Origin of the sequence: Pulveribacter sp., from assembly GCF_032079985.1 — a bacterium.
Lineage (GTDB): Bacteria > Pseudomonadota > Gammaproteobacteria > Burkholderiales > Burkholderiaceae_C > Melaminivora.
In genome coordinates this window covers 53,440-108,845 of sequence record NZ_DAMATK010000002.1, presented here as the reverse complement: position 1 = coordinate 108,845, position 55,406 = coordinate 53,440, and the positions used below count along the sequence as shown (strand labels likewise).

The window sequence follows — 55,406 nt, the reverse complement described above, 5'->3', positions numbered from 1 at the left end:
TGCGCTCCCGGAACGCGGGCATCGCCGAGGCAACCCGTTCAGGCCGGTTGGCTTCGGTCACACCCTGCACCGAGAACCATTGCCAGCCCCGCCCGAGGGCCGAGCGGTCCGGCGAGCGAACGCTGATGACCCAGGCGTTGAGCCGCTGCGCGGCCAGAGCCTGGCCCAGCGGCGCCAGGTCCTCGGCACTGGACCCCACGCCGTGGAACAGCAGCAGCAACTCTGCGTTATCCGACCTCCGAGGGCGCTGAAGAATCAGATCGGTTTGCATGGTCACCTCGCGTGTTCAGTGGGCAGCGGCGGTCAGGCCGAATGCGTAGGAATCCATGGCCAGCATGCCATGCGCAATGCCACCTTCGATCACCGTGCCGGGCGGGGTGCCGGTGCCGGCATCGGCTGCACCCGCAGCCACCAGGAGGGGCCAGAAGTGCTCAGCGGTCGGGTGTGCCCGGTGGGCATTTGGCGCGTCCTCCAGTGTCCGCAGCAGGCGGGCATTGTCCCCCTGCTCCACGGCTTTACGCACCCAACCCGCGAATGTGGCCACATAGGCTTCGTCCGCACCGTGTGCCGAGCGGAACTCGTACAGGTTGTGAGTGAGGCTGCCGGAACCGATGATCAGCACGCCTTCCTCGGCCAGCGGCGCCAGCGCCTGCCCGAAAGCCCACGCGCGCCGTGCATCCAGCCTCGATGGAAGGGAGACCTGGAACACCGGCACGTCGGCCTGCGGAAACAGGTGCAGCAGGGGCACCCAGGCCCCATGGTCGAGGCCGCGTCGCTCGTCCGCCTGCGCCGGCCAACCCGCCTTTGTCAGTTGCGCGATGGTGCGCTGGGCCAGCTCAGGATGACCTGCAGCCGGATAGCTCAGTTGGTACAAGGCCGGGGCAAACCCGCCGAAGTCGTGAATGGTGGTAGGCCGAGTGGTGGTGCCCACCAGCGGCGTGGGCGTCATCCAGTGCGGCGAGATGATCAGCACCGCCTTCGGACGGGGCAGCGAGCGGCCCAGCTCGGTCAGCCTGGGACCAGCCACACCGGGATCGATGGCGAAGGTGGGTGCACCGTGCGAGATAAACAGAGTGGGCAGGCGTGACATCAGCGTTCTCCGGTAAGGGCGCGGTCGACCGAGAAGCGACCACCACCACTGAACAACAGGGACAGCGAGGCAGCGAACAGGGTCAGTGCGTACTCGTAGCCGCCCTTGTCCACGAAGAAGCCGTTGCCGATATGCACGGCGAAGATGGCAACCAGCATGGCGAAGCCCAGGGCGGCGGCAGCCGGGCGAACCGCCACACCTAGCACCAGGGCCAGGCCGCCGAAGAACTCGGCAGCACCGGCCAGCAGCGCCATCAGAAAGCCGGGGTTCAGCCCCAGGGATCCGAAGAACTGGCCGGTGCCTTCGAGCCCATAGCCACCAAACCAGCCGAAGAGCTTCTGTGCGCCATGGGCGGAGAAGATGATGCCTACGGGAATGCGCAAGGCCAGGGCGCCCGATCCGTTGTCGGTCGCAAGCAGGCGGTGCAGGAATGTGTTGTTCATGATGTGTCCTTGAGTGAAAGCAGCGACTTGCTGCATGGACTCCACTTTAAAGTCCCAAAATGAATAGATAAATAAGATCCAAATGCACTAGTTGTCCCGATATTCGGCATAATCAGCATCATGGATCGATTTCAGGAGATGCGCGTCTTTGTCGCGGTGGTGGACGCCGGCAGCTTTGTTCGGGCGGCTGAAGCGTTGGATCTGTCAAAGACGGCCGTGTCACGACTGGTCAGTGATCTGGAAGCGCGGCTCGGTGTGCGGCTGCTTCACCGAACAACACGCAAGCTGTCGCTCACGCCCGAGGGTGAGCTCTTTCATGAACGTTGCCGGCAACTCGTCGATGGCGTTGCAGAGGCCGAGGCCGAGCTGTCCACCCATGTTGGCCAAGCCATCGGGCAGCTGCGGGTGAACGTGCCGGTCACCTTCGGGCTACTGCATCTTGCACCGCTGTGGCCCGCTTTCATGGCGATGAACCCGAGAGTCACCTTGGACGTGACGCTGTCTGATCGGCTGGTGGACCTGGTCGAGGAAGGCTTCGATGTTGCTGTTCGAATCGCGCGCCTTCAGGCGTCTTCGCTCATCAGCCGCCAGCTGACGTCGACCCGGCTGATCTTGTGTGCTTCACCGCAATATCTGGGCCGTTATGGAGCGCCCAGGCATCCCGCCGAGCTGACGGAACATGCGGTGATCGCATATTCACTCCTGGCCATGGGGGACCAGTGGGAGTTCTCGGGGCCGCAAGGGCAGAAGGAGCCGATACTGGTCAGGGTATCGCCGCGCATGCGCACCAACAGTGGAGACACCTGCGTCGCCGCAGCACTGCAGCACATGGGTCTTGTACTGCAGCCGTCATTCCTGGTAGGGCCCCACATGGAGTCGGGAGCGCTGGTGGAAGTGATGCCAGAGTACCGCTCCATTGAGCTTGGCGTTTACGCGGTGTACCCGAGTCGCCGTCACCTGACGCCCAAGGTTCGTGCGCTGATCGATTTTCTGGCCGATGCATTTCGCATGCGGGCATGGCCTGTGTGAACGCCTTTCATGGTCAACACAATCCAGTGCCGACTCCAGCTGTCCGAGCAGCGATAACCCTTGCATAGCTGCATAGCACCACTCAAGCAGCCCAAAAGCAAAAGCCCCCGGTTCCGCAAGGAACCGAAGGCCTTCATGGTTGGTTGATTCCTGGGGAGGAACCGGACCACCGACAGCAGGATTTTCAACCCTCCTGCCGGCAGCCCCTATCCATACCGGATCAGTGGAACTGCTCCTCTTCCGTCGAGCCCGTCAGTGCCTTCACGCTGGAAGAACCGCCCTGGATCACGGTGGTCACGTCGTCAAAGTAGCCCGCGCCCACTTCCTGCTGGTGGCTCACGAAGGTGTAGCCCTGCTCGCGCGCTGCGAATTCCGGCTCCTGGATCATCTCCACGTAGTGGCGCATGCCTTCGCCGCGTGCGTAGGCGTGGGCGAACTTGAACGTGTTGTACCAATTGCTGTGGATGCCGGCCAGCGTGATGAACTGGTACTTGTAGCCCAGAGCCGAGAGCTCGTCCTGGAAGCGGGCGATGGTGGCGTCGTCCAGGTTCTTCTTCCAGTTGAACGACGGCGAGCAGTTGTACGACAGCAGCTTGCCCGGGCAGGCGGCGTGCACGGCCTGGGCGAATTCGCGGGCGAAGCCCAGATCGGGCGTACCGGTTTCGCACCACACCAGGTCGGCGTAGGGAGCGTAGGCCACGCCGCGGCTGATGGCCTGCTCCAGGCCGTTCTTCACGCGGTAGAAGCCTTCCTGCGTGCGCTCGCCCGTCAGGAACGGCTTGTCGTTGGCATCGTGGTCGCTGGTGATCAGGTTGGCGGCCTCGGCGTCCGTGCGCGCCAGGATCAGCGTGGGCACGCCCATCACGTCGGCGGCGAAGCGTGCGGCGATCAGCTTCTCGCAGGCTTCCTGCGTGGGCACCAGCACCTTGCCGCCCATGTGGCCGCACTTCTTCACGGCAGCCAGCTGGTCTTCGAAGTGCACACCGGCGGCGCCGGCGGCGATCATGTTCTTCATCAGCTCAAAGGCGTTCAGCACGCCGCCGAAGCCGGCTTCGGCGTCAGCCACGATGGGCAGGAAGTAGTCGATGAACTCCTTGTCGCCGGGGTTGATGCCGCGGCCCCACTGGATCTCGTCGGCACGCTTGAAGGTGTTGTTGATGCGACGCACCATGGTCGGCACCGAGTCGTACGCGTACAGCGACTGGTCGGGGTACATGGTCTCGCTGGTGTTGCCGTCAGCGGCCACCTGCCAGCCCGACAGGTACACGGCCTCCAGGCCGGCCTTGGCCTGTTGCATGGCTTGGCCGGCAGTAATGGCACCGAAGGCGTTCACGTAGCCCTTCTTGGCGCCGCCGTTGACCTTCTCCCACAGCTTGGCCGCACCGCGCTGGGCCAGCGTGTACTCGGGCTGCAGGCTGCCGCGCAGGCGCACCACGTCGGCGGCGCTGTAGCCGCGCTTCACGCTCTTCCAACGGGGGTTGTTGGCCCAGTCTTTCTCCAGGGCGGCGACTTGCTGCTCGCGGCTCAGTTGGGCGTTCAGGGAATTGGACATGTGTGCTCTCCAGACAGGGTTGTGTGAGGGGTGTGGCGGTTGGGCCGTTGGGAGAACTTTAAGTCTTCTATAAGACCTGTGCAACCTCTTATGTCTTATATAAGACATAAATTTTTTACTTGAAAAACATAGACTTAGCATCGAATTTTCTCTTTACAAAATCGCTCTTCTTGTAATGAGAAAAATCGCGGCAGTGCAACAAAGTGCACTTCTCGTAATGCAAAAATTTACTCTTGCCATGCGAGATGCCGTTAAGACCATCACGTCACCTGCCGCTCGTGCATGATTCGCGCTTTGCCCACGCTGCCACCACTGCCGTGCACACACCCAGCCGCCCTGTCGCCTATTTTTGCCTGGCCTTGAGCATGTCGCTCGTGGGCAGCTACGTGGCGCTGTCCAAGCCGCTGGCGGCCGCCTTTCCGGTGTTCCTTCTGGCCTGGCTGCGCTTCGGCATTGGCGCGGTGGCCATGGTGGGCTGGCTGCGACGTCCGGCAGACGAGCCTGTCATGACGCGGCAGACCCGCAGCCTGCTGTTCCTGCAGTCGCTGCTGGGCAACTTTTTGTTCACCATCTGCATGATCTATGGCGTCAGCCTGACCAGCGCCACTTCGGCCGGGGTCATCATGGCTTCCATCCCGGCGTGCGTGGCAATCATGAGCTGGCTGTTCCTGCGCGAGCGCGTGGCCCCTCGCACGTGGGTGGCCGTGGCCTGCGCGGTGGCCGGCATCGCCCTGTTCGCGCTATCAAAACCAGAGCTGCCTGCGCAGGCTGCATCAGCGCTAGAAGCCAAAAACACGCCAAACCTGGCCTGGCTGGGCTATGCCCTGCTGGTAGCCGCCTCACTCTGCGAGGGGGCCTATTCCGTGATCGGCAAGAAGCTCACCGGAGCCCTGGGGCCGCGGCGCATCACCTCGCTCATCAACCTGTGGGGCTTTGCGCTGGCCACGCCGCTGGGCCTGTGGTTTGCGCTGCGCTTTGACTTCGGCGCCGTGGCGCCCGGCATGTGGTTGCTGCTGCTGTTCTATGCCCTGGCCGCCTGCGTGTGGACGGTGTGGCTGTGGATGACCGGGCTGAAAGCCGTGCCGGCCGCGCAGGGCGGTGTGTTCACGGTGCTGCTGCCCATCAGCGCGGCGCTGGTGGGCGTGGCGGTGCTGGGCGAGCGTTTCACCGCCATGCAGCTGGTGGCCTTCGGCATCGCTCTGGCCAGCGTGGTGCTGGCCACCCTGCCCTCGCGCCTGGCCTGGCGCGTAGGGCGTGGCAAGCCGGGCTCGGCCTGATGCGGGCGCGGCGCGGCTACAGCGCCCGCTCGCTCACCACGATGCCGTCGGCATCGGCATAGAGCCAGTCGCCCGGGCGCACCCACACGCCTTGCATCAGCACGGCGACGCCCGCCTGCCCCTCGCCGCGCCGCTCGGTCGGCATGGGCACCAGCCCCAAGGCGCGGATGCCGACCTGCGCGGCCGCCAGCTCGGCCACGTCGCGCACGCAGCCGTTCACCACAATGCCGGCCCAGCCGTTGCGCGCGGCGCTGGCGGCCAGGTTACCGCCGATCAGCGCGCGGCGCAGTGATCCGCCGCCGTCCACCACCAGCACGCAGCCCTGGCCGGGCGATTCCACCGCGGCCTTGACCTGCGTGTTGTCCTCGAAACAGCGCACGGTGCGTACCTCGCCGCCGAAGGCCGGCACGCCGCCATAGCTGTGAAAACCGGGCGGCAGCACGCGAAAGCCGTCGCTGCCGTCGCTTTGGCGGTGCGCGTCGCACAGGTCGCAAGTGCTGTGAAGGGAGGCGGGGCCAGTGGTCATGCAAGAGCCTTTCGAAGGGTAGGACACAGGTGCGGCGAGCATTGTCGCCCGCGCCACAGTCGGGTTTTCGCCGGTGAAAAAAGCCGCCGCTCCTTGGAAAGGCGTTTTTTTCCCAGTAGCATCGCCGCTACCAGTGGAGCAGCAGGCGTTCGCTGGTGACTTCTCCATTACTACGAACAAGGACCATCCGACATGGCAACTGCAAAGAACGCATCCGCCGCTCCCGCCAAGAAGCGCACGCCCAACGCCGCCTTCATGAAGCCGCTGACCCCCAGCCCCGCCCTGGCCGCTGTGGTGGGCTCCACGCCCCTGCCGCGCACCGAGATCATCAGCAAGCTGTGGGTCTACATCAAAGAGCACAACCTGCAGGACGCCAGCAACAAGCGCATGATCAACGCCGACGCCAAGCTCAAGGAAGTGTTCGGCAAGCCCCAGGTCTCGATGTTCGAGATGGCCGGCCTGATCGGCAAGCACGTCAAGTAAGGTCTCCACCAGCCGCGCCCGGAAGCTCCGCGCTCCCGGCGGCAAACAGGCCGGCGCCCCAGGCGCCGGTTTTTTTTCGCCCGCGCCATCGGGCGATACGGATTTCACCTGAACGACGGCAGGGACTTGGACAAGAATGCGATGGATTCTCATTTATACTTCGGCATCGTTTCAACCCAAGCCAGCCACGTCTGCCTGCCCCAAGCCATGATCGTCTGTGTCTGCCACCGTGTTTCCGACCGCGAGATTGCACGCCATGCGCGGGCAGGAATGAGCTTTGACGAGATCCAGTTCGAACTCGGCGTTGCCACCCAGTGCGGCCGCTGCGAAGATTGCGCCCGCGACGTCGTGGCGCAATGCTGCTCCAGCCAGCCGGTGGCCGCGCTGCGCAGCGAAGTGGCTCCCGGCCCCAGCCAGCTTGCCCCCCTCCTGCAGGAAGGCAACGCATGCAAGTCCTCATCCCTCTGGCCGGCAGCCTGATCATCGTGCTGTGTTCGCTGTGGTGGATCGTGCGCAGGTAGGCCGCCGCACCGCCAGAAACTTCGAGCCTTTTCGGCCTTGAGCCCTTGCTGGGAAAGCGCCAGCAGCTATCATTTTTATGCACTTGCCTGATAGATACGGCGCCTCGCCGGGGTTGACGGGCCGCACCGCCGCCATTGCCGGATCGGTGCTGGCGCTGCACGTGGCGGGTCTGTGGGCGCTGCAGGCCGGCCTCAAGCGCACGGAGCCACCGGTCGTCATCACCCCGGTGCAGGTGCTCAGCGAATTCCTGGTGGCACAGCCGGCCGCCCCCATCGCGCCGCCCGCCCCCCCTGCCCCGCCCAAACCGGCGCCGGTGCCGCCGCCCCCCAAACCGGCTCCGCCCAAACCCGCGCCGCCCAAGCCCCGGCCGGCACCAGCCCCCATGCCCCTGGCCGTGGCCGATCCCACACCCACGCCCAACGCCCCCGTGGGCGTGACGGAGCCACAGCCGCCCGCGCCCCCGCTCGTCGCGCCGGCGCCCACTGCTCCACCAGCTCCACCAGCTCCACCAGCTCCTCCTGCGCCGCCCGCGCCGCCGGCGCCGCCCGCTGTCGTGCAGCCCTCCAGCAGCGCCAGCCACCTGAACAACCCCGCTCCTGCCTACCCCGCCGTCAGCCGGCGCCTGGGCGAACAGGGCGTGGTCACGCTTAACGTGCTGATCGGCGCCGATGGCCTGCCGCAGAAGGTGGAAGTGAAGAAGTCCAGCGGCTTCGACCGCCTGGACCGCCAGGCCGTGGACACGGTGCTGCGCTGGCGCTTCGTGCCCGGCACACGCAGCGGCGTGCCCGAGGCCATGTGGTTCGTGCAGCCCATCCACTTCGTGCTCAAGCAATAAATAAGCAGGCCGCAGGCGCCGCCACACCCGTCACCCCAAAATCAGGCCTCGGCCGCTCTCCTCAGGAGTCTTTTTTCATGCAATCGCAATTCGGCATCGCCAACGTCTGGATCCAGGGCGACTTCGTCACCCGCGCCACCGCCGTTCTGCTGCTGGCCATGTCGCTGGCCTCGTGGATCGTCATCGTCATCAAGGCACTGGACATCGTGCAGTTCAAGAAGCGCGCCCGCGAGGCCCGCGACTTCTGGCACAGCGAGGACTTTGCCGCCGGGCTGAACAAGTTGCAGGGCGACGCAGCCAACCCGTTTCGCTACCTGGCGCTGGAAGGCCGCGAAGCCACGCAGCACCACCGCAACACCCAGGCGCACCTGCACGACAGCCTGGACGTGAGCGACTGGGTCACGCGCTGCCTGCGCAACTGCATCGACGAGTTCACGGCGCGGCTGCAGTCCGGCCTGGCCATCCTGGCCTCGGTGGGCTCCACAGCGCCCTTCATCGGACTGTTCGGCACCGTCTGGGGCATCTACCACGCGCTGGTGGCCATCGGTACATCAGGCCAGTCCACCATCGACAAGGTCGCCGGCCCCATCGGCGAGGCGCTGATCATGACCGCCCTGGGTCTGGCCGTGGCCATCCCCGCGGTGCTGGGCTACAACGCGCTGGTGCGCGGCAACAAGCACATCCTGAACAGCCTGAACAGCTTCGCGCACGACCTGCACGCTTACTTCGTGACCGGCGCGCGCGTCAGCCTGCCGTCCGAGAACGGCGCCCGCATCGTGCCCATGAAGAAGGGCTGACACCATGGCTTTCGGAACGCAGGACAGCGCCGACGAGGTGATGAACGAGATCAACATGACGCCGCTGGTGGACGTCATGCTGGTGCTGCTCATCATCTTCATCATCACCGTGCCCGTCATGAAGCACGCTGTGCCGGTGGACCTGCCGCGCGCGGCCAACCAGGAAGAGATCATCAAGCCGGAGACCATCCGCCTGTCGGTGACGGCCGATGGCGTCTACCACTGGAACGAGACCACTCTCAGCGACGAGGAACTGGAGCCGCGCCTGCGCGCCGAGGCAATCAAGGAGCCGCAGCCGGACCTGCACATCCGCGGCGACAAGGACGTGCGCTACGAGCGCGTGGCCCAGGCCATGGCCGCGGCGCAGCGCGCCGGCGTGCGCAAGATCGGCTTCGTCACCGACCCGGCCAAGTAAAACCTGGCGATGGACAACCGGGCACAAAACACTTTTTTACCATCCAGAGCACGGCAGATGACTTGACTGGTAGTTGAGAATGGTTATCATTAACTAACTTCAACGCACCGCCAACCCAACCCCATGTCCGCCGTCCTGACCGCCACGCCCACCCTGCCCACCACGGCCCCCGTGCAGGAGGCCCGCCCCGCCGCAGACGGGCGCCATGCCCTGGACAGCACCGCTCTCCTGCAGGGCCGCAAGGCCGTGACCATCGTGCACAACGGCGCCTTCTACCAGTTGCAGGCCACCAAGCTGGGCAAGCTGATCCTGACCAAGTAATCACTGCATACCGTGTTTCATCGTGGGGCGACTTGAAGGCCGTTGCGGCCCGACCAGTCGTTTTTGCCAGCCAACGAAGAGATTCCCTCTTCTTCGCGTAGCCAGGCTTTTTTTACTGCCGCCCGCAGCCCCCTCGATTCCCAAGGCAAAAAAAAAATGCCGGCCCCTGACGGGCCGGCATTTTCTTTTTCGGGCAAAAGCCCGGCTGGTCGTTTACAGACCCAGGGCGGCAATGCCGGCGCGGGCAATTTGCGCGTCTTCATTGGCCTTCACGCCGCTCACGCCCACGGCGCCCAGGCACTGGCCGTCTTTCATGATCGGCACGCCGCCCTCGAGCATGCCGTCGATGACCGGAGCCGAAAGGAAGGCCGTGCGCCCGCCGTTGATCATGTCTTCATAGCCTTTGCTCTCGCGGCAGCCCAGGGCGGCGGTGCGGGCCTTGGCCGAGGCGATGTGGGCCGACACGGGCGCGGCACCGTCCAGGCGCGCCAGGTGCAGCGGGTGGCCGCCGCCGTCGACGATGGCGATGGTGACGGCCCACTGGTTCTTCTGCGCCTCGGCCTCGGCGGCAGCGGCGATCTGCTTGATATCGGAGAGCTCAAGAACGTGGGAGGTTTTCATGGCAAATGCAAAGAGGTCAAAGGTTCAACACAAACGGCACCAGCATAGCCACCAATGCGACAGGCACTGCGCCCTATCCGGGTGAAACAATGCCGACATTAAAGTACGGGATGGTGCGCGGGTATTGCAAAGGCCCGGCAAACCCCCCACCTAGAATCCATTGGCCCGCGCCTCTTTTCCCTTGCAGGCCCTCTGATCGAACAGCAGGAGAGACATCCACATGAACAACGGCATCACACGCATCGACACCGCTGGCGGCTATGCCCTTTCGCAGGACCAACGCCACCGCGTGCTGCGCAACACCTACTGGCTGCTGGCCCTGAGCCTGCTGCCCACCGTGGCCGGCGCCTGGCTGGGCGTGGCCACCGGCATTACGCAGTCGCTGCGCGGCGGCCTGGGGCTGATCGTGTTCCTGGGCGGCGCCTTCGGCTTCATGTTCGCCATCGAGAAGACCAAGAACTCGGCCGCCGGCGTGCCGGTGCTGCTGGGCTTCACGTTCTTCATGGGCCTGATGCTGTCGCGACTGATCGGCATGGTGCTGGGCTTTTCCAACGGCTCCGAGCTGATCATGACGGCGTTTGCCGGCACGGCGGGCGTGTTCTTCGTCATGGCCAGCCTGGCCACGGTCATCAAGCGCGACCTGTCGGGCATGGGCAAGTGGCTGTTCGTCGGCGCCCTGGTGCTGATGGTGGGTGCCATCGTCAACGTTTTCGTGGGCTCGTCGGCCGGCATGATGGCCATCTCGGTGGCGGCCATCGGCATTTTCAGCGCCTTCATGCTGTACGACATCAAGCGCATCCTGGACGGCGGCGAGACCAACTACATCAGCGCCACGCTGGCCCTGTACCTGGACCTGTTCAACGTGTTCCAGAGCCTGCTGGCCCTGCTGGGCATCATGGGCGGCGAGCGCGACTGACGCGCAGCGCCTGCGCGCCACGGCCCCGCACGTCTTGCGGGGCTTTTTTTCGCCTGTGCTCAACTAACGGCTCCATCGGCCGATAACCAGGATATGCAGCGCTCCATCTTCACCGCGCCCCGCGCGCCCTTCACCGCCCTGCGCCACGCGGCGCTGGCCGCCGCTCTGCTGGCGCTGGCCGGCTGCGACATCCCCGGCCTGGGGCCGGACCCCCGCGCCGTGCAGCGCGAGGCCGAGGCCAAGGCCATCGGCGGCGCCTGCCGCCATGCGCTGCGCGGGCTGGAGGACTGCTATACGCTCAACCCCAAGGCAGCCAAGGCGCAGATCTTCGCCGGCTGGAAGGACATGGACGTTTACATGCGCGAGAACAAGATCGAGGGATCGCCCTCGGTGCTCACGCAGCTGGAAAAGCCCGCCGAGCCGGCCAAGCCCAGGCGCTCGCGCGATGAGGACGGCAACGCGGACGAGCCGCGCAGCCCGCGCAACCGCGGCTGACGCTATTGATTCAATAGCTGCCAGCGCTTGTCCTGCAAGGGCTTGAGGCCCTTTTGACTGTTATTTCCTAGACCACTCGCTCGAACACGGCCATGCTCTCCACGTGCGCCGTGTGCGGGAACATGTTGACCACGCCCGCCGCCACGCAGCGGTAGCCGGCCAGGTGCACCAGCAGCCCGGCGTCGCGCGCCAGGGTGGCGGGATTGCAGCTGACGTAGACGATGCGCGCCGGAGGTGTCCAGCCCTCGCTGCCCGCCGGCAGGGGCGCTGCGCCTTCCGCGCCGATGCGTGCCTGGTGGATGTCGGCCAGGGCCTTGACCAGGGCAAAGGCGCCCTCGCGCGGCGGGTCGACCAGCCACTTGTCGGCGCTGCCGTCGGCCATCAGCAGCGCGGGCGTCATCTCGAACAGGTTGCGCGCTACGAAAGTAGTAGCTGCCAGCGCTTGCCCCACGCGCCTTTGCGCCTGATTTTTTGCATAATTCTCGCGCGAGCGGGCCACCAGCGCCTCGCTGCCCTCGATGCCCAGCACCTCGCGCGCCCGCGTGGCCAGGGGCAGCGTGAAGTTGCCCAGGCCGCAGAACCAGTCGATGACGCGCTCATCGCTGCGCACGCCCAGCAGGCGCAGCGCACGCGCCACCAGCACGCGGTTGATGTGCGGGTTGACCTGGGTGAAGTCCGTGGGCTTGAACGGCATGGTGATGCCGAAATCCGGCAGGTCATAGGCCAGCGCCTCGCCGCCCTCATCCAGCAGGTGCACCGTGTCCGGCCCCTTGGGCTGCAGCCACCACTGCACGCCGTGCAGCGCGGCAAAGTCGCGCAGGCGGCCCAGGTCGGGCTCGGACAGCGGCTCCAGGTGGCGCAGCACCAGCGCCGTGACGCGGTCGCCGCAGGCCAGCTCGATCTGCGGGCAGGTGTCGCGCGCCTGCAGGCTGGCGATCAGCCCGCGCAGCGGCATCAGCAGCGCGTCCACGTGCGGCGGCAGGATCTTGCAGGTCTGCATGTCCGCGATGTAGCGGCTCTTCCTCTCATGGAAGCCCACCAGCACCGTGCCCTTCTTGGGAACGTAGCGCACCGACAGGCGGGCGCGCCAGCGGTAGCCCCAGGCAGGGCCCTCGATGGGCCGCAGGATGGTCTCGGGCCGCACCTTGCCCAGGTGCCAGAGGTTGTCCTCCAGCACGCGCTGCTTGACGGCGACCTGGGCGCCGGCCTCCAGGTGCTGCATTTTGCAGCCGCCGCAAGCGCCCGCGTGCAGCCCGAAGTGCGGGCACAGGGGGCGCACGCGCAGGCTGGATTCGCGGTGGATTTCGGTCAGCTGCGCCTGCTCCCAGTTGTTCTTCTTGCGGCCGGACGTGGCGCTGACCAGCTCGCCGGGCAGCGCGCCGTCGATGAAGACGACCTTGCCGTCAGGGCGGCGGGCGACGCCCTGGGCGTCCAGGTCCATGGAATCGACTTCGAGCCAGCCCGGTGGCTGCGTGGGAATGACAGTGGACGGAAAAGCCGGGGTTTCGGAGAGATTTTCTGCGGGGGCGCTCATGCCCGCGATTGTCTCAGAGCGCCCCTGTCCCCACGGGCGCCGCGGGGGCGCCGGCGTCAGCGCGCGGCCGCTGGCGCCGGCGGGCGCACGGCCGTGACCTCGATCTCCACCAGCCAGGCGGGGTTGGCCAATGCGGCGATCTGGAAGGCCGAGCGCACCGGCAGGCGCGGCTGGGCGCTGGTGCCGAAGTACTGGGTGTAGCCCTCCATGAAGCCGGCAAAGTCCATCGCGTTGCCCTTCTTCGGATCGGCCACGAGGAACACCTGCATCTTCACGATGTCGCCCATGGTCAGGCCCAGGCCCTTGAGCTGCGATTCGATGCTGCGCAGCACGCCCAGTGTCTGCGCCCGCGTGTCGCCGCCATAGGCGCGCGGGTCATTGCCGGGCAGCGACTTGTCCACCACCGGCGGCACCTGCCCCGACAGGTACACCGTGGTGGCGCCGGCAGGCACCTCCACGGCGGCGGCGATGGGAAAGTCCGACCCGGGCACGCGGTGGCGCAGCACCTCGGCGACGGGCGCCTGGCTGGCGCAACCGGCCAGGCCCGCGAGGGCCAACGCCGCGCCTGCCGCGCGGATGAAAGAGGAAAAAGAAGAAGAAAGTAGGTGTGCCATGGTGTGGAGGGGTAGTGTTCAGGAAGTCGAGGACGCAGGAGAACAAAGGAAAGCCGGCGCCCCGGGCCCGCACGGCCCGCGCCGGCCGGTCAGGGCCGCTGCTTTTTCACGTCCTGCGCGGTGACGGCGTCCTGGTAGCTGTTGCCGAAATGCGTGCGCACGTAGTTGACGACGTCGGCAATCTGCTGGTCGTCCAGCCGCTGGGCAAAGGGCGGCATGCCGTGCAGGCCGTTGAGCACCACATAGGTGGGATAAGCGCCCGTGGCCAGGCGCGCGTTCTTGGCCAGCGCCGGGTAGAAGCCCGCGCCCTTGGCGCCCTGGCCCTGCGGCATGTGGCAGCCCTGGCAGATGGACTGGTACAGCCGCTCGCCGCCCTGCTGGGCGAAACGCTCGCTGCTGGGCGAAAAGCGCGGGTTGAAGCCCGCGGGCTTGGAGGCGTCGGCGGCATCGCGCCGGGTCATCGAGCGCGCGCCGGGCTGCTGGGTGGCGGACTGCTGGGGTGCGGCGCCCGCGGAGTCCGATGCGCCGGAGGCCGGGGACTGTTGCGCGCCTGCGCCAGTGGCGGCTGCGGCCAGCAGCACGGCAGCGCCAGCGCAGAGCCAGAAAGGGGTTGTCGTCGTCATGATCGGAATCCTTCGGTTCGGGGGTGGTACGTGAGGGCGCGCGTCTCACGCCGCCTGGGCGCGCTCGTGCAGGCGCTTGACGGCGTCCAGCGCTGACAGCACGGCGCCTTCCTGCCAGGCGGGGATGTACGAGGCGTGCTCGCCCGCCAGCACGATGCGCCCGTCCACCTGGCACAGGTTGCGGTAGTGCTGCTTGCGCGCCTCGTCCGACCAGATGCCGAAGCAGCCGTTGATCCACGGTATGCGGTGCCAGCCCACCGCGACTCCGTTCTGGAACTCCTTCTTGTATTGCGGGTGCAGCTGCGCGCCGAACTCCACCGCCGCGCGGATGCGCTCGGCCGGCGGCATGGCGGTGAATTCGTAGGCGTGCGTGTCGTCGAAGGCATAGCCGCCCAGCAGCACGCCCGGCCCCTGCGTGTTGAAGTTGTTCGAGGGGTAGGAGATCTGCTCGATGGGCAGGTCGGTGTAGCTGATGCCGCCAAAGATGCGGTCGTCCTCCTCCCAAAAGCGCCGCTTGAACTGCAGCCCCACCTTGAACGAAGCGCCATAGGGCACGGCGGCGATCGCCGCCTTCATGGCGTCGCCCACCTGGATGTCGATCTGGCTCAGGATGGACAGCGGGATGGTGCACACGCACCAGTCGGCCTTGACCTGCTGCACCGCGTCGCCCCCGCTGCCGCCGCGCGCATCCACATAGCTCACCGTCACGCCCTGCGGCGTCTGCTCGATCTTGGTGACCTTGCGGTTGAAGTGGATCAGCGAGCCCACCTGGCGCTCGAAGCCCTTGGCGATCATGTCCATGCCGCCCACCGGCTCGAAGATGGTGGTCTGGAACTCGTAGAGCTGGCCGATGTTGATCTGCGACCACAGACGCGACTGCAGCAGCTCATGCTGGCCGATGGGCTTGGAGGGCTTGGCCAGGGGCATCAGGCCGCCGGCCGGGTCGCTGTCGTAGCCGCGGTACTCGCTGGCGTTGTGGCTCTCGCGGTAGCGGTACTGCCCATCCAGCCCGCCCCAGGCCTTGAGGCCCTCCAGCAGCAGCTCGCGGTCCTCCTGCGTGACGGCCTGGTCCAGCGCATGCTGGTTGGTGGCTTTGGACAGCAGCTCGGCCACGGTGCCGTGCACGTCGGACTGGATGTGGCGAAAGCGCTGCGGCTTGCCGCCGAAGGCCTTGGTGGAGTGCACCAGCGCGTTGTAGTTGACCTGCACGAACGACTCGAGCTGCACGCCGAAGCGCTTGCAGTAGTCCAGCAGCGCGTAGTGGTGGTAGGGCACGCGCCAGGGGCCGGGGTTGATGTACAGGCCCTTGTCGAACTCGCAGGTCTGGCGCGTACCGTCCAGCTCGGTGAACGAGTCGCCGCCGTGCAGCGTCCAGCAGCGCCCGCCGGCGCGCTCCTGGTACTCCAGGATCTGTACCTCGTAGCCCGCCGCGCGCAGCTCGTAGGCCGCCGTCATGCCCGCCAGCCCGGCGCCCAGGATCACCACCGTGCCCCCGCGTTTGGCACGGCCCAGCTCCAGCGGGCCGCGGTAGTTCGACTCCTGCGCATGGCCGAGCGATGCCATCGCCTGGTACATGAGGCCGCCTCCGGCGGTCTTGCCGATCATCGACAGCAGGCTGCGGCGGCTCATCGGGGGGGGATGCAAGGGCATGGTCTCTCCTGGGTGGCGACCACCCGGCAGTCCACAGCGGGCTGCCCTCGGGTCGCAGGATGAGAAGGCGCGGCGGCCGGACTGCATGCGCGGCCCGTGCCTGCCTTCCTTCCTGAGAGTCCATTGTTGTAAGCGCGCGCAGCGCACCTGCACCGGCAAACAGCCGGCCGGGTTGTAGGACAACGACGGACGATGGGTCGGCGCACCAAGCCGGAACGGCAGGCCGGGCGTCGGGCCGCAGGCTGGCCAGCCCGGGGAGCGTCAGCGGATGCGCACCCCGGTCTTTTTGCTATCGATTCGAGAGCTGCCAGCGCAAGCTGGAAAAGGGATGGAGGTCTTTTTGACCACTATTGCACACTGGCTTACAGGCGCCGCCCTGGCGCTGGTCGGCCGTGCGCTCGTGGAGCGGCCGCGGCGCTCAGCCGCGCGGAGCGCGCGGCGCGCGCACGCCCGCCCGTGCCAGCGACGCACGGGATGCGCCGGCCACGGGCAGGAGATTGATTTCGAGCTCGCAGCCGCTGCTGTCCAGCGAGAACACCATGGTCCCGCCCGGGACCACCAGCGGCAGCGTCTCATGCAGCTGGCGCGACATGTCCACCGGCGGCGTCTGCGCGCGATAGACCACCTGCTTGTCGGCGCCGTAGACGATGTAGCACGCGGCGCTGGCAGCCTGGGCGGACAGGCCTGTCACCAGGGCGGCCAGGGCGAAACGGATGGCTTGCATGGAGGTTCCCTTCGTTCTTGTGGTGCGGATAGCAGGCCATTATTGCGAGGTTTGCCCGCCTGCCCGCAGGCGCATGGAACTTTTGCCCCGCCCGTGCGTTGAAGCCCGCAATGCGCCCCTTGAGCCACCTGGACGAGACCGACTGCATCGCCCGCGCCCAGCGCGGCGAGGTTGCGGCGTTCTCCGAGCTGGTGGCCCGTTACCAGGAGCGCATCTACCGCTTCCTGCTGCGCCTGACGCGCTCGCAGGAAGACGCCCGCGAACTGGCGCAGGAGACCTTCTTGAACGCCTACCAGGCCCTGCCCCGCTGGCGGGCGGACGCGCGCCTGTCCACCTGGCTGTTTCGCATCGCGCGCAACCAGGCGCTGGACCGGCTGCGCCGCGCCCGCCACGTGGCGTTCGTGCCGCTGGACGAGGTACTGACCGAGCAGCTGCCGGCCGACGCGCCCACGCCCGAGGCCGCGCTGCAGGCGCGCCAGCGCGTGGCGGCACTGGAGGCCGCACTGGCGCAGCTGCCGGTGGAGCACCGCGAGATCCTGCTGCTGCGCGACATCGAGAACCTGCCCTACGAAGACATCGCCGAGGTGCTGGGCATCCGCCTGGGCACCGTCAAGTCACGCATCGCCCGCGCCCGCGCCGGGCTGCTGCAACACATGCCGCGCTGAGCGCAAGGAGCTGCCATGGCCTGCCCGCGTACCGAAGACCTTTCCGCCCTCGTCGACCACGCCCTGCCTGCGCGCCGCCAGGCCGCGCTGCAGCGGCACCTGGACGCCTGCCCGCTGTGCCGCCAGCAGCTGGGCGCCCTGCAGGCGCTGCGCCTGCAGCTGCAGGGCCTGCCCTCGCCCGCCCTGGGCTTCGACCTGGCCGCGCAGCTGCAGGACCGGCTGCCGCGCCGGCGCGCGCGGCGCGGCGTTGCCGCCTGGCTGCCGGATTGGTTGCCGGCGGGACTGGCGGCCGGCGCGGCCCTGGCATCAGGCCTGTGGCTGGGCGGCCTGCTGCTGGGCCCCAGCGCCCTGGTAGCCACGCCCGCACCCGCCCTGGCGCGCGTCTTCGACCCCGTGCCCCCCGGCGGCCTGTGCGCCGCCGCCGAGATTTGCCGCCTGACAAGGAGCCGACCATGAAACGCCGCGCCTGGACCCGCGCCCTGCTGGCCGCCTCGCTGGCGCTGAACCTGGGCGTCGCCGCGGCGCTGCTGCTGCGCCCGGCACCGCAAGAGCCCGCGTCCGCCCTGCACCTGCCCGAGCACCTGGCGCTGACGCCCGAGCAGCGCGCGCGCTGGCAGGCGCTGGAGGCGCCCTTTCTGCGCGAGCTGTCTTCCAACTGGGAGGGCATCCGCCAACACCGCGAGGCCCTGGTGCGCCACATCTTCGCCCCCGCGCCGGACCGCGCCGCCATCGATGCCGAGCAGGCCGCCATCGCCCGCCTGCAGGCCGCGCAGCAGCAGCGCGTGATCGCCCAGCTGCTGGACGAGCGCGAGCTGCTGGACGAGCGCCAGCGCGCGCAGCTGCTGCAGCTGCTGCTGGGCCGCTACGCGCAGGAAGCGACCGAGGAGGAGCTGCTGCACCGTCCCTAAAAAATGCATGCGCCATGGAACATTGCGCTGCACCGTTCGTTGAAGAGGACAAGGCCGCCGCGCACCACGCGCCGGCGGCCTTGCATGGTTCAACCCACTGTCAACGGAGCCTTTTCATGAAGATCATCACCGCCCTGCTGCTGTCCACCGCCCTGGCCGCCCCGCTGGCCGGCCTGGCCGCCACCGCGCATGACCACGGCAGCGCCGTGCCGCAGCAGCTGCAGCTGAACGCCGGCAAGAAATGGGACACCGACGCGCCGCTGCGCCAGGCCATGAGCGCCGTGCGCCAATCCGTCGCGCAGATCCTGCCCGCCGCCCATGCCGGCAAGGCCACGCCGGCCGACTACGACGCCTTTGGCCAGGCCATCCACCAGCAGGTCGCCTACATGGTCGAAAACTGCAAGCTGCCTGCCGCTGCCGACGAGCAGCTGCACATCGTCGTGGCCGAGCTGATGGCCGGCGCCGAGGCCGCCCAGGGCCAGCATGGGGAAGGCGAGCGCGCCGCCGGCGTGGTGCGGGTGGCCAAGGCCGCCAATGCCTATGGCAAGCACTTCAGCCACCAGGGCTGGAAGGCCCTGGAGCTGCCGCACTGAGCCCAGCGATCGGTGGGCGCCGCCCGGGCGCTCACCCCAGGTGCAGGTGGTTGGAGTGCTTGACCTCCTCCATCACCGCGTAGGTGCGCGTCTCGCGCACGCCGGGTAGCTGCCACAGCACGTCGCCGGCAAATCGCCGGTAGGCCGCCATGTCGGCCGACCGGGTTTTGAGCAGGTAGTCGAAACCGCCCGCGACCATGTGGCATTCCATGATCTCCGGGTGCACCTGCACCGCGGCCTTGAACTGGTCGAACACGTTGGGCGTGGTGTGGTCCAGCAGCACCTCCACGAAAACCAGCATGCCGGCGCCCAGCAGCAGCGGGTTCAGCCGTGCCTCGTAGCCCAGGATGTAGCCCTCGCGCGTGAGCCGCTGCACGCGCGCCAGCACGGCCGTGGGCGACAGGGCCACGGCCTCGGCCAGCTTCAAGTTGGACAGGCGGCCGTCGCTTTGCAGGATCCTCAGGATTCGCAGGTCCGTGCGATCAATACTGACTGCTTCAGTGGTTTTCATGCGCAGATTATTCGCCTGATTTGCCCCATTTTGGTGATTCATTTATCTGGCAAATCCCGATCATCCGCACATGACTTCCACGCCCTTCTTCCCCCGTCCGCAGGACGAAAGCGCCCTGCGCCAGGCCATCACGGCCGCCACCCGCCGCCCCGAGCCCGAAGCCCTGGAACCGCTGCTGCAGGCCGCCCGCCTGCCGGCCGATCTGCAGCAGGCCGTACAGAACCGCGCCCTGGCGCTGGCGCGCGGCCTGCGCGAGCGCAAGAACGAGGGTGGGCGTGCCGGGCTGGTGCAGGCGCTGCTGCAGCAGTTCGCCTTGTCGTCGCAGGAGGGCGTGGCGCTGATGTGCCTGGCCGAGGCGCTCTTGCGCATCCCCGACGCCGCCACGCGCGACGCGCTGATCCGCGACAAGGTAGGTTCCAGCGACTGGGCCCCGCACCTGGGCAAGAGCCCGTCGCTGTTCGTCAACGCCGCCACCTGGGGCCTGCTCATCACTGGACGGCTGGTGTCCACGCACAGCGAGACGGGGCTGAAGGACGCGCTGCGCCGCCTCACGGCGCGCGGCGGCGAGCCCTTGATCCGCAAGGGCGTGGACGTGGCCATGCGCATGATGGGCGAGCAGTTCGTGACCGGCGAGACCATCGCCCAGGCCCTGGACAATGCCCGCCGGCTGGAGGCGCGCGGTTTTCGCTACTCCTACGACATGCTGGGCGAGGCGGCGCTGACGGCCCAGGACGCCGAGCGCTATATGCAGTCCTATATCGACGCCGTGCGCGCCATCGGCCAAGCCAGCGCCGGGCGGGGCGTCTATGAAGGCCCAGGCATCTCCATCAAGCTCAGCGCCCTGCACCCACGCTATCAAGTCGCGCAGTGGCAGCGCGTGATGGACGAGCTGTACCCGCGCGTGCTGCAGCTGGCGCAGCTGGCCAAGCAGTACGACATCGGACTGAACATCGACGCCGAGGAGGCCGACCGGCTGGAGCTGTCGCTGGACCTGCTCGAGCGCCTGTGCTACGAGCCGTCGCTGACCGGCTTCAGTGGCATCGGCTTCGTCATCCAGGCCTATCAAAAGCGCTGCCCGTTCGTCATCGACTACGTGGTGGACCTGGCGCGCCGCAGCGGCCACCGGCTGATGGTGCGCTTGGTCAAGGGCGCCTACTGGGACAGCGAGATCAAGCGCACGCAGGTCGATGGCCTGGCCGACTACCCCGTCTACACCCGCAAGGCGCACACCGATGTGTCGTACATCGCCTGCGCGCAAAAGTTACTGGCTGCGCCGGATGCCGTCTACCCCCAGTTCGCCACGCACAACGCGCAGACGCTGGCGACCATCTGGGAGCTGGCCGGGCCCGAGCGCTACGCACCTGGGCAGTACGAATTCCAGTGCCTCCACGGCATGGGCGAGCCGCTGTACGAGCAGGTGGTGGGCCAGCGCCCCTGCCGCATCTACGCCCCCGTGGGCACGCACGAGACGCTGCTGGCCTACCTGGTGCGCCGGCTGCTGGAAAACGGCGCCAACACCTCCTTCGTCAACCGCGTGGCCGACGCCGCGCTGCCGCTCGAATCGCTGATCGAAAACCCCGTGGCCACGGTGGACGCGCTGGCCGTCAGCGAGGGCGCGCCCGGCCTGCCGCACCCGCGCATCGCTCTGCCCGCCGGACTGTACGGCCCGGCCCGCGCCAACTCGCAGGGCCTGGACCTGGCCAGCGCCCCCGTGCTGGCCGAGCTGGCCGACGCCTTGGCCGCCAGCCGCGGCGCACCCGTAGATGCCGCCCCGCTGCTGGCCGCGCCGGTGCAGCAAAGCGCCAGCGCGCCGGTTCGCAACCCGGCCGACCACGCCGACCTGGTTGGCCATGTGCAGGAAGCCGCCGAGGCCGACGTGGACGCGGCGCTGCACGCCGCCCAGGCCTTCCAGCCCGCCTGGGCCGCCATGCCCACGGCCGAGCGCACGCGGCGCCTGCGCGGCACCGCCGATCTACTGGAAGGCGCCCTGCCGCGCCTGCTGCCGCTGTTGATGCGCGAGGCCGGCAAGACCGCCGCCAACGCCGTGGCCGAGGTGCGCGAGGCCGTGGACTTCCTGCGCTACTACGCCGCCCAGGCCGATGCCGCCTTCGACAACGCCAGCCACGTGCCGCTGGGGCCGGTGGCCTGCATCAGCCCCTGGAACTTTCCGCTGGCCATCTTCATGGGCCAGGTGGCGGCCGCGCTGGCCGCCGGCAACGTAGTGCTGGCCAAGCCGGCCGAACAGACGCCGCTCATCGCCCACGAGGCCGTGCGCCTGCTGCACCAGGCCGGCGTGCCGGCCGCTGCCGTGCAGCTGCTGCCCGGGCGCGGCGAGACGGTGGGTGCGCGCCTGGTGGGCGACGCACGCGTGCAGGGCGTGATGTTCACCGGCTCCACCGAGGTCGCGCGCATCCTGCAAAAGACGCTGGCGCGGCGCGCGGGCCCGCTGGGTCAGCCCATCCCGCTGATCGCCGAGACCGGCGGGCAGAACGCCATGATCGTGGACTCCTCCGCCCTGGCCGAGCAGGTGGTGGCCGACGTGGTCAGCTCGGCCTTTGACAGCGCCGGCCAGCGCTGCTCGGCCCTGCGCGTGCTGTGCCTGCAGGCCGACTGCGCCGAGCGCACCCTGGCCATGCTGCGCGGCGCCATGCAGCAGCTGCGCGTGGGCGACCCGGCGCTGCTGGCCACCGACGTCGGCCCGGTCATCGACGAGGAGGCGCGCCAGGGCATCGCCCGCTACATCGACGAGCGCCGAGCCCAGGGCCACGCCGTGCACCAGGTAGCACCCCAGGGTGATGGCGCCAGCGCGCGCGGCACCTTCGTGCCGCCCACGCTGGTGGAGCTGGACAGCGCCGGCCAGCTGGGCCGCGAGGTCTTCGGCCCGGTGCTGCACGTGCTGCGCTACGAGCGCGGCGAGCTGCCCCAGCTGCTGGCCCAGATCAACGCCACCGGCTACGGCCTGACGCAGGGCGTGCACACGCGCATCGACGAAACCGTGGCCCGCGTGGCGGCCCAGGCGCGCGCCGGCAACCTGTACGTGAACCGCAACATGGTCGGCGCCGTGGTGGGCGTGCAGCCCTTCGGCGGCGAGGGCCTGTCGGGCACCGGCCCCAAGGCCGGCGGGCCGCTGTACCTGCTGCGCCTGCTGTCGCGCCACCCGGCGGATGCCGCCCGCACGGCGCTGGCCCAGACCGCCGCCCAATCGGTGGACGACGACCTGCAGCCCGCCCTGTTGGCGCCCTTGAGCGCGCTTCAGGCCTGGGCTCTGCAGAAGGGCCGCGGTGCCCTGGCAAGCAGCTGCGCCGCGCTGGCCCAGGCCAGCTGCGCCGGCCTCTCGGCGCGCCTGCCCGGTCCCACGGGCGAGCGCAACGACTACCGCCTGCTGCCACGCGAACGTGTGCTATGCCTGGCTGACGACGACGACTGCCGCCTGCTGCAGCTGGCCACGGTGCTGGCCGCCGGCAGCCAGGCCATCTGGCCCGCCAGCGCCGGGGCGCTGCGCGCCACATTGCCCGCCGCAGTGCAGGAGCGGATTATCTTGGCCGCAGATGCCATGGCCGCCGATTTCGACGCTGCACTGCATGGCACACATACCGACAGCCTTCTGACCATTCAACGGCAACTGGCCGAAAGGCCGGGCGCGCTGCTGGGTCTGGCCACAGTGCGGAACGAAGACCAAGCACTGGCCGCCCTGCTGCGCCTGGTATTGGAGCGCGCCGTCAGCATTAACACCACCGCCGCTGGCGGCAATGCCAGCCTGATGACCATGGCTTGAAGACCATCAAAGCAAAACAGCCTCCACGCGGCTCTGGGTCTGCGCGGGCAGCTATTATTGATATAGCGAACCAGGGCTCTTGAAGCACGAAAGGCGCGGCATATTTTCCTGCCGCGCCTTTTCTTTTTCTGTCCACCAACCGATTTAATAAAGCCTTAATTGAAGAATAATAAAATGGAAAGATTTTATTTTCAAATAGCCGCAGCAATTGAATTATCCAGATATTGCCGCCTCATTTGATTGACATCAAGGGAAGAAATCTTCGAATAAGAATAATCGAATCACGCAATAAAGAAAGAAGAGTATTTCCCGATGCCTGAAAATAGTTCTCCCGCTCGCCACAGCGCGCCACCCGCGGTGCAACAGGCCAAACGCACCTTCTTGCAAGACCTGGTCGGCCTGGCCACCGCCTTTGGCCTGACGGCTGCATCTGCTCCCGCCGCGGCCCTCACCCTGCCCGGCACCACGCAACCTCCGCGCCGCCCCGGCTTGGAAGGCAAGCGCTTCGGCATGCTGGTGGACCTGCGCAAGTGCATTGGCTGCCAGGCCTGCACCGTGAGTTGCTCGGTCGAGAACATGCCCCCCATCGGCCAATTTCGCACCACAGTGCTGCAGTACGAGGTCGACCGTCCCAACCAGCCTCCCGCCATGGTCAGCCTGCCGCGCCTGTGCAACCACTGCGAGGAGCCGCCCTGCATCCCCGTGTGCCCGGTGCAGGCCACCTTCCAGCGCACCGACGGCATCGTGCTGGTGGACAACGAACGCTGCGTGGGCTGCGGCTACTGCGTGCAGGCCTGTCCGTACGACGCGCGCTTCATCAACCACGAGACGCAGACCGCCGACAAATGCACGTTCTGCGAGCACCGCCTGGAGGTCGGCCTGCTGCCGGCCTGCGTGGAGAGCTGCGTGGGCGGCGCGCGCGTGATCGGCGACCTGAATGACCAGGGCAGCGAGATCCATCGCCGCATGGCAGAGCACCAGGACGAGATCAAGGTCCTGAAGCCCGACATGAAGACCGCGCCGCGTGTGTTCTACATCGGCCTGCCCGACGAATTCGTCAACGGCGTGGACGGCCAGGCCAGCGTGCGCCTGCTGGCCGAGCACTGAGCAAGGAGCCCGTCATGCAAATCATCGAACTTCTCACCCCGCACTACGAGGCCGCCTGGCTGCCCTGGGCCGTGCAGTACTTCTTCCTGGCCGGCGTGGCCACCGGTGGCGCGCTGCTGGCCGCGCTGTGCGCCTGGGGTGCCCGGGGCAGCCTGATGCGCCGCCTGCTGCCCGTGGCCGTGTTGACGCTGGCCGTCAGCGTGATCGCCGCCCCCGTGTCGCTGCTGGCCGACCTGCACCAGCCCGCGCGCTTCTGGCATTTCTACGCGCACTTCACGCCCTGGTCGTGGATGTCGGTGGGTGCGCTGCTGCTGCCGGTGTTCGTCACGCTCGGCGTGGCGTTCATCGCCAGCTGGTGGCTGGGCCGGGGGGGCTGGATGCGCGCGCTGGCGCCGCTGCTGGTGCTGTCGGCGCTGTCCATCACCTTCTACACCGGCGCGGAGATGATGGTCATCCGCGCCCGTCCGCTGTGGAACACGTTGTGGGTGCCCATCAACCTGGCGCTGACCGGCTGGCTGGCCACCGTGGGCGCGGCCTTCGTGCTGGAGCGCTTCCTGCCCGCCACGCTGCGCCCCGGCGCCGCCGCCCTGCAGCTGCTGCGCGGCATCGGCCTGGCCCTGGCCGCTGCGCTGGTGCTGGTGGCGCTGGCCTGGGCCGGCACCGGAATGGCGGGCCTGAACCGCTCGTTCGACGAGGCTCTGCGCCTGTTCCGCGACTTCCCCGTGTGGCGCCTGGCCATGCTGGGCTCGGCCGTGTTCGGCGCCGCCGTGGTGGGTGCACTGCTGCGCGGCCGCCACCGCCTGGGCGCCACCGGCTACACGCTGGTGCTGGGCCTGGGGCTGGCGGCCAGCGCCTGGGCCTTCCGCTGGGCGCTGTTCATGGGCGTGCAAGGCGTGCCCAAGTTCGGCGCGGGCCTGTACCTGTACCACATGCCGCTGGGCGGCGACGGCCTGATGGGTATGTTGGGCGTGGCCGGGCTGTGCGTGGCGCTGGTGGCCTTGGCCAGCTGGGCGCTGGAGCTGTTCCCGGCGCGCCAGGATGCAGCCCCCGCCCGCGCGTGACGCTCATTGATTCATAGCAAAACAGCCTCCAACCCAATACCAGCAAGCGCTAGTAGCTATAAAAACAGAAGCAAATCACTCGCTGCTGCGCTCGCCCGAGAGAGGATCTTCCATGTCCGACAAGAAACAACACCCCGCAAACGCTGGTGGCGCCGACGCCAGCCCAGAAATGAACCGCCGCCGCATGCTGCTGCGCGGCGGCGCCGTGGCCGGCGGCCTGGCGGCCTTTGCCGCCGGCTACGGCGAGACCGTGGCCAAGGGCGCCAAGGGCCTGGTCCAGGGCACTTCCGGCGTGGCCACGAAGAGCGCCACGCGAGGCAATTCGCTGACGCCCGAGTTCCGCATCGACCCCGTCACCGGCCTGCTCTCCACCCAGCCCGGCCAGGTGGTCAGCCCCAGCAGCTGCCTGGGCTGCTGGACGCAGTGCGGCATCCGCGTGCGCGTGGATACCGAGAACAACAAGATCCTGCGCGTGGCCGGCAACCCCTACCACCCACTGGCCACCACCCAGCACGCACCCATGGAAACGCCGGTGCGCGAGGTCTACGCCCTGCTGGGCGGCGACAACGGCCTGGAAGGCCGTGCCACCAGCTGCGCGCGCGGCTCTGCGATGTTCGAGCACCAGACCGCCCCACACCGCGTGCTGGCACCGCTCAAGCGCGTGGGCCCACGCGGCTCCGGCCAGTGGAAGACGATCTCCTTCGAGCAACTGGTCCAGGAGATCTGCGAGGGCGGCGACCTGTTCGGCGAGGGCCATGTGGACGGCCTGGCGGCCATCCGCGACGTCAAGACGTTGATCGACGCCGACAACCCGGAGTACGGCCCCAAGTCCAATCAGCTGCTGTTCACCGACGCCTCCAACGAAGGGCGCACGCCGCTGATCCGCCGCTTCGTCGGCCCGGCGTTCGGCTCAGTCAACTTCGCCAACCACGGCGCCTACTGCGGTCAGAGCTACCGCGTGGGCACGGCCGCGGCCCTGGGCAACATCCCCGGCATGCCGCACGGCAAGCCGGACTGGAAGAACTCGCGCTTCGGGCTGTTCCTGGGCACCGCGCCCGCGCAGGCAGGCAACCCCTTCCAGCGCATGGGCCGCGAGCTGGCCGAGGCCCGTTCGCGCGAGGACGACAGCTACCGGTATGTCGTCGTCTCGCCCGTGCTGCCCACCTCCTCGAGCCTGGCCGCCGGCGACAACAACCGGTGGATGCCCATCAAACCCGCCACCGACCTGGCCCTGGCCATGGCGCTGATCCGCTGGATCATCGACAACGAGCGCTACGACGCCACCTTTCTCACCCAGCCCGGCCCGGCCGCCATGGTCGCCGCGGGCGAAGCCAGCTGGAGCAACGCCACCCACCTGCTCATCAACGACGTGCAGCACCCACGCTACGGGCAGTTCTTGCGCGGCGCGGATCTGGGCCTGCCCCTGCCCGAGCCGGTGGACGAGAAGACCCCCGCCGAGGATGTGTACGTGGTGCAGGTGGCCGACGGCAGCGGCGGCTTCAAGCTGGTGCCCCACACCGTGGCCCAGGCGGCCGAGCTGGTGGTGGAGCGCGAGTTCACCCCGATCAAGGCCCCGGGCTCCACCGAGGAACCCACACCGGTGGCCGTCTGCACCGCCTTCGCCCGCCTGCGCGCGGAAGCGCGCCGCAAGACGCTGCAGGAATACTCGGACCTGTGCGGCGTGCCGGTGAAGGACATCGAAGACCTGGCGCGCGAATTCACCAGCCACGGCAAGCAGGCCGTGGCCAACTCGCACGGCGGCACCATGAGCGGCGCAGGCTTCTACACCGCCTACGCCATCGCCATGCTGAACAATCTTGTAGGCAACCTGAACGTCAAGGGCGGCTGGGTGCTGGACGCCGGCCCGTTCGGCCCTTTCGGGCCCGGGCCGCGCTACAACTTCGCGCAATTCGACGGCGCGGTGAAGGCCAGCGGGGTAGCCCTGTCGCGCACGCGCTTCCCGTACGAGAAGACCAGCGAATTCAAGCGCAAGAAGGAAGCCGGCCAGAACCCCTACCCCGCCAAGGCCCCGTGGTACCCGGCGCCGGGGGGCATGAGCAGCGAGATGCTGGCCGCCGGCCTTCTGGGCTACCCCTACCCGGTGAAGGCGTGGATCAACCACATGAGCAACCCGGTGTACGCCATCTGCGGCTTCGAGAACACCCTGCTGGACGCCATCAAGGATCCGAAGCGGCTGCCGCTGTTCGTCTCGGTGGACCCGTTCATCAACGAGACCTCGGCCCTGGCCGACTACATCGTGCCCGACACCGTCACCTACGAAAGCTGGGGCATCGGCGCCCCCTGGGCCGACGTGGTGGCCAAGAGCAGCACCGTGCGCTGGCCCGTGGTGGAGTCCGCCACCGCCAGGACGGCGGAGGGCAGGCCCGTGAGCTTGGAGAGTTTCCTCTTCGCCGTGGCCAAGCAGCTGCAGCTACCGGGCTTCGGCAAGAACGCCATGAGCACCAAGGAGGGCGAACCGCTCGACCTGGAAAGCGCCGAGGACTTCTACCTGCGCGGCATGTGCAACATCGCCTACCAGGCCGGCAAACCCGTGCCCGAGGCATCGGACGACGACATCGAGATCACGGGCCTGAAGCGCTGGATGCCCGACCTGGACCGGCGCCTGAAGCCCGAGGAAGTGCGCCGCGTGGCCATGGTGATGAGCCGGGGTGGCCGCTTCGACACGATCGAAGACGCATGGAAGGGCGAGCACATCAAGGCCGCGCACAAGTTCCCCGTGCAGATCTGGCACGAGGGCCTGGCCAAGATGCGCCACTCCATGACCGGCGAGCGCTACGCGGGCTGCCCCACCTGGTTTCCCACGCGCTTTGCCGACGGCAGCAGCATGCGCGAGCGCTTCACCGAACAAGACTGGCCGCTGACCATGAGCAGCTACAAGTCCAACCTGATGAGCAGCATGTCGATTGCCGCCAGCCGCCTGCGGCAGGTACACCCGCACAACCCCATCAGCCTGAACAAGGACGACGCCGCCAGGCTGGGCATCGCCAACGGCGACCCTATCGAGGTCAGCACCCCCGGCGCTCAGCTGCGGGGCGTGGCCCTGGTACGCGGCGGCATCGCCCAGGGCGCCATCGCCATCGAATACGGCTACGGCCACACCCAGCTGGGCGCCGCGGCCCACACCGTGGACGGCCAGCCCATGGCCCACAACCCGCAGCACGGCAATGGCGTGAACCTGAACCGCCTGGGCTTTGCCGACCCCACCCGGCCCGCCAAGGACAACGTGTGGATCGACTGGGTGTCGGGTGCGGTGGTGCGGCAGGGGTTGCCGGTGCGGGTGAGGAAGGTGTGACGCTGCTTTTTTGATGGCTGTTGGCGCCTGCCCGGCAAAGAACCAAGGGCATGATCTCCCCATGCACCTCCTGATCGTCGAGGACAACCCGCTCGTCGCCAGCGGCATCCGCGCCGGCCTGCTGCTGCACGGCATGCAGGCCGACGTCGCCCCCACCGCCGCCGCCGCCCAGGCCCACATGGACGCCCGCGCCTACGACGCCTGCGTGCTCGACCTGGGCCTGCCCGATGGCGACGGCATGACCCTGCTGCGCCGCTGGCGCGCCGCCGGCCTGGCCCTGCCGGTGCTCATCCTCACGGCGCGGGGCACGCTGCAGGACAAGATCGCCGGCTTCGAGCAAGGCACGGACGACTACCTGACCAAGCCTTTCGACCTGCCCGAGCTGGCCCTGCGCCTGCAGGCCCTGGTGCGCCGCGCCGGCGGGCGCGCCAGCGACCGGGTGCCGCTGGGCCCCGACTGCGAGATCGACCTGGCCGGCGCCGCCGTGTACCTGCACGGCGAACCGGTGGACCTGCCCCGGCGCGAATGGGCGCTGCTGGCCGCGCTGGTGCAGGCCGACGGGCGCGTGCTCAGCACCGCGCAGCTGCACGACCGCCTGTACGGGCTGGACGAAGACGTGGGCAGCAACACCGTCAACGTGCACGTGCACCACCTGCGCCGCAAGCTGGGCGCGGACATCATCGACACCGTGCGCGGCCAGGGCTTTCGCCTGGGCGTGCGCCACGGGCCGAGCGCCCCATGACCGACAACGCCCCCAACGGCAGCCGCAGCGAGGGCCACGCCCCGCGCATGAAGAGCCTGCGCCACCGTCTGGTGCTTGCCCTGGCGCTGGCGACTGGCGCGCTGTGGGCAGCGGTGGGCTGGTGGCGCGTGGGCGTGCTGCAGGGCGAGCTGGAGGCCATGCTGGACGAGCGCCTGGTGGCCTCGGCGCACATGGTGGCCAGCATCGTGCACCAGTTCCAGCCCGCGCCCGCGCCGGCCGCGCCGCTGGTCGACACCACCACGCAGCAGCAGCCGCAATTGCAGCAGCAGCTCCAGTCCGTCATCGCGCGCGACGGCGTGGCCTGCGAGGTCAGCCTGGTGCGCAGCGAGGTCGAAGTGCTGCCGATCGCCCGCACCGGCGACGCACCAGCGCATTCCACGCTGGGCGCGCCGGGCTTTGGCACCATCACCAAGGGCGGCAAGGCCTGGCGCACCTACGTGCTGCAGGACGGCGAGCTGCGCGTGGCCACCTCCGACCGGCTGGACCTGCGTGCGCAGCTGACGCAGTCCGCTATGCGCTCGCTGGTGCTGACCTTCACCGTGGCGCTGGCCGGCGTGTGGTTGTTGGTGTGGCTGTTGGTCACGCGCGGCCTGGGCCCACTGGCGCGGCTGCAGCAGGAGCTGCGCCAGCGCCAGCCCCAGGCCACCGAGCCGGTGCGCGCCGGCCAGGACGTGCGCGAGCTGCGGCCCCTGGTGGACAGTCTGAACGCACTGCTAGCGCGCGCTCGCAGCGCCATCGAGCACGAACGCCGCTGGACGGCCGACGCCGCGCACGAGCTGCGCACGCCTCTGACCGCCATCAAGACCCAGGTGCAGGTGGCGCAGCTGGCGCTGGCCACGCCCGGTCGCGATGCCGTGGCCCACGAGGCCCTGGACGCCGCGCTGCAGGGCATCGCCCACATGCACGGCACGCTGGAGCAGCTGCTGCAGCTGGCCCGCGTGGAGGGCGCCGCCGGGCCCGAAGGCGAGCACAGCACGCCCGCCGCGGCCATCGCCCAGGCGCTGGAGCGGGCCGTGCAGCAGTCGCGCCAGCGCGCGCTGCACGAGCGCGGCACCGCCCCGGCCGTTCAAGTGCACTGCCAGCCGCCCGCGCAGGACCCCTCCTGGCAGCGCGCCAGCATCGCCGTGCCCGCCGCGCTGCTGGCCAGCGCCATCGGCAACCTGCTGGACAACGCCCTGCGCCACCACGCCGGCGACGCGCCGGTGGAGTGCGCGCTGGCCTTGTTGCCCGGCAACGGCGGCGATGTGCCGGGCTTCGTCGAAATCACCGTGCGCGACCACGGTCCCGGCCTGACCGAGGACGAGTGCGCGCAGGCCACGCGGCGCTTTTGGCGCAAAGGTGCCAGCAGCAGCACCGGCAGCGGCCTGGGTCTGACCATCGCGCGGCGCATCGCGGAAAGCGGCGACGGCAGCCTGCAGCTGGCGCCTGCCCAACCCGGCCTGCAGGCGCGCCTGCGCTGGCCGCTGCGCCAGCACCCCACGCCATGACGCCCGGCTGACGGCGCGAGACCGACCTTCACACCATGCTTTCTTCTCCCATGCTCGTCCTCGGGCCCCTGGTCCTGCCCTGGGCCGGCGTCATCGTGCTGGCCGCCTGGCTGATCGCCAGCACGCTGCACGACCGCAGCGCGCGCCGCGCCGGCCTGCCGCCGGGCCCGCACGCCTGGGTGCTGGCGCTGCTGGCACTGGCCGCCGCACGCCTGGGCTTCGTGCTGCAGTACGGGCGCGAATACGCCGGCGCGCCGTGGACGGCGCTGGACATCCGCGACGGCGGCTGGTCCGCCGGCTGGGGATTGCTGGCCGGAGCGCTGTACGTGCTGGCCTTGTGGCTGCGCCGCAATCCCTGGCGCCGACCCGTGGCGCTGGCCGCCACCGTGGGCGCCGGCCTGTGGCTGGCCGGCTCCGGCGCGCTGCAGCTGGCACAGCCGGCCGCGCCGACCGCCCTGCCCGCCTGGCAAGGCGTGGCGCTGGATGCACGCACGGTGCAGCTGCCCGCGCTGCAGGGCCGGCCGGTGGTCATCAACCTGTGGGCCAGCTGGTGCCCGCCGTGCCGGCGCGAGATGCCGGTGCTGCTGCGCGCGCGGGCCGACAACCCGGAAGTGCGCTTTCTATGGGTCAACCAGGGCGAGGCGCCCGAGACCGTCGTCGGCTTTGCCGCCGCCCAGCAGCTACCGCAGGCCGATGTGGTGCTGGACCAGTCCTCGCAGTTGGGCGCCCTGCTGGGCCACCGGGCGCTGCCGACCACGCTGTTCTACGACGCCCGCGGCGCGCTGGTGGCGGTGCGCAGCGGCGAGCTGTCGGCCGCCACGCTGGCGCAGCATCTGCGGCTGACTGCCCAGCCGCTCTCAAAAGAATAGCTGCTGGCGCTTACAGTTCGTCGTTTTCAGGCATTTTTCTGCCTCAAAGCTCTGCTGGATCAGCGCAGGCAGCTATATCTTCTATAGCGATCGCCCACTGACCGCGGGCACGCCAGGCCTCAGGGCTTGTCCTTCACGCCCAGCCGGTCGAACAGCCCGCCGCTGGGTCCTTCCACGCCGGCGCCCGCGCCGCCCGCCTTTTGCACCGCCGCCAGGAAGTGCGCCATGGCCTCGGCCGCGCGGCTGCTCTGCTCTCCGCTGTTCACATATTCATCCACACCGGCGCCATCGGCGGTGTACACCCGCATCCAGACGCGCTGGGCATAGGCCAGCCGGTCCACCAGCCGCAGCGGCACGTCGAAGCGGCTCATGCCGTCCTGCACATTGGCCTGGCTGGAGCGCAGGCGCACCACTTCCGATCCGCCGATGTGCACGTCCGCGCCTGTCACGGGCGACTGCACGCCGGGCAGGCCGATAGCCAGCTCCGCCTGGCCCGCCCGGGCGCTGCTCCAGGACGCAGCCAATACCGGGCAGCGCGCCCCGCGCTCGCAGGCCAGCCGGTCAGGTGCGACGGACACGGTCTTGGCGCCATCGGCTGCCACATCCTGGCGCACCTGCGGCACGAGCGACTCGCGGCTGGCGCAGCCTGCCAGCAGCAACGCCGTCAGGGCCGCGCCCCAGGCGGCGGTGGGTAGTGGGTTCATGCGTTTCTCTCCGTTGATTCGTGAGGGGGTGGCCGCCGACCGGGCGGCATGCCAAAGCCGCAAGCCTACTCTGCGCGCGGGCCCAAACGCGGCAGCAGCTTCACATAGGCCAGTTCGCCAACCAGTTCCACCAGCGTCTGCGCCACGATCACGGCGGGGACCAAGGGCACGGCACCCGGAATGGCCAGCCCCAGCGGCAGCACCACCAGCGAATTGCGCGTGGCGCTGCTAAATGCCACGGCCCGGCCCTGGCCCGAGGGCAGGCGCCAGGCGCGCGCCACGGCCCAACCCAGCAGCGGCGCGGCGACGGCAAAGGCCACGTAAACCGGCACCACGACCCGCACGGCGCCCAGCGCCAGGCCCAGCTGCGGCGCCACGGCCGCCACGACCACGAACAGCACGGCGGCCGTGGCCGGCACGGGCATGAGGCCCAGGGCGCGGGCCAGGCGCATGCCCGGACGGGATCGCGCCGCCCACGCCTGGCACACCGCCGCCAGCGCCAGCGGCACGGCGATCAGCCAGACAAAGGCCTGCAGGAACGGCCCCCAGCGCACCAGCCCGGCGGCCTCGTCGCCCAGGAACGCGCCCAGGAACGCGCCCAGGAACACCGGCAGCAGCAGCATCTGCGCTGCCAGCAGCACCGGCGTTGCAGCCAGCAGCGACCGGGCATCCGCACGCCCCAGGTGCGCGAACGTCACCACATAGTCGATGCAGGGCGCCAGCAGTACCAGCAGCACTCCGGTGCGCAGCATCGGATCGGCCGGCAGCCAGGGCGTGAGGGCGAACACCAGCAGCGGTACGGCCACGAAGTTGGCCGCCAGCAGCGCCCCGAGAAAGCGCGCGTTCGCCACACCCTGGCGCAGCTCCGTCAGCGGCACCTGCAAGAAGGTGACGAACAGCATGAAGGCCAGCAGCGGGTCAATGGCCGGCGTCAGCGCCGCCGTGGCCGGCACCCGCCAGGCCAGCACGCCGGCCAGGGCCACCGCGGCGAAGTAGACGGAGACCTGACGCGTTTCGAGCAGATCTCGCAGGCGGGTCGGGGTCACGGCAGAAGGGTTTTATCTGCGCCCGCCGTCCGGGCGGGGGGAGTTCACTCCCACTCGATGGTCGCTGGCGGCTTGCTCGACACGTCGTAGGTCACGCGATTGATGCCGCGCACCTCGTTGATGATGCGGCTGGACACGCGCTTGAGCAGCGCGTACGGCAGCTCGGCCCAGTCGGCGGTCATGAAGTCGGTGGTCTGCACGGCACGCAGCGCGACGACGTAGTCATAAGTGCGGCCATCGCCCATCACGCCGACGCTCTTCACCGGCAGGAAGACGGTGAAGGCCTGGCTGGTCAGCTCGTACCAGCTCTTGCCCGTGGCCGGGCCCACCGTCCCCCGCAGCTCTTCGATGAAGATGGCGTCGGCGCGGCGCAGCAGGTCGGCGTATTCCTTCTTCACCTCGCCCAGGATGCGCACGCCCAGGCCGGGGCCGGGGAAGGGATGGCGGTAGACCATCTCGCGTGGCAGGCCCAGGGCCAGGCCCAGCTCGCGCACTTCGTCCTTGAACAGGTCGCGCAGGGGCTCCAGCAGCTTCAGGCCCAGCTGCTCAGGCAGGCCGCCCACGTTGTGGTGGCTCTTGATGGTCACGGCCTTCTTGGACTTGGCGCCGCCGGACTCGATCACGTCTGGGTAAATGGTGCCCTGCGCCAGGAACGTGACGCCCTTGTGCCCTCCTCCGGCAGCCTTGAGCTTCTCGGCTTCGGCCTTGAACACGTCGACGAACAGGCCGCCGATGATCTTGCGCTTTTGCTCGGGCTCGCTGACCCCGGCTAGCTTGCCCAGGAACAGCTCGCTTGCATCCACGCGGATGACGCGGGCGTGCAGCTTGCCGGCAATCATGTCCATAACCATGTCGCCCTCGTGCAGGCGCAGCAGGCCGTGGTCCACGAACACGCAGGTCAGCCGGTCGCCGATGGCACGGTGGATCAGGGCCGCCGCCACGCTGGAGTCCACGCCGCCGGACAGGCCCAGCAGCACTTCTTCGTCACCCACCTGCTCGCGGATGCGCGCCACGGCCTCGTCCACGTAGTTGCCCATGACCCAGTCGGCCCGCGCGCCGCAGATCTCCAGCACGAAGCGCGACAGCAGTGCCGCGCCCTGCGGGGTGTGCGTGACCTCGGGGTGGAACTGCACGGCGTAGTAGTGCCGCGCCTCGTCGGCCATGCCGGCGATGGGGCAGGACGCGGTGGAGGCCATCAGCTTGAAGCCCGGCGGCAGCTCGGTGACCTTGTCGCCGTGGCTCATCCAGACTTTAAGCATGCCGTGGCCCTCGGGCGTGGCGAAGTCCTGGATGTCCTTGAGCAGCGCCGTGTGGCCGTGCGCGCGCACCTCGGCGTAGCCGAACTCGCGGCTGTGCGAGCCCTCGACCTTGCCGCCCAGCTGCGTGGCCATGGTCTGCATGCCGTAGCAGATGCCCAGCACGGGCAGGCCCAGCTCGAACACGGCATCGGGCGCACGGTCGTCCACCTCGTACACGCTGGCATGGCTGCCCGACAGGATCACGCCCTTCAGCCGCCCGTCGGCGGCGAACTGGCGCACCCAGTCGCTGGACACGTCGCACGGATGCACCTCGCAATACACCTGTGCCTCGCGCACGCGCCGGGCGATGAGCTGGGTGACCTGCGAGCCAAAGTCGAGGATGAGGATCTTGTCGTGTTGCATGGTGGCTGGTCCCCGGGAGGGAGGGAGAAAGAAAGACAAAGGCCCGAAGGCCTGGGGTGGCTTCGGGCCTGTGGTTGGCGCTGCGCTCAGTCCGCGCGGTAGTTGGGCGCTTCCTTGACGATCTGCACGTCGTGCACGTGCGACTCGCGGATGCCGGCAGCGGTGATCTCCACGAACTCGGCCTTGTCGTTCATCTCGGCGATGGTGGCGCAGCCGCAGTAGCCCATGGCCGCGCGTACCCCGCCAGCCATCTGGAACACGATGGAGACCATGGAGCCCTTGTAGGGCACGCGGCCTTCGATGCCCTCGGGCACCAGCTTGTCGGCGTTGGGGTTGCCGGTGGTGGCTTCCTGGAAGTAGCGGTCGGCGCTGCCCTGCTGCATGGCGCCGATGGAGCCCATGCCGCGGTAGCTCTTGTAGCTGCGGCCCTGGTACAGGATGACCTCGCCGGGCGCCTCTTCGGTGCCGGCGAACATGCCGCCCATCATCACTGTGGATGCGCCCGCCGCGATGGCTTTGGCGATGTCGCCCGAGAAGCGGATGCCGCCATCGGCAATCAGCGGCACGCCCGTGCCCTTGAGGGCCGTGGCCACGCTGTCGATGGCCATGATCTGCGGCACGCCCACGCCCGCGACGATGCGCGTGGTGCAGATGGAGCCCGGGCCGATGCCGACCTTCACGGCGTCGGCGCCGGCTTCGGCCAGCGCCAGCGCGGCGGCACCGGTGGCGATGTTGCCGCCGATCACCTCGACCTGCGGGTAGTTCTGCTTGACCCAGCGCACACGATCGATCACGCCCTTGGAGTGGCCGTGCGCGGTGTCCACCACCAGCGCATCGACGCCTGCCTTGACCAGCAGGTCCACGCGCTCCTCGGTGCCCGGGCCCACGCCCACGGCGGCGGCCACACGCAGGCTGCCGGCGGCGTCGCGCGCGGCGTTGGGGAAGATGGTCTGCTTGTTGATGTCCTTGACGGTGATCAGGCCCTTCAGTTCGAAGGCGTCGTTCACCACCAGCAGGCGCTCGAGCTTGTGGCGGTTGAGCAGCGCCTTGGCCTGCTGGGGCGTGGTGCCGTCTTTTTCGTTGACGGTGATGAGCTTCTCGCGCGGGGTCATGATCTCGCGCACCTTGACGTCGTAGCGCGTCTCGAAGCGCACGTCGCGGCTGGTGACGATGCCCACCACCTTGCCGCCATCGCACACCGGAAAGCCGGAGATGCCCAGGTTCTCCGACAGCTCCAGCACCTGCAGCACGGTGTGCTCGGGCGTGATGACCACCGGGTCATGCACCACGCCGGATTCGTGGCGCTTGACCTTGGAGACTTCGGCGGCCTGCTGCTCGGCCGTCATGTTCTTGTGGATGACGCCAATGCCTCCCTCCTGCGCGATGGCGATCGCCAGGCGCGCCTCGGTCACGGTGTCCATGGCGGCGGACACCAGGGGCAGGTTCAGGGAGATGTTGCGCGTGAAGCGCGTGGCGAGAGAGGTGTCCTTGGGCAGGACCTGGGAGTACGCCGGCACCAGCAACACATCGTCGAAGGTGAGCGCTTTTCCGAGTAGGCGCATGTGATCAAGCTCCAAAAAAAGGATTGTACCCGCCGTGCGACAGCTCCGTGGCTGGCCGCCGAGCGCGCGGCTACACTGGCCCGCTATGAAACGCAAACAGCTTTTCCTGCTCGCGCTGGCCTGCACCTGGGCCCTGGGCGCATCGGCGCAGTGGCAGTGGGTGGACAAGGACGGCCGCAAGGTCTTCAGCGACCGCCCGCCACCGCAGGACGTGCCGGACAAGAACATCCTGAAGCAGCCCACGCTGCGCGGCACACTGCCCGCTGCGGCTTCCGCGGCCGCCGCATCCACCACGGCGCAGCAAGACGAAGCGGCACCGGCCGCGGCCGCTGCTTCCGCCCCTTCCGCCGGGCGCGACCAGCAGCTGGAGGACAAGAAGGCCAAGGCCGAAGCCGCCGAGGCCGCGCGCAAGCAGGCCGAGGAGAAAGCCCAGGCCGAGCGCCAGGCCAAAGCCCGCGCCGAGAACTGCGCCCGCGCCCGCCAGTCCAGCGCCACGCTGGCTTCCGGCATACCGATGGCGCACGTCAACGCCCAGGGCGAGCGCGGCTTCATGGACGAGGCCACGCGTGCTGCCGAGCTGCGCCGGGCCCAGGCCATCATGGCATCGGACTGCAAATAAACGGCGCTGGCTACGCGCCGCCCCGCCCCAGCGAGCCACTGCCCTGCAGTGGCTTTTTCGTGGGCGAGAGGTTGTCTCAGTAGCCCTGCTTGGCGCCGGGGCGGCGCCGGGCAAACAGCCCCGCGGCGCGCGCGCCCTGGCTGGCAAAGCGCTGGCGCCGGGCGATCTTGGGGTCTACGGTCAGGGCGCGGCAGCATTCCACACGGTCGCCGTCGCGCAGCACGTCGCCCGGCTCAGCGCTGCGACCCCAGATGCCCAGAGCCAGCGCCACCAGATCCGCCTGCTGCAGCCCGGCGGCCTCCAGGGCGTGGGACACGGTGGCGCCAGGGGGCAGCCGTAGCTCCCACTCCCGCACCTGGCCCGGCTGCAGCGATGCGCTCACGGTCACCCGCAGCGAGGCATCAGCCATAGACCTGCTCGGCGCGCTTGATGAAGGCGTCGACCAACGTGGCGGCGATGCGGTCGAATACCGGGCCGACCAGGGCCGCCAGCGTGCGGCTGTCGAAGCCGTAGCGCAGAGTCAGCTCGACCTTGCAGGCGCGCTGCGTGCCGTCGCCCACGGGGTGGAACTGCCAGTCGCCGTCCAGTTGAGAGAACGGGCCTTCGACCAGCTCCATCTTCACGCGCCGGCCGGCCTCGTGCGTGTTGCGGGTGACGAAGGACTTCTTGATTCCCCCGAGGGCGATGCCGACCTCGGCCGTCATGCCGGTCTCATGCTCGGTCAGCACGCGGGCGTGGTCGCACCAGGGCAGAAACTGCGGATAGCGCGCCACGTCGGTGACCAAGGCAAACATTTCTTCGGGGCTGTACCAGATCAGGACGGACTTGTTGACGGTTTTCATGAGGAGGCTGGGTGCTGGGATACGCCCCCTAAAATCGACGGCGCGAGACGACAAGCATTGTAGGGAAGGCGTTTGAATCTTCCGGTCCGCGCCTCATCTACGACACCCATGGCCAAGAAACCTGATCCATCGCCCCGCATCGCCGAAAACAAAAAAGCGGCCTACAACTATTTCTTCGAGGAACGCCACGAGGCCGGCATGGTGCTGCACGGCTGGGAAGTCAAGGCGCTGCGCGAGGGCAAGGCGCAGCTGACCGACGGCTATGTGGTCATCAAGGAAGGCGAGCTGTTTTTGATCGGCTGCCAGATCAACCCGCTCAAGACCGCCTCCACCCACGTCAGCCCGGACGCCGCGCGCACCAAGAAGCTGCTGATGCACAAGGACGAGATCCGCCGCCTGATCGGCAAGGTGGAGCAAAAGGGCTACACCCTGGTGCCGCTCAAGCTGTATTGGAAGGACGGGCGCGCCAAGTGCGAGATCGCCCTGGCCAAGGGCAAGGCCGAGCACGACAAGCGCGACACCATCAAGGAGCGCGAGGGCAAGCGCGAGGTGGAGCGCGTCATGAAGAGCCGCCACCGCTGAGCGAAGCAAAACGGCCTTTTCTCCGACACGCTCGACCGTACGGCCGCTCCACACTGCAGTGTTTTCACACAGGAGCGTGCCATGAAATCTCTCGCAACCGTGCTGATGGCCAGCGCACTGCTGGCAGGCTGTGCCAACGGTGTGTTCTCGCATAAGACGGACACCGCGGCGCCCGACATGCCGACCCGCGCGGCCGATGGGCGCCTGATTGGTCCGAACGGCAACACTCTCTACACCTACGCCAAGGACAGCCAGGGAATGTCGGTCTGCAACGACCAGTGCGCTACCAACTGGCCGCCCCTGACCGTGGCGCCCAACGCCCGGCCCATGGGCGACTACACCATCGTTACGCGCGCCGATGGCACGCGTCAGTGGGCGTACAAGGGTCAGCCGCTGTATTACTTCGTGAAGGACACGCGCGCCGGCGACATGACCGGCGAAGGCGTCGGCGGCAACTGGCGCACAGTGCGCCCCTGACCCTGGGGCGCGAGTAGCGCGCAAAGGGCCACGCCAGCCGGCGTGGCCTTTTTTCGCGTCAGCGCAGCGCCGCCAGCGGGTGGGCGTGCGCCGGCCAGGGGCTCTGGAAAAACGCCTGCACCAGCTCGGCCGGCACGTCTTCGACGCGCGCGGGGTTCCACTTCGGGGCATGGTCCTTGTCCACGGCCAGGGCGCGGATGCCCTCCACCGTCTCGCTTTGGCCCGGGCGCAGGTAGAAGCAGTGGCGCACCATGTCGCGCTCCATGCGCAGGTCATCGGCCAGGTCCATGCCGCGGGCGCGGCGGATTTGCTCCAGCACCACGTGCAGCATCAGCGGCGAGCGCTTGCGCAGCATCTGTGCCGTGGCGCGCTCCCATTCACCGTCGGCCGCCTCCAGCGCCTGCACGATGGCAGTAGCGTCGGGCAATGCAAAATACTGGTCAATTTGGGCTCTAGCGCTTACCTGGCCTGCGCCAGCAGCTATAAATTTCGAAGCAACAAAGTCCTGCACGGCTTGGCCGCTGGCGAACTGCAGGGTGCCCAACGCCTCCCACACGCCCACCTGCTGGTCCGCAGGCAGCAGGCCGTCGGCCAGTTGGAAGGCGATGGCGTCCGCTGCGCCGATGGTCTCGCCCGTCAGGGCCAGCCATTCGCCCACGCGCCCCGGACAGCGCGACAGGAAGTAGCCGCCGCCCACGTCGGGGAACAGGCCGATGATGGTCTCGGGCATGGCCATCTTGGTGCGCTCGGTGACGATGCGCAGGCTGCCGCCCTCGCTGATGCCCATGCCGCCGCCCATGACGATGCCGTCCATGAAGGCGATGTAGGGTTTGCCGAAGGTGTGGATCAGGTGGTTGAGGGCGTATTCCTCGGTGAAGAAGTCCTCCAGCTCGGGGTTGCCCGTGCTGCCCGCGGCGTGCAGGAAGCGGATGTCGCCGCCCGCACAGAAGGCCCCGAAGGCGCCCTCGCGCCCATTGCCGCGGATGGCCACGGCCAGCACCTTGTCGTCGTGCTGCCAGGCCAGCAGCGCAGCCATCAGGTCGCGCACCATGGCCAGCGACAGCGCGTTCAGCGCCTTGGGCCGGTTCAGCGTGATGCAGCCGACCTGCCCCCGCACCTCGGCCACGATCTCGCCGCTCTTCATCTCCATCGTCATTGTTGTTGCTCCTTCCATCCAAGCAGTTCGTTGAAAACCAGTGCGGCGATGACCAGCGTGCCGCCCATCAAAACGGCGGCCGCCGGCTTCTCGCCCGCGCCCACCCAGGTCAGCAGGATGCCGAAAATGACCTCCAGCAGGCCCAGCAGGGCAATCTCGGGCGCCTTGAGCACGCGCCCGCAATAAACCACCAGCACGCAGGGGATGGCCAGCTGCACCAGGCCCAGCAGGGCCAGCAGCGCCAAGTCGCGCCCCGAAGCGGCAAACGGCAGCGCCCAGGGCAGCGTGGCCAGCGCCGACAGCGCCGCGCCGATGAACACCGCCGGCACCAGGTCCACCGCGTGGCCCTGCGTCTGGGCGCGCTGCACCACCGTCCAGTTGACGGCGGCGGCCACCGGAATGCACAGCGCCACGGCCAAGCCCAGGGGTGACAGGTTGCCAACCTCGGCTCCGTACATCCAGACGATGCCGGCGCCCGCCATGGCAATGGCGCACCAGGTGCGCGGCGCAATGCGGTGCCCGATGAACACCCGCGCCAACAGGGCGGTGAGCAGTGGCCCGGCGGCCATGGTAACCAGCACGTTGGCCACGGGCATGAGGGTGATGCCGACCATGAAGGCGGTGAACATCACGCTCCAGCACCCACCCGACAGCCACAGCGGCGCGCTGGCGCGCAGCACCGGCGCGAAGGCCGCTCGCCCGCGCAGGGCGGGCAGGATCACGGTCAGCGACAGCAGCATGAAGAAGCTGCGCCAGAAGGTGATCTCGAAGCTGCGTGCCTGCTCCAGGTGGCGCGTGACGACGCCGGCGATCGACCACATGAGCGCGGCGGCAGCCATCAGCCAGACCGCGCGGCCATGCGTGAGGCCGGCGGGCGTGGTGGCAGGAGGAACGGTCAGCGTGCCGTCCACGGCATCAGGCGCTTTCGCGGCTGGCGCGCTTGCGCTCGTGTTCCTTCAGGTGGCGCTTGCGCAGGCGGATGCTCTTGGGCGTGATCTCCACCAGCTCGTCGTCCTCGATGAACTCCACACCGTACTCCAGCGTCAGGTCGATGGGCGGCGTGATCTTGATGGCGTCTTCCTTGCCGCTGACGCGGAAGTTGGTCAGCTGCTTGGTGCGCGTGGCGTTCACCACCAGGTCGTTGTCGCGGTTGTGCACGCCGACGATCATCCCTTCGTACACCGGGTCGCCGGCCTTGACGAACATGCGGCCGCGGTCGTCCAGCTTGCCCAGGGCATAGGTGAAGATCTCGCCATCGTCCATGCTGATCAGCACGCCGTTCTTGCGCCCGCCAATGTCGCCCTTGTGCGGCTCGTAGCTGTCGAAGATGTTGCTGATCAGGCCCGAGCCACGCGTCAGGTTCAGGAATTCGTTGGTAAAGCCGATCAGGCCGCGCGCCGGGATGCGGTATTCCAGGCGCACGCGCCCGCGGCCGTCCGGCTCCATGTTCACCAGTTCGCCCTTGCGCTCGCCCAGGGCCTGCATCACGCCGCCCTGGTGGCCTTCCTCGATGTCGGCGGTGACCAGCTCGATGGGCTCACAGCGTTCGCCATCGATGTCCTTGAAGACCACGCGCGGCTTGCTGACGGCCAGCTCATAGCCCTCGCGGCGCATCTCTTCCAGCAAGATGGTCAGGTGCAGCTCGCCGCGGCCGGCGACCTCGAACACACCGTCCTCGTCGGTTTCCTTCACGCGCAGCGCCACGTTGGAGCGCAGCTCCTTTTGCAGCCGGTCCCAGATCTGGCGGCTGGTGACGAACTTGCCTTCGCGACCGGCCAGCGGCGAGGTGTTGACGGCGAAGTTCATGGTCAGCGTCGGCTCGTCGATCTTGAGCATGGGCAGCGGATTCGGATTCGCCGGGTCGGTCAGCGTCTCGCCAATGCCCACGTTCTCAATGCCGTTGATAAGCACGATCTCGCCCGGGCCAGCTTCGCTGACCTGCACGCGGTCCAGGCCCTGAAACTGGTGGATCTGGTTGACGCGGCCCTTGTAGCTGTCGCCGTCCACGCCGTGCATGACCAGCACATCCTGGCCGGCCTTCAGCACGCCCGAGTTGATGCGGCCCACGCCGATGCGGCCCACGAAAGTGGAGTAGTCCAGCGCCGAGATCTGCAGCTGCAGCGGCGCGCCGGCATCGCCGCCGGCCACGGGCACATGCTTGAGGACGGTGTCGAACAGCGCCGACATGTCCTCGCCCCACTGCTCGCCCGGCTGACCCTGCTCCAGCGCACTCCAGCCGTTGATGCCGGAGGCGTAGACCACGGGGAAGTCCAGCTGCTCGTCGGTCGCGCCCAGCTTGTCGAACAGGTCGAAGGCGGCGTTCACCACCTTGTCGGGGTTGGCGCCAGGCTTGTCCACCTTGTTGACCACCACGATGGGCTTGAGGCCCAGGGCCAGGGCCTTCTTGGTCACGAAGCGCGTCTGGGGCATGGGGCCTTCCTGCGCGTCGATCAGCAGCACCACGCCGTCCACCATGGACAGCGCACGCTCCACCTCGCCGCCGAAGTCCGCGTGGCCGGGCGTGTCCAGGATGTTGATGTGCGTGCCCTTCCACGAGGCGGCGCAGTTCTTGGCCAGGATGGTGATGCCGCGCTCACGCTCGATGGCGTTGTTGTCCATGACCGTGTCCACGACTTTCTCGTGGGCGGCAAAGGTGCCCGACTGGCGCAGCAGCTGGTCCACCATGGTGGTCTTGCCATGGTCGACGTGGGCAATGATGGCGATGTTACGGATTTGTTTGCTCATAACGTTGGTGCTGTCTGTGTTCAATGTGCCGCGCTCAAGGGGGTGTTGTGATCGGCGCGCGGCGCGCCTTGAAGGATTTGCTGGATCTCCAGCGGGCTGAGCAACCGGTCGGGGATCAACTCGCCGCCGCGCACGTGGGCCACGCCCAGCAGTGCGTGCGGCTGCTCGGCGTACACCGCCACGGCCGGCGCGTCGGGCCAGGGCCCGCGCCGGCGCAGCCCCGACAGGAAGCGGCCGGCCTCCTGCTCGTCCAGCGTGATGGTGGCGTGGCCGGCCAGCAGTGTCTGCGCCGGCTGCACCTGGGCCAGGCGCTGGTCCTCGTCCATGGCCTGCAGCTGCTCCAGGGTGATGCAGCGCTCCACGCCGAGGCCGCCGGTGTCAATGCGCCGCAGAAACACCAGGTGCGCGCCACAGCCCAGGGCTTGGCCGATGTCCTCGCCCAGCGTGCGGATGTAGGTGCCCTTGCTGCAGGTCACTCTTATTTTGATAGCTGCTTGCGCTTGATCTGTCTGCGTTAGAGCCAGATTCAGCTTGAAAATCTCGACATCGCGCGCGGGCCGCTCCACCTCCAGACCGGCACGCGCGTATTCATACAGCGCGCGCCCATCCTTCTTCAGGGCGCTGTGCATGGGAGGCACCTGGCGGATGGGACCAGTGAACTGCGCCTGCACGGCGGCCAGCCGCTCGGGGGTGAGCTGGGCCGGGTCGACCTGGCGCTGCTCGCGCACCTGTCCTTCAGCGTCGCCCGTGGTGGTGGTGGTGCCCAGCAGGGCGATGGCCTCGTACGTCTTGGGTGCGTCCAGCTGCAGGGCGCTGAACTTGGTGGCCGCGCCAAAGCACAGTGGCAGCACGCCCGAGGCCAGCGGGTCGAGCGTGCCGGTGTGCCCGGCCTTCTCGGCGCGCAGCAGCCATTTGGCCTTTTGCAGGGCGTCGTTACTTGACAAGCCCAGGGGCTTGTCCAGCAGCAGCACTCCGTGCACCGGGCGCCGCTGCACCCGGATGCGGGGAGCGCGCGTGGTCATCGTTCGTCGTCGTCCTTGGAACGCGAGGCCACGGCGCGCGCGATCAGCGCGTTCATGTCGGCCGCGCGCTCGGGCGTGCGGTCGTACACGAAGTGCAGCGTGGGCACGGTGTGGATATGCAATCGCTTGAACAGGCCGTTGCGCAGAAAGCCCGCGGCCTGGTTCAGCGCCTCCTGCGTGCCGTCGGCATCGCCCACGAGCACGCTGAAGAAGACCTTGGCGTGCGCGTAGTCGGGCGTGACCTCCACGGCCTGCAGGGTGACCATGCCGATGCGCGGGTCCTTCAGCTCGCGGATCAGTTCGGTCAGATCACGCTGGATCTGGTCCGCGACCTTGAAGCTGCGATTGGGCGTGGAGGACTTCTTCGCTGCCATGGCTTACAGGGTCCGCGCGATTTCCTTGATGTCGAAGAACTCCAGCTGATCACCCTCGCGGATGTCGTTGTAGTTCTTGAGCTTGATACCGCACTCGAAGCCTTCGCGCACTTCCTTGACGTCGTCCTTCATGCGGCGCAGCGATTCCACCTCGCCCGTGTAGATGACCACGTTGTCGCGCAGCAGGCGGAAGCGTGCATTGCGGTGCACAAAGCCCTGCGTGACGTAGGAGCCGGCCACCGTGCCAATCTTGGAGGCGACGAACACCGTGCGGATCTCGGCCATGCCGATGATTTCCTCGCGCTGCTCGGGGGCCAGCATGCCGGACATGGCCACCTTCAGCTCTTCCACGGCGTCGTAGATGACGCCGTAGTAGCGCAGGTCCACACCATGCGCTTCGGCCAGCTTGCGCGCGCCGGCATCAGCGCGCACGTTGAAGCCGATGACGATGGCCTTGGAGGCCAGTGCCAGGTTCACGTCGGACTCGCTGATGCCGCCCACGCCGGCATACACCAGTTGCACCTTGACCTCGTCGGTCGAGAGCTTGACCAGCGACTGGCCCAGAGCTTCCTGCGAGCCTTGCACGTCCGCCTTGATGATGATGGGCAGGTGCTGCACCTCGCCCGCCTGCATGTCGGCGAACATGTTCTCCAGCTTGGCTGCCTGCTGCTTGGCCAGCTTGGTGTTGCGGAACTTGCCGGCACGGTAGGTGGCGATTTCGCGGGCACGGCGCTCGTCGGCCAGCACCATGAAGTCGTCGCCGGCCTGGGGCACTTCGGTCAGACCCTGGATTTCCACCGGGATGGACGGGCCAGCTTCCTTGCTGGAGCGGCCGTTCTCGTCGGTCATGGCGCGCACGCGGCCATAGGTCTGGCCAGCCAGCACGATGTCGCCGACCTTGAGCGTGCCGGACTGCACCAGAACCGTGGCCACGGGGCCGCGGCCCTTGTCCAGCTGCGCCTCGATGACCAGGCCCTTGGCCAGAGCGTCGACCGGGGCCTTGAGCTCCAGCACCTCGGCCTGCAGCAGCACCTGCTCCAGCAGCTCGTCGATGCCCATGCCGGTCTTGGACGACACCGCCACGAAGGGCGAGTCGCCGCCGTATTCCTCGGGCACCACTTCCTCGGCCACCAGCTCCTGCTTGACGCGCTCGGGGTTGGCCTCGTGCTTGTCGGACTTGGTGATGGCGACCACGATGGGAACACCCGCCGCCTTGGCGTGCTTCACGGCTTCGCGGGTCTGCGGCATCACGCCGTCGTCGGCCGCGCAGACCAGGATGACGATATCGGTGGCCTGGGCACCGCGGGCACGCATGGCGGTGAACGCCTCGTGGCCGGGGGTATCCAGGAAGGTGACGATGCCGCGCGGCGTCTCGACGTGGTAGGCGCCGATGTGCTGTGTAATGCCGCCGGCCTCGCCCACCGCCACCTTGGAGCGGCGGATGTAGTCCAGCAGCGAGGTCTTGCCGTGGTCCACGTGGCCCATGACGGTGACCACCGGTGCGCGCGACACGGCCTCGGCCTGATGGCCGGAGACTTCCTCGGCGGTGAAGGCTTCCGGATCGTCCAGCGCCGCCACCTTGGCGGTGTGGCCCATTTCCTCGACCACGATCATGGCCGTGTCCTGGTCCAGGGGCTGGTTGATGGTGACCATCTGGCCCATCTTCATCAGCACCTTGATCAGCTCGGAGGCCTTGATGGCCATCTTGTGCGCCAGCTCGGCCACCGTGATGGTCTCCGGCACGTGCACTTCGAGGGCGCGGAACTCCGCCGGCGCTGCCGCCTGGTGGCGCTGGTCGTCGCGGTCGCCACGGCGTCCGCGCGGACCGCCGCGCCAGCTGCTGCGGCCCACGCCGCCGCTGCTGTCGCCGCGGGTCTTGATTTCCTTCTTCTTGGCCGGATCACCCGCCCAGCTAGAGGACAGCTTGGCGGATTTCACTTCCTTGCCGCCCGCGGGCGCTGCACCGGGGCGTGCGCCCGCAGTGCCAGCCGCCGGCTTGTGCAGCGTACCCTTCTTGGCATCGGCGCCAGCGGCTGTCTTGGCGGCGGCGGCAGGCTTGGGCTCTTCGGGCTTCTTGGCCACCAGCACCTTGCGCGGCGCAGCCATCATGGCGCGGATAGCCTCGGCCTCGGCCAGGGCCTTGCGGCGGCGATCCTCCAGGTCGGCCGCGCGAGCTGCCTCCTCGGCGGCGCGCGCCTGCGACTCGGCTTCAGCCTTGGCACGGGCTTCGGCCTGGGCACTGGCACGGGCCTCGGCTCCGGCCTCGGCCTCGCGGCGAGCTTCCTCGCGCTCGGCGGACTCTTGCGCCTTCTTCTCGGCCTGCTGGGCCGCGTAGGCCGCGGCGCGCTCCTCGGCTTCGCGCTCGCGCTGCTCACGCTGCTCGCGTTCGGCACGCTCGGCAGCCAGGTCTGCCTCCTGGCGGCTGATCAGCTCGGCCTGGCGGCGCACTTCCTCGGCGCGGCGGGCCAGCTCCTCCTGCTCCTCGGTGGAGGGGGCTGCCGGAGCCGGGGCGGCTTGCGCCTCGGCTGGATCGTCGCGGCGGATGAAGGTGCGCTTCTTGCGGACCTCCACCTGGATGGTGCGGGCGCGCCCGGAGGCGTCGGCCTGCTTGATCTCGCTGGTGGACTTCTTGGTCAGCGTGATTTTCTTGCGGTCAGCGGCAGACGTGCCGTGGCTGGCCTGCAGGTGGGCCAGCAGTGCCTGCTTGTCACCCTCAGTCAGCGCATCGGTGGTGGACGTCTTGCTCACGCCAGCCGATTCGAGCTGGGCCAACAGGGTTTCAGGCGACTTTTTGAGTTCGGCTGCGAACTCGGCGACAGTGTTACTCGACATATGTGTTTCGATCTCCCCTGACCTTTATTCCTGCCCCGCAGCGAACCAGTGCTCGCGCGCCTTCAGGATCAGCGCCTTCGCCTCGTCTTCGGACTGCCCGGTCAGCTCGGTCAGCTCGTCGATGGCCAGATCGGCCAGGTCGTCACGCGTGTTCACGCCACCGGCGGCCAGCTTCTCGATCAGCTCGGGCGTCAGGCCTTCCAGTTCGCGCAGATCCTGCGAGACGCTGCCCACGCTTTCTTCGCGGGCGATTTCCATGGTCAGCAGTGCATCCTTGGCGCGCGAGCGCAGCTCGCCCACCGTGTCTTCGTCGAAGCCTTCGATCTCCAGCATTTCCGACAGTGGCACGTATGCCACCTCTTCCAGGCTTTCAAAGCCTTCGGAAATCAGGATATCGGCGACTTCTTCGTCCACGTCCAGGCGCTCCATGAACAGCTGGCGCAAGGCGCTGCTTTCCTCGGCCTGCTTCTGTGCGGACTCGGTCGCGTCCATGATGTTGATCTTCCAGCCCGTCAGGTCGGAAGCCAGGCGCACGTTCTGCCCGCCGCGGCCGATGGCGATGGCGAGGTTTTCCTCGTCCACCACCACGTCCATGGCGTGCTTTTCCTCATCGACCACGATCGAGGACACGTTGGCCGGCGCCAGCGCGCCGATGACGAACTGCGCCGGGTCGTCCGACCACAGCACGATGTCCACGCGCTCGCCGGCCAGCTCATTGGTGACGGCGTTCACGCGAGTGCCGCGCACGCCCACGCAGGTGCCAATGGGATCCACACGCTTGTCGTGCGAGAGCACGGCGATCTTTGCACGGCTGCCCGCATCGCGCGCGCAGCTCTTGATCTCCAGCAGGCCTTGCTCGATCTCCGGCACCTCGTTGCGGAACAGCTCCATCATGAACTCGGGCGCCGAACGCGACAGGATGATGGGAGCGCCGCGCAGGGTCAGGTCCACATCCATGATCATGGCGCGCACGCGGTCGCCGTTGCGCAGGTTTTCCTTGGGGATCATCTCGCTGCGGCGCAGGCGGCCTTCCACGCGGCCGCTCTCGACGATGATGTCGCCCTTGTCCATGCGCTTGACGGTGCCGGTGAAGATCTTCTCGCCACGGCTCATGAAGTCGTTAAGGAGCATCTCGCGCTCGGCGTCGCGGATCTTTTGCAGGATGACCTGCTTGGCCGCCATGGCGCCGATGCGCCCGATGGGAACGGAGTCCACCGGTTCTTCGATGTATTCGCCCACCTCGATGCCGGGCACGCGGTCCTGCGCGTCCATGAGCATCTCTTCGGCTTCGGCATTCTGAAGGCCGGCGTCGTCGGGCACCACCAGCCAGCGGCGAAAGGTCTCGTACTCACCGCTGTCGCGGTCGATGGACACGCGGATGTCCACCTCGCCTTCGTACAGCTTCTTCGTGGCTTGTGCCAGCGCGGATTCCACCGCACCCAAGACCACGTCACGCTCCACGTTCTTCTCGCGCGAAATGGCATCCACCAACATCAACAATTCGCGGTTCATGCAACGACTCTCCTGTTTTTCGTTCCTGCGGGCCGCCAGCTCGACTGTGCGTCGCGGCCACCCGGCTTAAATCTCTGTTCGTCCGTGTCAGTCCGCAGCGGCGGCGCCGTCCTTGGCGCCGCGGCCCTTGAAGTTCACGATGGGGGCCAAGCGCGCCTCGCGCAGCTCGTCCAGGGTGAAGCCCAGCACCTGGACCGGTGCTGGCGGCCGCTTCTTGCTCACGCGCTGGCCGGGTTTGGGCGGGGGTTCGTCGCTCCAGACGATCTGCCAGCCGCCGCTTTCGGCACGCTCCAGCGCGCCGCGGAATTTCTTTCGGTTGGCCGCCACCGCGCCTCCCGCCGCCGCGCCGATGGGCTGCTTGAGCGTGAGATCCACCACCTCGCCTTCGAAACGGATGAAGTCCTGCTCGTGACGCAACAGGCGGTCGATGCCTGGCGATGAGACTTCGAGGCGCGCATAGTCCACCCCATCGACCTCCAGGGCGAATTGCAGTTGGCGCGTGACTTTCTCGCAGTCTTCGACGGTGATGAATTGCTCGGGCGCCGGCGGCGCGTCGACTTCGGGCGCCGTCCAGGGCATGTCGATGGTGATGCGCAGCAAGCCTCCGGCGGAGCGCTCAATCTCCACCAGGTCATACCCCAGCCCGGTCACGGTCTGTTCAACGATTTGCTGCAATGCCACGTGTCTGCGCTCTACCCTGTGTGATTCCAATCCGGCGGCCAGACCGGCACAAAAAAAGCCGCGGCCAAAAAACAAACGCCAAAAAAAAAGGGCGGTGAATACCCGCCCGTTTGGTCGTGAAGCGCGTATTGTATCCGTGATTGCAAGGCTCTGTAAAGGTGCGGCGGCATGCATCTTGCATGGCGCCGACGCTCCTAGCGGCTGTCCAGCACCCGCTGCAACAGCGCCTGGGCGGCTGCGTCCGCCCCTGTCCCGCCCTCCCCGGCCTGCAGGCTGGCCACCATACGCGTCAGCACCGGGGCTTGCGGCAGCACCGGACCGAAGAACCGCACGCGCCCCTGTCCGGCCACGAGGATGGTGGGGAAGGTCTCGACGTCCAGGTCGCCAACGATGTCCTCCTCGTCTTCCACGTCCACCCAGGCCGTGTGCAGAGCCGGCTGCTCACGCACCAGGGTGTCGAACGCGGCGCGGAACTCCCGGCATACGCCGCACCATTGGGCGCAAAAGCACACCACCCACCAGACCTGGTCCCGTGAAGCCTGCAGCGCCGTAGCGGCCTGGCTGCCCATGTGCGATCGATCTCCTGGACGTGGTAATGAAGTCTATGGTCCGCGCCGCTCGCGGGCGCGGTGGACCGCCATGGTATCTACTTTGCCGGCCTCGTTACCCCAGGCATTGCGAATGAAGGACAGCACATCGGCCATGTCTTGGTCGCTCAAGGTCTGCATGAAGGGCGGCATGCCGAACGGCCTGGGATTACCTGCCGTCGCCGGCGCGTAGCCTCCCTGCAACAGCACCCGCACCAGATTGGTGGGATCGTGCAGCAGCACGGCACGGTTGCCGGCCAGGGCGGGGAAGGCCTGTGCCTGACCCTCGCCCTGACTGCCATGGCACTCGGCGCAGTGCCGGTCATACAGCTGCTCACCTCGCTGCAGCTCGGCCTGGGAGGGCCTGATTGCGTTACCCGTGGCCGTGGCCTGGCGCTGGGGCAACGCCTGCAGCCAGGCCACGGCCGCGCGCATGTCGACCTCGCTCCAATGCTGCAAGCTGTGGAAGACCACGTCGGCCATGGGACCGGACACGCTGGCGCGTGGGGACACACCCGTTGTCAGCAGGGCCACTGCCTCATCCGGCTCCCAGCCGGCCAAGCCCGCCTCGGACGCCGCGTCCAACGCCGGCGCATACCAGTTTTGCCCGGCAACCATGCCCCCCTGCAGCGGCGCCCACGCCTGCGACGCGCCCCAGGCATTGCGCGGCGTGTGGCAAGCCGCGCAGTGCCCCAGCCCCTGAACCAGATAGGCACCGCGGTTGAGTCGCGCCTGCTGCGGAGCATCGGCAGCACCAGCGGGCACTACGATCGAAGCGCGCGAGGCCGCAGGGCGGAAGAACAGCGCCCGCCATACGGCCAGCGCCGCTTGCGTATTGAACGGGAAACGCAGCGCATGGGGCCGGCTGGCGTTGTCCACTGGTTCCAGACTTTGCAGATAGGCAAAGATGGCGTCGGAATCCTCGCGCGTGACCAGCGTGTAGTTCGGATAGGGAAACGCTGGGTAGAGCAGCCGCCCATCGCGCGACCGGCCGTTGTGCATAGCGCGCCAGAACTCGGCGGCCGTCCAGCCGCCCAGGCCGGTCCCGTCGTGCGGCGTCAGGTTGGGAGCGAAGATGGTGCCGAAGGGTGTTTCCACGCCTTCCCCGCCCGCATAGTCGCGTCCACCCCGCGCGGTATGGCAGGCGATGCAGTTGCCGACACGCGTCAGATACTGCCCGCGTGCGATCACCTCGGGCGTCGCCGGCACGGCCACTTGCAGAATGGGCAGTGGCGCTTCTCCCAGCCGGTTGAGCAATGTGACCAAGGCCACGGCCATCGTCAGCAGACTGACCACAAAGACGGCCACAACCCAGGGCCACCTCCTGCGAAGCAGGCCTGTCATTGCGCGGCCCCTTGTCCCGGCACGCCACCGCAGCGCAGCGGCATGGCTTCAGGCAGCTGCCGTGCCGGGACGGCTCCAGCGGGCACCGGCTGCGCCGCCAGCCAAGCTGCGACAGAGCGCACGTCCTGCAGGCTCAATTTGCTTGCGACGGCGGCCATGCAGTCGGGCGACTGCGCATGACGCTGCCCTGTCTGCCAGGCACCCAGCTGGCTGCCCACGTAGTCGCGTGACAGGCCTAGCAGACCCGGTAACCAGGGGGCAGCCCCCATCAGCGACGCACCATGGCAGCTCACACAAGCCGGAATATCGCGACCCGCGTCGCCGTGCTGTACCAGCAGTCGCCCGCGTTCCAGCTCCTGCGGCAGCACCTGCGTAGCGGGCGGCTGGGCATAGGGCAATTGCAGGCTGGCGAAATGCTGCGCGATCTCCTGGAGATAGTCGTCAGTCAGGTGCTCGAGCAAATAGGACATCTGCGGGTAGCTTCGCCGCCCGTCACGGAAGTTGAGCAGCTGGTTGTACAGATAGCCTGCCGGCTTGCCAGCGATGCGCGGGAAATAGCCTTGCGGCGTGGCCCGGCCCTCCTTGCCATGGCACGCCGTGCATGCCAGCACCCGTCCCTGCATGTCATCTGTTCGCCCCGCCGCTGCCGGCTGGGCCAGAGCGGGCTGCGCAAGCAGCAGCCACAGCGCACAGGCCAACGCCGCGCGCCAGCCCCTCCATGTCGACTCAACCACGTCCGACAAATGGCATCTTGGTCGCCATGACGGTATGGAACAGCACATTGGCGCCGAGCGGCAGATTGGCCATGTACAGCACCGACTGTCCCACGATGTCCACGTCGATCATGGGCTCGGTTGCAATGGCGCCATGCGCCTGCAGCACCCCCTGGGTCATGCGCTCAGCCAGTTCGGTATGGGCATTGCCCACGTCGATCTGCCCCACCGCAATGTCCCAGGCACGCCCGTCCAGCGAGGCCGTCCTGGTCAGGCCCATCACGGCATGCTTGGTGGCGGTATAGGCAATCGAATGGGGACGCGGCGCGTGCGCCGAGATGGAGCCGTTGTTGATGATGCGCCCGCCGCGCGGCGACTGCGCCTTCATGACGCGAAAAGCATTCTGGATGCCGTAGAACATGCCGTTCAGGTTCACATCCACCACGCTCTTCCACTGCTCCACGCTCAGCTCGTCCAGCGGCACGGCGGGCGCACCGGTGCCCGCGTTGTTGAACAACAGATCCAGACGGCCAAAGTGCTGCACCGTGCGATCGAACACCTCGCGCACGGCGGCCGGGTCGGTCACGTCGGCCGGCGCAACCAGCACGCGCGCACCGGCCTCCGACTGCTGCGCCACCACCTGCAGCGGCGGCTCGCGCCGCCCGACCAAGGCCACACTCCAGCCCGCACCCAGCAAAGCCAGCGCCGCGGCCCGTCCTATGCCGGTGCCTGCGCCGGTGATGAGGGCAACGCCCGGCTGTACGTCCACTCTGGACATATCCAATCTCCTTGCTTCTTGTGCGTGATGCTCTTGTCATGCCCGCTGGGGTGCGGGCCGTCTGCCGCATCCTAGCCGCGTTGGCGTGCGCCGCCTTTGCCAGGCTTTTTGCCACCGACGCGAGCGGCCTTGCCTGCCGGCTCGGCCTTCGCACCCCGGGCTTTTTCCTTGCGTGTGCGACCAACGTCCTCCGCACCAGCACCGTTGCGGCGCTTGCCCGCATCGCGGCCCTTGCCGTCCCCTGCTTGAAGGGCCGACAGCTCGTCGTGCACCAGGCGGAAGTCAATGCGCCTGCCATCCAGGTCCACCCGGCTGACCTGTACGCGTACGCGCGCGCCTATGCCGTAGCGGATGCCCGTGCGCTCGCCGCGCAGCTCCTGGCGTGCCTCGTCGTAGCGAAAGTACTCTCCGCCCAGCTCCGTGATGTGCACCAGCCCCTCGACGTACAGCGCGTCCAGCGTCACGAAAATGCCGAAACTGGTCACCGCGCTGACCACGCCGCCGTATTCCTCGCCCAGGTGCTCGCGCATGTACTGGCACTTCAGCCAGGCCTCTACGTCGCGGCTGGCCTCGTCGGCCCGGCGCTCGTTGGCGCTGCAATGCAGGCCTGCCGCCTCCCAGGCCTGGGTCTCGCGCGTGCTGGCGGCACCAGGCGTCTTGCGCGGGCGCTGCGTGGGAGCGGCGGCCCTGGCCGCCAGGCGCTTGGCGAGCTTGAACTGCGCCTCGCCCGGCGTCGGCAGCGCCGGCAGCACGTACTTGGAATTGCCCAGGATGGAGCGGATGACGCGGTGCACCAGCAGGTCCGGGTAACGGCGGATGGGGCTGGTGAAGTGGGTGTAGGCCTCGAAAGCCAGGCCGAAGTGGCCGCTGTTGATAGGCGTGTAGATGGCCTGCTGCATCGAGCGCAGGAGCATGGTGTGGATCTGCTGGGCGTCCGGGCGATCCTTGGTGGCCTCGGCGATGGACTGGAACTCCCCGGGCCGCGGCTCGTCGCCCACCATGATGCCCACGCCCATGGCCTTCAGGTAGCCGCGCAGGATCTCCAGCTTCTCCGGCGTAGGGCCTTCGTGCACACGAAACAGGCCGACGCGCTTGCCCTCGCCGATGAAGTCGGCGCTGCAGACGTTGGCGGCCAGCATGGCCTCTTCGATCAGCCGGTGCGCCTCGGTGCGCACGCGCGGCACGATCTTGTCGATGCGCCCGTTGTCATCGCAGACGATCTGCGTCTCTGTGGTTTCGAAGTCCACCGCGCCACGCGCATGGCGTGCGGCCAGCAGCGCACGGTACACGTCATGCAGGTTCAACAGATCACCCACGCGCTCGTGGTAGTGCGCCGCCTCCGGCCCGCGGGTATTGGCCAGAATGGCCGCCACCTCGGTATAGGTAAAGCGCGCATGGCTGCGCATCACGGCCGGGTAGAACTGGTAGGCATGCACCTCGCCCTTGGCGTTGACCAGCATGTCGCAGACCATGCACAGGCGCTCGACATGCGGGTTCAGTGAGCACAGCCCGTTGGAGAGCTTTTCCGGCAGCATGGGGATGACGCGCCGCGGGAAGTACACGCTGGTGGCGCGGTCGTAGGCATCCACATCGATGGGACTGCCCGTCTCCACGTAGTGGCTGACGTCGGCGATGGCCACCAGCAGTCGCCAGCCCTTGCCGCGGCCCACGCGGGCCGGCTCGCAGTACACGGCGTCATCGAAGTCGCGCGCGTCCTCGCCGTCGATGGTGACCAGGGGCACGTCCGTCAGGTCCACGCGCTGGCGCTTGTCCTGCGCGCGCACTTTGTCGGGCAGGGCCTTGGCCTGCGCCAGGGCGGCCTCGGAAAACTCATGCGGCACGCCGTACTTGCGCACGGCGATCTCCACCTCCATGCCCGGATCGTCCACCTCACCCAGCACCTCGACCACCCGACCCACGGGCTGGCCATACAAGGCCGGCGGCTCGGTCAGCTCGACCACGACCACCTGGCCGGCATTGGCCGTGCCGGTGGCGCCCTTGGGGATCAGCACGTCCTGGCCGTAGCGCTTGTCTTCCGGAGCGACCAGCCAGACGCCGCTCTCCTGCAACAGGCGGCCGATGATGGGCTGGCGCGGACGCTCGACGATCTCGAGCACACGGCCCTCAGGCCGGCCGCGGCGGTCATGGCGCACGACGCGCACACGGACCCGGTCCTTGTGCAGCACGGCACGCATTTCGTTGGGCGGCAGGTAGATGTCCTGGCCATCGTCGTCCGCAATGACGAAGCCGTGGCCGTCGCGGTGACCCTGTACGCTGCCCTCGATCTCATCGGAGGAAACTTTTTGCGCGGAAGTCACGCTGGCGTGTTTTTTTTGGTTGTACAATCTCGTTCTTTCCTGAAATGCCCAGGTGGCGGAATTGGTAGACGCACTAGTTTCAGGTACTAGCGCTGAGAGGCGTGGAGGTTCGAGTCCTCTCCTGGGCACCAAGTTTAACGAGAACCCGCAAGAGTTCCGGCAACAAAAGCCGCTTCATCCGTGAAGCGGCTTTTTTGTTTGCAGCGCCCACCGCACATAAAAAATTTTTGCGAAACTTTCCGGAAGCGCCAAAAAAGCATCCTATACTCGCGGCTTCCCTGAAATGCCCAGGTGGCGGAATTGGTAGACGCACTAGTTTCAGGTACTAGCGC

General features: G+C 68.0%; 55 protein-coding genes and 2 tRNA genes (2 of these 57 only partly in view). 26 read left to right on the top strand and 31 right to left on the bottom strand.

The window, feature by feature from the left end:
- The 3 genes in view from ypfH to RT282_RS06770 are tightly spaced (at most 15 nt apart) and all read right to left on the bottom strand, a layout consistent with a single transcriptional unit that may run on beyond the window.
- Positions 1–271, bottom strand: the 5' end (the start) of a protein-coding gene (ypfH, locus tag RT282_RS06780; RefSeq protein ID WP_313312808.1) for an esterase. 380 nt of this gene lie to the left of the window's left edge; only the first 271 of its 651 coding nucleotides appear in the window; its start codon is at positions 269–271; the stop codon falls past the left edge of the window.
- Positions 272–286: 15 nt separating this feature from the next.
- Entirely contained in the window at positions 287–1,090 is an 804-nt protein-coding gene (locus RT282_RS06775) for a class III extradiol ring-cleavage dioxygenase (RefSeq protein ID WP_313312807.1), read from the bottom strand.
- A complete protein-coding gene (locus RT282_RS06770; RefSeq protein ID WP_313312805.1) occupies positions 1,090–1,533 on the bottom strand; it encodes a DoxX family protein in 444 nt (147 codons plus the stop codon). Before RT282_RS06770 ends, RT282_RS06775 begins: the two co-directional genes overlap by 1 nt.
- A gap of 120 nt (positions 1,534–1,653) precedes the next feature.
- Between RT282_RS06770 and RT282_RS06765 the strand changes: the two genes are divergently transcribed.
- On the top strand, positions 1,654–2,562 hold the full coding sequence (locus tag RT282_RS06765) for a LysR family transcriptional regulator (RefSeq protein WP_313312804.1): 909 nt from the start codon (positions 1,654–1,656) through the stop codon (positions 2,560–2,562).
- A gap of 220 nt (positions 2,563–2,782) precedes the next feature.
- Here RT282_RS06765 and aceA read toward each other — a convergent pair whose 3' ends face one another.
- On the bottom strand, positions 2,783–4,114 hold the full coding sequence (aceA, locus tag RT282_RS06760; RefSeq protein ID WP_312307081.1) for an isocitrate lyase: 1,332 nt from the start codon (positions 4,112–4,114) through the stop codon (positions 2,783–2,785).
- A 245-nt stretch (positions 4,115–4,359) separates the two neighbouring features.
- On the opposite strand from aceA, the gene RT282_RS06755 reads away from it, so the two are divergent.
- Complete coding sequence (locus RT282_RS06755; RefSeq protein ID WP_409519461.1) at positions 4,360–5,391, top strand: DMT family transporter; 1,032 nt, start codon at positions 4,360–4,362, stop codon at positions 5,389–5,391.
- A gap of 16 nt (positions 5,392–5,407) precedes the next feature.
- Here RT282_RS06755 and rraA read toward each other — a convergent pair whose 3' ends face one another.
- Complete coding sequence (rraA, locus tag RT282_RS06750; RefSeq protein ID WP_313312802.1) at positions 5,408–5,917, bottom strand: ribonuclease E activity regulator RraA; 510 nt, start codon at positions 5,915–5,917, stop codon at positions 5,408–5,410.
- A gap of 192 nt (positions 5,918–6,109) precedes the next feature.
- Here rraA and RT282_RS06745 point away from each other — a divergent pair, with 192 nt between their 5' ends.
- From RT282_RS06745 to hemP, 6 genes are all read left to right on the top strand, one after another.
- Positions 6,110–6,400: an SWIB/MDM2 domain-containing protein gene (locus tag RT282_RS06745; protein WP_312307085.1), complete on the top strand. Its 291-nt coding sequence runs from the start codon at positions 6,110–6,112 to the stop codon at positions 6,398–6,400.
- Positions 6,401–6,607: 207 nt separating this feature from the next.
- Positions 6,608–6,880: a bacterioferritin-associated ferredoxin gene (locus tag RT282_RS06740; RefSeq protein WP_312758772.1), complete on the top strand. Its 273-nt coding sequence runs from the start codon at positions 6,608–6,610 to the stop codon at positions 6,878–6,880.
- A 118-nt stretch (positions 6,881–6,998) separates the two neighbouring features.
- Positions 6,999–7,757 (top strand): energy transducer TonB, encoded by a 759-nt coding sequence (locus tag RT282_RS06735; protein WP_313312799.1) that lies wholly within the window; start codon positions 6,999–7,001, stop codon positions 7,755–7,757.
- Between the two features lie 77 nt (positions 7,758–7,834).
- Complete coding sequence (locus RT282_RS06730) at positions 7,835–8,554, top strand: MotA/TolQ/ExbB proton channel family protein (protein ID WP_312307087.1); 720 nt, start codon at positions 7,835–7,837, stop codon at positions 8,552–8,554.
- Between the two features lie 4 nt (positions 8,555–8,558).
- Positions 8,559–8,969, top strand: a complete 411-nt coding sequence (locus RT282_RS06725) for a biopolymer transporter ExbD (protein WP_313312797.1) — start codon at positions 8,559–8,561, stop codon at positions 8,967–8,969.
- A 123-nt stretch (positions 8,970–9,092) separates the two neighbouring features.
- On the top strand, positions 9,093–9,290 hold the full coding sequence (hemP, locus tag RT282_RS06720) for a hemin uptake protein HemP (protein ID WP_313312796.1): 198 nt from the start codon (positions 9,093–9,095) through the stop codon (positions 9,288–9,290).
- 213 nt (positions 9,291–9,503) lie between these two features.
- Here hemP and RT282_RS06715 read toward each other — a convergent pair whose 3' ends face one another.
- Entirely contained in the window at positions 9,504–9,911 is a 408-nt protein-coding gene (locus RT282_RS06715; protein ID WP_313078824.1) for a heme-binding protein, read from the bottom strand.
- Between the two features lie 220 nt (positions 9,912–10,131).
- On the opposite strand from RT282_RS06715, the gene RT282_RS06710 reads away from it, so the two are divergent.
- Together RT282_RS06710 and RT282_RS06705 are read left to right on the top strand one after the other, a co-directional pair.
- Positions 10,132–10,827 carry a Bax inhibitor-1/YccA family protein gene (locus RT282_RS06710; protein WP_313312794.1) on the top strand — a complete coding sequence of 232 codons (696 nt, stop codon included), beginning with the start codon at positions 10,132–10,134 and terminating at the stop codon, positions 10,825–10,827.
- 93 nt (positions 10,828–10,920) lie between these two features.
- Positions 10,921–11,322 (top strand): hypothetical protein, encoded by a 402-nt coding sequence (locus RT282_RS06705; RefSeq protein WP_313312792.1) that lies wholly within the window; start codon positions 10,921–10,923, stop codon positions 11,320–11,322.
- A 67-nt stretch (positions 11,323–11,389) separates the two neighbouring features.
- On the opposite strand, the gene rlmD is transcribed toward RT282_RS06705, so the two are convergent.
- The 5 genes from rlmD to RT282_RS06680 form a co-directional block, all read right to left on the bottom strand.
- Positions 11,390–12,856, bottom strand: a complete 1,467-nt coding sequence (rlmD, locus tag RT282_RS06700) for a 23S rRNA (uracil(1939)-C(5))-methyltransferase RlmD (protein WP_313312790.1) — start codon at positions 12,854–12,856, stop codon at positions 11,390–11,392.
- 56 nt (positions 12,857–12,912) lie between these two features.
- Positions 12,913–13,470, bottom strand: coding sequence for a RidA family protein (locus tag RT282_RS06695; RefSeq protein ID WP_313312788.1), 558 nt, complete (start codon positions 13,468–13,470; stop codon positions 12,913–12,915).
- An 89-nt stretch (positions 13,471–13,559) separates the two neighbouring features.
- Positions 13,560–14,093 (bottom strand): cytochrome c, encoded by a 534-nt coding sequence (locus tag RT282_RS06690; RefSeq protein ID WP_313312786.1) that lies wholly within the window; start codon positions 14,091–14,093, stop codon positions 13,560–13,562.
- Positions 14,094–14,138: 45 nt separating this feature from the next.
- Positions 14,139–15,743: an FAD-dependent oxidoreductase gene (locus RT282_RS06685; protein WP_313312784.1), complete on the bottom strand. Its 1,605-nt coding sequence runs from the start codon at positions 15,741–15,743 to the stop codon at positions 14,139–14,141.
- A 418-nt stretch (positions 15,744–16,161) separates the two neighbouring features.
- The gene (locus tag RT282_RS06680; RefSeq protein ID WP_313312782.1) at positions 16,162–16,467 is read right to left on the bottom strand and encodes a hypothetical protein; all 306 of its coding nucleotides are present in this window, start codon (positions 16,465–16,467) and stop codon (positions 16,162–16,164) included.
- A 110-nt stretch (positions 16,468–16,577) separates the two neighbouring features.
- Between RT282_RS06680 and RT282_RS06675 the strand changes: the two genes are divergently transcribed.
- The 4 genes from RT282_RS06675 (at position 16,578) to RT282_RS06660 (ending at position 18,633) form a co-directional block, all read left to right on the top strand.
- Positions 16,578–17,132: a sigma-70 family RNA polymerase sigma factor gene (locus RT282_RS06675; RefSeq protein WP_313312780.1), complete on the top strand. Its 555-nt coding sequence runs from the start codon at positions 16,578–16,580 to the stop codon at positions 17,130–17,132.
- Positions 17,133–17,147: 15 nt separating this feature from the next.
- Entirely contained in the window at positions 17,148–17,588 is a 441-nt protein-coding gene (locus RT282_RS06670; RefSeq protein ID WP_313312779.1) for a zf-HC2 domain-containing protein, read from the top strand.
- Positions 17,585–18,040 carry a periplasmic heavy metal sensor gene (locus tag RT282_RS06665; protein ID WP_313312777.1) on the top strand — a complete coding sequence of 152 codons (456 nt, stop codon included), beginning with the start codon at positions 17,585–17,587 and terminating at the stop codon, positions 18,038–18,040. The genes RT282_RS06670 and RT282_RS06665 overlap by 4 nt, the downstream gene beginning before the upstream one ends.
- Before the next feature lie 116 nt (positions 18,041–18,156).
- Entirely contained in the window at positions 18,157–18,633 is a 477-nt protein-coding gene (locus RT282_RS06660) for a hypothetical protein (RefSeq protein WP_313312775.1), read from the top strand.
- A 31-nt stretch (positions 18,634–18,664) separates the two neighbouring features.
- On the opposite strand, the gene RT282_RS06655 is transcribed toward RT282_RS06660, so the two are convergent.
- Positions 18,665–19,144 (bottom strand): Lrp/AsnC ligand binding domain-containing protein, encoded by a 480-nt coding sequence (locus RT282_RS06655; RefSeq protein ID WP_313312774.1) that lies wholly within the window; start codon positions 19,142–19,144, stop codon positions 18,665–18,667.
- Positions 19,145–19,214: 70 nt separating this feature from the next.
- Between RT282_RS06655 and putA the strand changes: the two genes are divergently transcribed.
- From putA to RT282_RS06620, 7 genes are all read left to right on the top strand, one after another.
- Complete coding sequence (gene putA, locus RT282_RS06650) at positions 19,215–22,919, top strand: trifunctional transcriptional regulator/proline dehydrogenase/L-glutamate gamma-semialdehyde dehydrogenase (protein ID WP_313312772.1); 3,705 nt, start codon at positions 19,215–19,217, stop codon at positions 22,917–22,919.
- A 312-nt stretch (positions 22,920–23,231) separates the two neighbouring features.
- Positions 23,232–24,026 carry a sulfate reduction electron transfer complex DsrMKJOP subunit DsrO gene (dsrO, locus tag RT282_RS06645; protein ID WP_313312770.1) on the top strand — a complete coding sequence of 265 codons (795 nt, stop codon included), beginning with the start codon at positions 23,232–23,234 and terminating at the stop codon, positions 24,024–24,026.
- Positions 24,027–24,040: 14 nt separating this feature from the next.
- On the top strand, positions 24,041–25,087 hold the full coding sequence (gene nrfD, locus RT282_RS06640) for an NrfD/PsrC family molybdoenzyme membrane anchor subunit (protein ID WP_313312768.1): 1,047 nt from the start codon (positions 24,041–24,043) through the stop codon (positions 25,085–25,087).
- A 112-nt stretch (positions 25,088–25,199) separates the two neighbouring features.
- The gene (locus RT282_RS06635) at positions 25,200–28,400 is read left to right on the top strand and encodes a tetrathionate reductase subunit A (RefSeq protein ID WP_313312767.1); all 3,201 of its coding nucleotides are present in this window, start codon (positions 25,200–25,202) and stop codon (positions 28,398–28,400) included.
- A 61-nt stretch (positions 28,401–28,461) separates the two neighbouring features.
- Positions 28,462–29,142, top strand: a complete 681-nt coding sequence (locus RT282_RS06630) for a response regulator transcription factor (protein ID WP_313312766.1) — start codon at positions 28,462–28,464, stop codon at positions 29,140–29,142.
- Complete coding sequence (locus tag RT282_RS06625) at positions 29,139–30,650, top strand: ATP-binding protein (RefSeq protein ID WP_313312765.1); 1,512 nt, start codon at positions 29,139–29,141, stop codon at positions 30,648–30,650. Before RT282_RS06630 ends, RT282_RS06625 begins: the two co-directional genes overlap by 4 nt.
- Positions 30,651–30,685: 35 nt before the next feature.
- Positions 30,686–31,519: a TlpA disulfide reductase family protein gene (locus RT282_RS06620; RefSeq protein ID WP_313312763.1), complete on the top strand. Its 834-nt coding sequence runs from the start codon at positions 30,686–30,688 to the stop codon at positions 31,517–31,519.
- Positions 31,520–31,638: 119 nt separating this feature from the next.
- Here the strand turns inward: RT282_RS06620 and RT282_RS06615 are convergent, their stop codons facing one another.
- The 4 genes from RT282_RS06615 to guaB form a co-directional block, all read right to left on the bottom strand.
- Positions 31,639–32,223, bottom strand: coding sequence for a hypothetical protein (locus tag RT282_RS06615; protein ID WP_312759400.1), 585 nt, complete (start codon positions 32,221–32,223; stop codon positions 31,639–31,641).
- Positions 32,224–32,288: 65 nt separating this feature from the next.
- Positions 32,289–33,269 (bottom strand): arsenic resistance protein, encoded by a 981-nt coding sequence (locus RT282_RS06610; protein ID WP_313312761.1) that lies wholly within the window; start codon positions 33,267–33,269, stop codon positions 32,289–32,291.
- 44 nt (positions 33,270–33,313) lie between these two features.
- Entirely contained in the window at positions 33,314–34,930 is a 1,617-nt protein-coding gene (gene guaA / locus RT282_RS06605; protein ID WP_313312760.1) for a glutamine-hydrolyzing GMP synthase, read from the bottom strand.
- 86 nt (positions 34,931–35,016) lie between these two features.
- The gene (guaB, locus tag RT282_RS06600) at positions 35,017–36,492 is read right to left on the bottom strand and encodes an IMP dehydrogenase (protein WP_313312759.1); all 1,476 of its coding nucleotides are present in this window, start codon (positions 36,490–36,492) and stop codon (positions 35,017–35,019) included.
- A gap of 85 nt (positions 36,493–36,577) precedes the next feature.
- Here guaB and RT282_RS06595 point away from each other — a divergent pair, with 85 nt between their 5' ends.
- Entirely contained in the window at positions 36,578–37,111 is a 534-nt protein-coding gene (locus RT282_RS06595; RefSeq protein ID WP_313312758.1) for a DUF4124 domain-containing protein, read from the top strand.
- Positions 37,112–37,187: 76 nt separating this feature from the next.
- Here the strand turns inward: RT282_RS06595 and RT282_RS06590 are convergent, their stop codons facing one another.
- Together RT282_RS06590 and RT282_RS06585 are read right to left on the bottom strand one after the other, a co-directional pair.
- On the bottom strand, positions 37,188–37,520 hold the full coding sequence (locus RT282_RS06590; protein WP_313312757.1) for an RnfH family protein: 333 nt from the start codon (positions 37,518–37,520) through the stop codon (positions 37,188–37,190).
- Positions 37,513–37,953 (bottom strand): type II toxin-antitoxin system RatA family toxin, encoded by a 441-nt coding sequence (locus RT282_RS06585; protein ID WP_312760278.1) that lies wholly within the window; start codon positions 37,951–37,953, stop codon positions 37,513–37,515. The genes RT282_RS06590 and RT282_RS06585 overlap by 8 nt, the downstream gene beginning before the upstream one ends.
- A 108-nt stretch (positions 37,954–38,061) precedes the next feature.
- Between RT282_RS06585 and smpB the strand changes: the two genes are divergently transcribed.
- A complete protein-coding gene (gene smpB, locus RT282_RS06580) occupies positions 38,062–38,535 on the top strand; it encodes an SsrA-binding protein SmpB (protein ID WP_312305772.1) in 474 nt (157 codons plus the stop codon).
- 81 nt (positions 38,536–38,616) lie between these two features.
- Positions 38,617–39,012 (top strand): ATP-binding protein, encoded by a 396-nt coding sequence (locus RT282_RS06575; protein WP_312305769.1) that lies wholly within the window; start codon positions 38,617–38,619, stop codon positions 39,010–39,012.
- A 58-nt stretch (positions 39,013–39,070) separates the two neighbouring features.
- Here RT282_RS06575 and RT282_RS06570 read toward each other — a convergent pair whose 3' ends face one another.
- The 13 genes from RT282_RS06570 to rnr all read right to left on the bottom strand — a co-directional run bounded on the left by RT282_RS06570 (position 39,071) and on the right by rnr (position 55,101).
- Complete coding sequence (locus RT282_RS06570; RefSeq protein ID WP_313313978.1) at positions 39,071–40,162, bottom strand: enoyl-CoA hydratase/isomerase family protein; 1,092 nt, start codon at positions 40,160–40,162, stop codon at positions 39,071–39,073.
- Positions 40,163–40,164: 2 nt separating this feature from the next.
- Positions 40,165–41,007 carry a DMT family transporter gene (locus tag RT282_RS06565; RefSeq protein WP_313313976.1) on the bottom strand — a complete coding sequence of 281 codons (843 nt, stop codon included), beginning with the start codon at positions 41,005–41,007 and terminating at the stop codon, positions 40,165–40,167.
- Between the two features lie 76 nt (positions 41,008–41,083).
- Entirely contained in the window at positions 41,084–42,913 is a 1,830-nt protein-coding gene (typA, locus tag RT282_RS06560; RefSeq protein ID WP_312758705.1) for a translational GTPase TypA, read from the bottom strand.
- A gap of 20 nt (positions 42,914–42,933) precedes the next feature.
- Positions 42,934–43,935 carry a tRNA pseudouridine(55) synthase TruB gene (gene truB / locus RT282_RS06555; protein ID WP_312305764.1) on the bottom strand — a complete coding sequence of 334 codons (1,002 nt, stop codon included), beginning with the start codon at positions 43,933–43,935 and terminating at the stop codon, positions 42,934–42,936.
- Positions 43,932–44,309: a 30S ribosome-binding factor RbfA gene (gene rbfA, locus RT282_RS06550; protein ID WP_312305761.1), complete on the bottom strand. Its 378-nt coding sequence runs from the start codon at positions 44,307–44,309 to the stop codon at positions 43,932–43,934. The genes truB and rbfA overlap by 4 nt, the downstream gene beginning before the upstream one ends.
- A 3-nt stretch (positions 44,310–44,312) precedes the next feature.
- On the bottom strand, positions 44,313–47,141 hold the full coding sequence (gene infB, locus RT282_RS06545; protein WP_312758701.1) for a translation initiation factor IF-2: 2,829 nt from the start codon (positions 47,139–47,141) through the stop codon (positions 44,313–44,315).
- Positions 47,142–47,165: 24 nt separating this feature from the next.
- Entirely contained in the window at positions 47,166–48,653 is a 1,488-nt protein-coding gene (gene nusA, locus RT282_RS06540) for a transcription termination factor NusA (RefSeq protein ID WP_312305756.1), read from the bottom strand.
- 87 nt (positions 48,654–48,740) lie between these two features.
- Complete coding sequence (rimP, locus tag RT282_RS06535; protein WP_312758698.1) at positions 48,741–49,334, bottom strand: ribosome maturation factor RimP; 594 nt, start codon at positions 49,332–49,334, stop codon at positions 48,741–48,743.
- A gap of 194 nt (positions 49,335–49,528) precedes the next feature.
- The gene (locus RT282_RS06530; protein WP_313312756.1) at positions 49,529–49,903 is read right to left on the bottom strand and encodes a thioredoxin family protein; all 375 of its coding nucleotides are present in this window, start codon (positions 49,901–49,903) and stop codon (positions 49,529–49,531) included.
- A gap of 33 nt (positions 49,904–49,936) precedes the next feature.
- The gene (locus RT282_RS06525) at positions 49,937–51,199 is read right to left on the bottom strand and encodes a cytochrome c (protein WP_313313973.1); all 1,263 of its coding nucleotides are present in this window, start codon (positions 51,197–51,199) and stop codon (positions 49,937–49,939) included.
- Positions 51,200–51,261: 62 nt separating this feature from the next.
- The gene (locus RT282_RS06520; protein WP_313313970.1) at positions 51,262–51,888 is read right to left on the bottom strand and encodes a c-type cytochrome; all 627 of its coding nucleotides are present in this window, start codon (positions 51,886–51,888) and stop codon (positions 51,262–51,264) included.
- 103 nt (positions 51,889–51,991) lie between these two features.
- On the bottom strand, positions 51,992–52,756 hold the full coding sequence (locus RT282_RS06515) for an SDR family oxidoreductase (RefSeq protein WP_313312755.1): 765 nt from the start codon (positions 52,754–52,756) through the stop codon (positions 51,992–51,994).
- Between the two features lie 71 nt (positions 52,757–52,827).
- Positions 52,828–55,101 (bottom strand): ribonuclease R, encoded by a 2,274-nt coding sequence (rnr, locus tag RT282_RS06510; RefSeq protein WP_313312754.1) that lies wholly within the window; start codon positions 55,099–55,101, stop codon positions 52,828–52,830.
- A 19-nt stretch (positions 55,102–55,120) separates the two neighbouring features.
- Between rnr and RT282_RS06505 the strand changes: the two genes are divergently transcribed.
- Both RT282_RS06505 and RT282_RS06500 read left to right on the top strand, forming a co-directional pair.
- Positions 55,121–55,205 (top strand) — tRNA-Leu (locus RT282_RS06505).
- A gap of 154 nt (positions 55,206–55,359) precedes the next feature.
- A tRNA-Leu gene (locus RT282_RS06500) sits at positions 55,360–55,406 on the top strand (it continues 138 nt past the right edge of the window).

Coding starts and splice junctions, on each gene's coding strand:
- RT282_RS06775 (WP_313312807.1), bottom strand. CDS start 1,090: ATGTCACGCCTGCCCACTCTGTTTATCTCGCACGGTGCACCCACCTTC.
- RT282_RS06770 (WP_313312805.1), bottom strand. CDS start 1,533: ATGAACAACACATTCCTGCACCGCCTGCTTGCGACCGACAACGGATCG.
- RT282_RS06765 (WP_313312804.1), top strand. CDS start 1,654: ATGGATCGATTTCAGGAGATGCGCGTCTTTGTCGCGGTGGTGGACGCC.
- aceA (WP_312307081.1), bottom strand. CDS start 4,114: ATGTCCAATTCCCTGAACGCCCAACTGAGCCGCGAGCAGCAAGTCGCC.
- RT282_RS06755 (WP_409519461.1), top strand. CDS start 4,360: ATGCCGTTAAGACCATCACGTCACCTGCCGCTCGTGCATGATTCGCGC.
- rraA (WP_313312802.1), bottom strand. CDS start 5,917: ATGACCACTGGCCCCGCCTCCCTTCACAGCACTTGCGACCTGTGCGAC.
- RT282_RS06745 (WP_312307085.1), top strand. CDS start 6,110: ATGGCAACTGCAAAGAACGCATCCGCCGCTCCCGCCAAGAAGCGCACG.
- RT282_RS06740 (WP_312758772.1), top strand. CDS start 6,608: ATGATCGTCTGTGTCTGCCACCGTGTTTCCGACCGCGAGATTGCACGC.
- RT282_RS06735 (WP_313312799.1), top strand. CDS start 6,999: ATGCACTTGCCTGATAGATACGGCGCCTCGCCGGGGTTGACGGGCCGC.
- RT282_RS06730 (WP_312307087.1), top strand. CDS start 7,835: ATGCAATCGCAATTCGGCATCGCCAACGTCTGGATCCAGGGCGACTTC.
- RT282_RS06725 (WP_313312797.1), top strand. CDS start 8,559: ATGGCTTTCGGAACGCAGGACAGCGCCGACGAGGTGATGAACGAGATC.
- hemP (WP_313312796.1), top strand. CDS start 9,093: ATGTCCGCCGTCCTGACCGCCACGCCCACCCTGCCCACCACGGCCCCC.
- RT282_RS06715 (WP_313078824.1), bottom strand. CDS start 9,911: ATGAAAACCTCCCACGTTCTTGAGCTCTCCGATATCAAGCAGATCGCC.
- RT282_RS06710 (WP_313312794.1), top strand. CDS start 10,132: ATGAACAACGGCATCACACGCATCGACACCGCTGGCGGCTATGCCCTT.
- RT282_RS06705 (WP_313312792.1), top strand. CDS start 10,921: ATGCAGCGCTCCATCTTCACCGCGCCCCGCGCGCCCTTCACCGCCCTG.
- rlmD (WP_313312790.1), bottom strand. CDS start 12,856: ATGAGCGCCCCCGCAGAAAATCTCTCCGAAACCCCGGCTTTTCCGTCC.
- RT282_RS06695 (WP_313312788.1), bottom strand. CDS start 13,470: ATGGCACACCTACTTTCTTCTTCTTTTTCCTCTTTCATCCGCGCGGCA.
- RT282_RS06690 (WP_313312786.1), bottom strand. CDS start 14,093: ATGACGACGACAACCCCTTTCTGGCTCTGCGCTGGCGCTGCCGTGCTG.
- RT282_RS06685 (WP_313312784.1), bottom strand. CDS start 15,743: ATGCCCTTGCATCCCCCCCCGATGAGCCGCCGCAGCCTGCTGTCGATG.
- RT282_RS06680 (WP_313312782.1), bottom strand. CDS start 16,467: ATGCAAGCCATCCGTTTCGCCCTGGCCGCCCTGGTGACAGGCCTGTCC.
- RT282_RS06675 (WP_313312780.1), top strand. CDS start 16,578: ATGCGCCCCTTGAGCCACCTGGACGAGACCGACTGCATCGCCCGCGCC.
- RT282_RS06670 (WP_313312779.1), top strand. CDS start 17,148: ATGGCCTGCCCGCGTACCGAAGACCTTTCCGCCCTCGTCGACCACGCC.
- RT282_RS06665 (WP_313312777.1), top strand. CDS start 17,585: ATGAAACGCCGCGCCTGGACCCGCGCCCTGCTGGCCGCCTCGCTGGCG.
- RT282_RS06660 (WP_313312775.1), top strand. CDS start 18,157: ATGAAGATCATCACCGCCCTGCTGCTGTCCACCGCCCTGGCCGCCCCG.
- RT282_RS06655 (WP_313312774.1), bottom strand. CDS start 19,144: ATGAAAACCACTGAAGCAGTCAGTATTGATCGCACGGACCTGCGAATC.
- putA (WP_313312772.1), top strand. CDS start 19,215: ATGACTTCCACGCCCTTCTTCCCCCGTCCGCAGGACGAAAGCGCCCTG.
- dsrO (WP_313312770.1), top strand. CDS start 23,232: ATGCCTGAAAATAGTTCTCCCGCTCGCCACAGCGCGCCACCCGCGGTG.
- nrfD (WP_313312768.1), top strand. CDS start 24,041: ATGCAAATCATCGAACTTCTCACCCCGCACTACGAGGCCGCCTGGCTG.
- RT282_RS06635 (WP_313312767.1), top strand. CDS start 25,200: ATGTCCGACAAGAAACAACACCCCGCAAACGCTGGTGGCGCCGACGCC.
- RT282_RS06630 (WP_313312766.1), top strand. CDS start 28,462: ATGCACCTCCTGATCGTCGAGGACAACCCGCTCGTCGCCAGCGGCATC.
- RT282_RS06625 (WP_313312765.1), top strand. CDS start 29,139: ATGACCGACAACGCCCCCAACGGCAGCCGCAGCGAGGGCCACGCCCCG.
- RT282_RS06620 (WP_313312763.1), top strand. CDS start 30,686: ATGCTTTCTTCTCCCATGCTCGTCCTCGGGCCCCTGGTCCTGCCCTGG.
- RT282_RS06615 (WP_312759400.1), bottom strand. CDS start 32,223: ATGAACCCACTACCCACCGCCGCCTGGGGCGCGGCCCTGACGGCGTTG.
- guaA (WP_313312760.1), bottom strand. CDS start 34,930: ATGCAACACGACAAGATCCTCATCCTCGACTTTGGCTCGCAGGTCACC.
- guaB (WP_313312759.1), bottom strand. CDS start 36,492: ATGCGCCTACTCGGAAAAGCGCTCACCTTCGACGATGTGTTGCTGGTG.
- RT282_RS06595 (WP_313312758.1), top strand. CDS start 36,578: ATGAAACGCAAACAGCTTTTCCTGCTCGCGCTGGCCTGCACCTGGGCC.
- RT282_RS06590 (WP_313312757.1), bottom strand. CDS start 37,520: ATGGCTGATGCCTCGCTGCGGGTGACCGTGAGCGCATCGCTGCAGCCG.
- RT282_RS06585 (WP_312760278.1), bottom strand. CDS start 37,953: ATGAAAACCGTCAACAAGTCCGTCCTGATCTGGTACAGCCCCGAAGAA.
- smpB (WP_312305772.1), top strand. CDS start 38,062: ATGGCCAAGAAACCTGATCCATCGCCCCGCATCGCCGAAAACAAAAAA.
- RT282_RS06575 (WP_312305769.1), top strand. CDS start 38,617: ATGAAATCTCTCGCAACCGTGCTGATGGCCAGCGCACTGCTGGCAGGC.
- RT282_RS06570 (WP_313313978.1), bottom strand. CDS start 40,162: ATGGAGATGAAGAGCGGCGAGATCGTGGCCGAGGTGCGGGGGCAGGTC.
- RT282_RS06565 (WP_313313976.1), bottom strand. CDS start 41,007: ATGGCTGCCGCCGCGCTCATGTGGTCGATCGCCGGCGTCGTCACGCGC.
- typA (WP_312758705.1), bottom strand. CDS start 42,913: ATGAGCAAACAAATCCGTAACATCGCCATCATTGCCCACGTCGACCAT.
- truB (WP_312305764.1), bottom strand. CDS start 43,935: ATGACCACGCGCGCTCCCCGCATCCGGGTGCAGCGGCGCCCGGTGCAC.
- rbfA (WP_312305761.1), bottom strand. CDS start 44,309: ATGGCAGCGAAGAAGTCCTCCACGCCCAATCGCAGCTTCAAGGTCGCG.
- infB (WP_312758701.1), bottom strand. CDS start 47,141: ATGTCGAGTAACACTGTCGCCGAGTTCGCAGCCGAACTCAAAAAGTCG.
- nusA (WP_312305756.1), bottom strand. CDS start 48,653: ATGAACCGCGAATTGTTGATGTTGGTGGATGCCATTTCGCGCGAGAAG.
- RT282_RS06530 (WP_313312756.1), bottom strand. CDS start 49,903: ATGGGCAGCCAGGCCGCTACGGCGCTGCAGGCTTCACGGGACCAGGTC.
- RT282_RS06525 (WP_313313973.1), bottom strand. CDS start 51,199: ATGGCCGTGGCCTTGGTCACATTGCTCAACCGGCTGGGAGAAGCGCCA.
- RT282_RS06520 (WP_313313970.1), bottom strand. CDS start 51,888: ATGCAGGGACGGGTGCTGGCATGCACGGCGTGCCATGGCAAGGAGGGC.
- RT282_RS06515 (WP_313312755.1), bottom strand. CDS start 52,756: ATGTCCAGAGTGGACGTACAGCCGGGCGTTGCCCTCATCACCGGCGCA.